This window comes from Leucobacter sp. NPDC058333 (genome assembly GCF_042726155.1).
GTDB lineage: Bacteria > Actinomycetota > Actinomycetes > Actinomycetales > Microbacteriaceae > Leucobacter.
The window spans coordinates 1,220,035-1,267,966 of sequence record NZ_JBHXHV010000001.1; the positions used below are offsets into that span (position 1 = coordinate 1,220,035).

The following is a 47,932-nucleotide window of genomic DNA, read 5'->3' on the forward strand; positions in this document are numbered from 1 at the left end:
CGTCGGGCTGCTGCCCGGCATGGATCTGGCGGGTCTCGAATCCCCAGGTGTTCTGGTCGGTCATGGTGGCTCCTCGGTTCGGTGGTCGCGGGTGTGGGTGCGTGTGATGCGGTGAGGTGCTTGCGGTGATGCTGAAGCGTGGTTCGAGCGTACGAGAGGTCACCCAGAGGGGCAATGGACCGGGACGCACGGCGTAACGTGCGGCGAGCGTGCCACCCCGCTGCGCCGAGCCCCTTCCAGCGCGCCGAGCCCCTTCCAGCGCGCCGAACCCCTTCTGAATGCGCGCTCAATCGAGAGGGGCTCGGCGAGCGGCAAGGGGGTCGACACGACCGCCGGAGCCAGGCGGCCGTGAAGTCACGCGATGAGCGCTGTGGGGCGACCACAGCTAGGCTCGGGATCAGAACTCAGTACACCGAACTCAGAGGGAGAAGCGCATGCAGCGACGCGTCGTGGTAACGGGAGCCAGTTCAGGAATCGGGGCCGCGACGGTGCGTCGCTTCGCCGAGCTCGGCTGGGACACCGTGGCGGTCGCGCGTCGCGAGGACCGCTTGCAGGCGCTCGCCGCCGAGACCGGGGCGCACCCCATCGTCTGCGACGTCACAGACGAGGCACAGGTCGAGCGACTCGCAACCGAGGTCGCCGCGACGGGCGGTGCAACCGCGCTCGTGAACAACGCGGGCGGGGCCCTGGGAACGGAATCGGTTGAGCGATCATCGAACGACGACTGGCGACGCATGTTTGAGGTCAACGTGATCGGGCTGCGCTCAGTCACAGCTGCACTGTTGCCCGTCTTGCGAGAGGGCGCCCGCGGTTCGGGGTGGGCTTCGATCCTGAATCTGACTTCGACCGCGGGCCTCGACGCCTACCCGGGTGGCGGCGGATACAACGCCGCGAAATACGCGGCGCACGCGGTTACCAACGTGCTGCGACTCGAACTCGCAGGCGAACCCATTCGCGTGATGGAGCTTGCACCCGGGCTCGTGCATACCGAGGAGTTCACTCTGAACCGGCTGCGTGGCGACGCCGCCGCCGCGGCGAAGCCGTACGCCGACGTGATCCCGCTGCAAGCCGAAGATGTCGCGCGCGTGCTCGTCGGGGCGTTCGAACAGCCGCCGCACGTGAACCAGGATCTCATCGTGCTGCGCCCCGTCGCACAGTCGAGCGTGTTTCACACCCACCGCGGCGAACTGACGCCGAAGGCAGAATGACGGGCGGGCCAGCTGTGGGTGCTGGGTCGGGCGCGGGAGGCAAGGTAGGTGGCGTTGCCCCTGACTGGGCAACCGCGCTCGCACCGATCGCGACGGAGCTCGCAAGTGTTGAGCGGTTCGTGGCCGAGGAACGAGCGACCGGAATAGAGGTGCTTCCCGCGCGGGATCGGGTACTCGCAGCCTTTGAGCGCCCGCTCGCCGACGTGCGCGTGCTGATCGTTGGGCAGGATCCCTACCCAACGCCTGGGCACCCGATCGGATTGTCGTTCGCGACCTCCGCCGACGTGCGCCCAATTCCCCGCAGCCTGCGCAACATCTACCGTGAACTGCACGACGATCTGGGCATCGCGCCCGCGCAACACGGGGACCTCACTGCCTGGGCGGATCGCGGCGTGCTGCTGCTGAACCGCGTGCTAACCGTGCGCGCGGGAGAGGCAGGCTCCCATCAGCGGAAGGGGTGGGAGGCGGTCACCGAACACGCGATCCACGTCCTTTCGGCGAGAGGAGGGCCGCTCGTCGCGATTCTGTGGGGTAAGCCGGCGCTTGCACTGGCGCCGCTACTCGGTGATGTGCCGCACATTGCGAGCGCGCACCCTTCGCCGCTTTCAGCCTCTCGCGGATTTTTCGGATCTCGCCCGTTCAGCCGAGCAAACGAGGCCCTCGCGGCGCAGGGAGCCGCCCCGATCGACTGGTCACTCCCGGCCCCAGAAACCCTCTTCTAACCGCCCGCCCCTGCCCGCCCACCCGGGGAAGACAGAGGGGGAGAGGATTGGTCAGCGGCTGGTCGGGTCTATGACCGCGATTGGCTCCGTGTGGTCCGCGAGCGGGTACGGTTGCCGACCGGCGCCGCGCACGAAGGCGAAGTAGCACGCGGTCAGCACGGCGACCCAGATGAGTCCGACCCAGAGCGCGGGGCGCGAGTCTGGCACGATGCCAACGAGTACGATGACGAACACGATAAACCCGACCGTGAGCCACGACGCGACCGGCCAGAGCGGAGCCGGGAACTCGCTCGGCAGCCGACGATCGCGCGCGATTTCGGCCTTCATGCGGATGTGCGCGATCAGAATCACGAGCCACACGAGTACGGTCGCGAACGTCGCGAGCGCGCCGAGCAAGAACAGCACCTGGTCCGGGTAGAGGAAGTTCAGCACCACACCGACGAGTAAACCGACCAGCATCGTGATGACCGTCATGATCGGCACGCCGTTGCGGGTCGTGCGCGTGAACGAGCGAGGCGCTTGGCCCTGCTCAGCGAGGCCGTGCAGCATCCGACCCGCGCCAAAGATGTCGGCGTTCATCGCCGAGAGCGCCGCCGTGACGAGAATGACGTTGAACGCGGCGGCGGCCGCTTGGAAGCCAACCGACTCGAAGATCGAGACGAACGGGCTCGTCTCGCCAGTGATGTCGACCCACGGCTGGATGCACATGATCACCCCGAGTGTGAGCACGTAGAAAAGCAGGATGCGAATCGGCACGGAGTTGATCGCCTTCGGTAGCACCTGCTTCGGATTCTGCGCCTCGCCAGCGGTCACGCCGATGATTTCGATGCCCCCGAACGCAAACATCACAATGGTGAATGACGCGATCAGGCCCCAAATGCCGTGCGGCATGAATCCGCCGTGGTCGACGAGGTTTTGCGGGCCCATCTGATCGTGACCAGCGATGTTGAAGCCGAACAGGATGATCGCGACGCCCGCGACGATCAACGCAATGATCGCGACGATCTTAATCAGGGCGAACCAGAATTCGAGCTCACCGAAGACCTTGACGCCGATGAGGTTGATCGCCGCAATGAAACAGACGACGGCGAGCACCCACACCCACTGCGACACGTCGGGGAACCAGAACCGCATGTAGACGCCGATCGCTGTCGCGTCGAACACCGCGACGAGAAACATCTCAAACGCGAAGGTCCAACCGACCAGAAATCCGGCGAACGGGTGGATGTAGCGCGACGCGTACTGACCGAAGGATCCGGAAACCGGGTGCCGCACCACCATCTCGCCGAGTGCGCGCATCACCATGAAAACGGCCGCGCCACCGATAATGTACGCGATGAGTACGGCGGGGCCGGCGGTCTGAATAGCGCCGGACGACCCCATGAAGAGGCCGGTGCCGATCGCCGATCCGAGTGCCATGAACCGAATATGCCGCGCAGTGAGTCCGCGGTGCAGGCCCGATTCGGGAGTCTCCTCGGCGGGTGCGGTGCCGGCGCGAGCGGTGTCGGCATCAGAAATGGGCATGGTTAATCCTTTCATCGTTGAACGGACGCGTGTGACGCGGGCGCCTGATAAGGGGCGCTGCTGGGAGCGAGTGACTGGCTAGCGGCTGAGCCGGGTGGCGAGGCCGGCGGCGGCCTCGAGTACGAGGAGCGCGGCGAGCCGCACGGTGCGCGCGTCGCCTGCGTCAGCGGTCGCATCGACCTCAGCGATGTCGATGCCGCGTACGCGTGGATCTGCCGCGAGTAGACGGGTAGCGCGCCGAAGCTCGTGCGCCTGCAGACCCCCTGGAATCGAGGCGGGGCAGCCTGGTGCGACCGAGCGGTCGCAGACGTCCACGTCGAGGTCGACGTGCACCGGCCCGCCACCTTCACCCGCGATGTCGAGCGCTTCGGCAACGACCTCGGTCATGGGCCGGTCGTGCAGCTCATCGCGGTGAATGATCGTAATGCCGAGATGCTTCGCCCGCTCCCGGTACGTGCGGGAGTTCGCGAAGTCGGCGATCCCGATCTGCACGATGCGTCGCGGATCCAGACCCGCCTCGACGAGGCGGCGCACGGGGGAGCCGTTGCTGCGCCCGTCGCGCAGGTCATGATGGGCGTCAAAGGTAATGAGACCTGCCTGGCTGAGCTGATCGCCGGCGACTCCCAGTGCTGCTGGCACGGTGAGCGCGTTGTCGCCGCCGAGCGCGACGACGAGCGCCGCACGCTTCGCGAGCTCGGCGATCCTGGTCGCGGCCGCCTGCTCTCCCGCCTCGGTGTCGGGATCAACGCAGTCGCCCGCGTCGACAATGCGCAGCGCCTCATCGAGCACGAGTTCGGACTCGGTACCGCGCTCTCCCGGGAGCCCGGGGGCGACGACGTGGCCGGAGTACCGTCGCAGCGCATCACGCACTGCGGCGGGCGTTTCATGCGCGTTCGAAGGTGACAGCGATGTCCGAGACGTGGGCACGCCAATCACTGCGAGGTCGAAGTCGCCCGTGCCCGCGGGCTCAGCCCAGCCGCCGGTGCGCGGCCATGATGGGTCGTGAGACAGGGTGGTGGCCATGGGCGACTCCTTCTACAGATTGGATGCGTGACAATCGTGCGGCGATCGCCGGTGACTCGCACCGTTGAAGCCGCTGTGCCCAGTGTGGCGGTTGGCGGCGCCCCTTCGCACTAGCGCGTCGCACCCTCGCGTCCGGGATTCCAGATGGCCCACATCGTCTGGAATCCCGGACAGTCGTGTTCCCGTTCCCCTGGTTCGCGTCGACCGCATACGGTGAGATCGTGACATGACTGCACACACTGCCGCTCCCGTCGCGATCGGCGACGCCCCGCTCACCATCGCCGATGTCGTTTCGGTCGCCCGCGCCGATGCGCGCATCGAGATTTCGGCTACCGCCCGCGAACGCGTCACCGCAAGCCGTAGCGTGATCGAGGCCCTGGCAAATGACACCCGCCCGCACTACGGCGTATCGACGGGTTTCGGCGCGCTCGCGAAGGTGCAAATTCCGGTCGAGAAGCGGCAGCAGCTGCAGCGCAGCCTGATCCGGTCTCACGCGGCGGGCACCGGTGCCGAGGTCGAACGCGAGGTGGTGCGCGCACTGATGCTGCTGCGCCTGAACACCCTGGCGAGCGGACGCACGGGCGTGCGCATCGAGGTGGTAGACACCTACGCCGCGATCTTGAACGCCGGCATCACTCCGGTCGTCCACGAGTATGGCTCGCTCGGCTGCTCGGGCGATCTCAGCCCGCTCGCACACTGCGCACTCACGCTGATGGGGGAGGGCGAGGTGCGCACCGCGGCCGATCCCGATGGGCGTCCCGTCGCCGCGGCTGAGGCGCTCGCCGCAGCGGGCATCGAACCGCTTGTGCTCGCTGAGAAGGAGGGTCTCGCCCTCATCAACGGCACCGATGGCATGCTCGGCATGCTCTGCCTCGCGCTCACGGACCTCGCCCATCTGCTGACGATCGCAGACATCGCGGCAGCGGCGTCGGTCGAGGGGCTCACCGGCACCGACGCGGTCTTCGCCGCAGATCTGCACGCGCTCCGGCCGCACCCGGGCCAGGCGAGCGCCGCGGCGAATATGGTGCGCGTGCTTGAGGGCTCGCACCTCGTGCAGCGCCCACGCGAGGGCGAATTCACCCGTGTGCAAGACGCCTACTCGCTGCGTTGCGCGCCGCAGGTGCACGGCGCAGCGCGCGACACCGCCGCGCACGCCGCGCGCGTTGCAGGCATCGAACTCGTCTCGGCGATCGACAATCCGGTCGTGCTTCCCGACGGCCGGGTCGAGTCGAACGGCAATTTCCATGGCGCCCCTGTGGCTTACGTGCTCGACTTCCTCGCGATCGCCGTGGCTGACGTCGCGAGCATTTCGGAGCGCCGCACGGATCGGTTCCTCGATGTCTCCCGCAACCACGGCCTGCCGCCGTTCCTCGCGGCCGACGCCGGGCTCGACTCCGGCCTGATGATCGCGCAGTACACCGCGGCCGGCATCGTCTCAGAGCTCAAGCGGCTCGCGGCTCCCGCATCCGTCGACTCGATCCCGTCATCGGCGATGCAGGAGGACCACGTTTCAATGGGTTGGGCCGCCGGCCGCAAGCTGCGCCGCTCGATCGATGGCCTCGCCCGCGTGCTCAGCATCGAGCTGCTCACGTCGACGCGTGCGCTCGACTTCCGGGCCGCAGACGGCCTGGGCGATCCGGCACCCGCGACCGCGGCGATCCACGCGCTCTTCCGCACCCGCATCCCGGCACCTGACACCGACACGTTCCTGTCGCCCACGATCACCGCCGCGCACGAGCTCGTGGCGAGTGGCGCGGTGCGTTCGGCCGTCGCGGGCGTGCTCGGCGCGCCGCTCGACTGAGCCTGGGCCTGGGCGAGGCGGATAGGCTGCGACGGTGAGCACTCCGAAGGTTCCAGCAGCAGACCAGACGCTGCGAATCTTGAGTCTGCTCGCTGGGTCGCGTGGGCCACTCGCGGCGAGCATGATCGCCAGTCAGCTCGAACTGCCGCGATCGACGGTGTACCACCTGCTCGACACGCTGCAGGAGCACGGTTTCGTCATGCACCTCCCCGAGGAGCGTCGATTCGGTCTCGGCATTGCGGCAGTCGAACTGAGTTCGGCGTACGCGCGACAAGAACCGCTCGCACGAATCGGGCGCCCGCTGCTCGCCGCGCTTGTAGACCGCGTGCGGCTGAGCGGGCACCTCGCGGTGCCGCACGGGCGCGATGTGCTCTACGTCGTTGAGGAGCGTGCGCACGGTTCGCCGACGCTGGTGACCGATGTTGACGTGCGACTTCCGATGCAGCTCACTGCGAGCGGGCGGGCCATTCTTGCGGCGCTTCCGAAGGCTCAGGTGCGCGCTCTATTTCCGGATCGGGAGGCGTTCGTGCACCGTCATGACGACCCCGATGGCATCGATCGCTACTCGCGGCTCCGCAGCGTGCTCGACGCGACGACCACCCGCGGCTACGCGCTCGAACAGGGCTCGGTGACCGCCGGTCTGTCCTCGATCGGCGTGCCCGTACTCGACCATCGAGGCTGGCCCGTGGCCGCGATCGCCGTGACCTATCCGGACGGCACGGTAGAGGCAGAGGTTGCCGCCGGGCTCGCTGCAGAGGTGCGGGCCGCGGCCGCCACACTCTCGTCTCGGATCCACGGCCGCGGCCTGGATCGCAGCAGTGGTCGAGGCGCCGGTCACAACGCCGGTCGCAGCATGGTGTAAACTTTGAGGCTGTACTTCGGCGAGGGGCCTACGAGCCCGTAATCGACGCGGGACGGACTGCCTCAGCGGGCCATCTTGCTGCGTGAATCACGCAAGTGCGAGACACCAATCCCGGCGGCAAGACCGCCCTCATTGGGCGAGAGCCCGCAAGGAGAAATTACTATGAGCGAGACCAGCCAGCTTGTCGGCCACGCACGCGAGAACTTCGGCAAGGGTGCGGCGCGCAAGCTCCGCGCTGCGGGCCAGACCCCGGCCGTCGTCTACGGTCACGGCACCGATCCGATCCACGTCGCGGTCGATACCCACCCCCTCAGCCTGATCATCCGCCAGGCGAACGCGCTCATCGAGCTCGACATTGCCGGCAAGAAGCAGCTCGTGCTCGTCAAGGACGTGCAGAAGGATCCGGTACGCCAGATCATCGAGCACATCGACCTCATCGTCATCAAGAAGGGCGAGACCGTCGAGGTTGAGGTGCGCGTGCACGTCACCGGCGAGTCGTTCTCCGGCACCAACGCACTGCAGGAGCTCAACACGCTGCACCTGAGCGCACCCGCTGCGTCGATCCCCGACAGCGTCGAGGTCAGCGTTGAGGGCCTCGAAGAGGGCGCACAGATCCTCGCGGGCGCTATCGAGCTGCCCAAGGGCGCAACCCTGCTCGGCGATCCCGAGCAGCTTGTTGTCAACATCGTCGTGCCCCGCGGCAACGCCGAAGAAGACGAGGCCGCTGCGGAAACCGCAGCCGAGTAACCTCCTTACGAACACGGGCCCGTCGGCTCGGCGATGCGTCGCCGGTCGACGGGCCGTTCGTCTCTCTGGGCGTCTGCAGTGATCACCGATGAGCTATCTGGGCGATGTCGGTGGCGACTGCGATGATGGGTGTGTGGGTCGAAAGGTCCGCGAAACGGCGAGTTCTGCGGGGAGCGCATGTTGTGGTGGAAGCGGAAGAAAGAGGAACCTGTGTCCGATGACACTTGGCTGATCGTCGGCCTGGGAAACCCGGGCGCGAAGTACGAGGCGACCCGGCACAACGTCGGTCAGATGGCGCTCGACCTGCTTGCCGAACGCGTCGGCGGCCGGTTCTCGGCGCACCGCACTGGCTCCCGAGTGGCCGAGGGGCGGGTGCGACCCGGCGGCCCGAAGCTGATTCTTGCGAAGTCGAACGGGTACATGAATACGTCAGGCGGCCCGACCTCTGCGCTCGCGAAGTACTTTTCGGTGCCAGCGGAGCGAGTTATCGCACTGCACGACGACCTCGACCTGCCGTTTGACACGGTCAAGCTGAAGCAGGGCGGTGGTCACGGTGGGCACAATGGCCTGCGCGACATCGCGAAGGCGCTCGATACCCCCGAGTTCTTCCGCGTGCGCATCGGCATCGGGCGACCACCCGGCCCGCAGGATCCGGCAGACTTCGTGCTGAAGCCGTTCGCGACCTCCGAGCGAAGCGCGCTTCCCGTGCTGCTCGAAGACGCGGCCGACGCAACCGAGTCGCTCGTCGACGAGGGGCTGCTCGCTGCGCAGCAGCGTTTCCACGGTCGGAGCGCCAAGTGACGCTGCGCGGGCTCGACCGGTTACTCGAGGCGTCGCCTTCGTTTGCGGCGGCGCTTGACGCTAACGAGCACGACGCAGAGTTCTCGGTCGCCGAGGGATTGCGCGCAGCCCTGATCGCGGGTTTGCTGCGTCGGCGTCGCGCTGCGAGTGATCGCGGCGCGCTGCTCGTGATCGCCGCGACGAGTCGCGAGGCTGACGCGATTCGCTCGGCGCTCGCGTCGCTCATTCCCGAGGCTGTCACTACCGAGTTTCCGGCTTGGGAGACGCTGCCTCACGAGCGGCTCAGCCCGAGCGCCGAGACCGTCGGCCGCCGTGCTGAGGCGCTGCGACTGTTGCGCGAATACGACGGAGAGTCCCCGCTCGTGATGGTGGCGTCGGTGCGTGCGGCGCTACAGCCGGTGTCGCCGCACGCCGCGTCGGCCGAACCCATTGTGCTCCGTGCGGGGCGCGACTCCGACGGCCTCGAACAGGTCGCGCGCGGTCTGGTCGAATACGCCTACACCCGCGTCGACATGGTGACTCGGCGCGGCGAATTCGCGGTGCGCGGCGGCATTCTCGATGTCTTCCCCCCGACCGCCGAACAGGCGGTGCGCGTCGACTTCTTCGGGGACGACGTCGACCAGATCAAGCGATTTGCGGTCTCCGATCAGCGCAGCGCGGGCGATCCGCTCGATGTCATTGAGCTGTGGCCTGCACGTGAACTATTGCTCACTGACGACGTGCGGCTGCGCGCCGCCGAGCTGCTGCCGCGGTTCCCAGCACTGAGCTCGCTGCTTGAGAAGATGAGCCAGGGCATTGCCGTCGAGGGGATGGAGAGCCTGCTGCCGCAGCTCGTACCCGGGCTCGCACCGCTCACCGCCCTGCTTCCCAAGGGTGGCGCCGTGCTCGTCGTGTCCCCGGAGCGCGTTGCCAGTCGGTCTGTCAGCCTCGCTGACACCAACCGGGAGTTTCTCGAGGCGGCGTGGCAGGCGGCGACGGCCGGGGCAGATGCGCCCGTTCCCGTCGAAGACAGCGGCATGCTCTCACTGCGCGAACTGCGATCGGCTTCCGCCGGGCGCCCGTGGTGGTCGGTGTCGAACTTCGTGCGCGATGACGAGACTCTTGATCCGGCGGTCGTTGCGGTGCACGGCGGGGTCTTCCCGAAACCCGCGCAGGCGGGTGACGCGACCGGTGCGGCAATCAGACTGATTGGCGAACGCCAGCGTGACGGCTGGCACGCCGTCGTCACTGCACAGGGTGCCGGGCTCGTCGAGCGCGCACGCGATCTGCTCGCCGAGGCGGGCGCGGCGGCGCGCATCGTCGACGAATTGCCCGAGGCGCTCGATGACGGCGTCGTGTACCTCGTCGCCGGCACGGCGTGGTCGGGGTTTGAGAGCGCCGAAGCGCGACTGTTGCTCGCCACGGAGGCGGAATTCTTTGGCCGCTCGGCAGGGTCGCAGAACGCGCCCGGCCAGAAGCTCGCGAAGCGACGCGGTAAGAATGTCGTCGACCCGCTCAAGCTCGTCGCGGGTGACTACGTCGTGCACGAGACGCACGGCATCGGGCAGTTCGTCGAGTTGACGCAGCGTATGGTGCCGACCGGTGTGGGGCGCGATGCGACGAAAGCGCTCCGCGAGTACCTCGTACTCGAATACTCGTCGACCAAGCGGGGCATGCCCCGCGACAAGCTCTACGTTCCCACGGACCAGCTCGATCAGCTGTCGCGCTACGTCGGCGGTGAAGCGCCCACGCTCTCCAAGATGGGTGGCAGCGATTGGGCCACCGCCAAGAAAAAGGCGCGCAAGGCCGTGCGCGACATCGCGGTCGAACTCGTGAAGCTCTACTCGGCTCGCGTCGCCTCGAAGGGGTTCGCGTTCTCGGGCGATACTCCCTGGCAGCACGAGCTCGAAGAGGCGTTCCCCTACGCCGAGACGCTCGACCAGCTCACGACCATCGACGAGGTCAAGCGCGACATGGAGCGGACCATCCCCATGGATCGCCTGATCGCTGGCGACGTCGGCTTCGGTAAGACCGAAGTGGCCGTGCGCGCGGCGTTCAAGGCGGTGCAAGACGGCAAGCAGGTTGCGATGCTCGTGCCGACGACGCTGCTGGTGAATCAGCACATCGAGACGTTCCAAGATCGATTCGCCGGTTTCCCGGTGCGATTGCGCCCTCTCAGCCGCTTCCAGTCCGAGAAAGAATCGAAAGACACCATTGAGGGGCTCGCGGCTGGCACCGTCGATGTGGTGATCGGCACGCACCGGCTGCTCGCCGACAGCGTGCACTACAAAGATCTGGGCCTCGTCATCATCGATGAGGAGCAGCGCTTCGGCGTCGAGCACAAGGACTCGCTGAAGAAACTGAAAACCAACGTCGACATCCTCGCGATGAGCGCGACCCCGATTCCTCGCACACTCGAGATGGCGGTCACTGGCATCCGTGAGATGTCAACGCTCGCGACGGCGCCGGAGGATCGCCACCCGATCCTCACCTTCGTCGGCCCCCGCAGCGACAAGCAGATTACCGCGGCCATTCGCCGTGAGCTGCTGCGCGAGGGGCAGGTGTTCTTCGTGCACAATCGGGTTCAGTCGATCTCCAGGATCGCGAACCAGATTGCCGAGCTCGTGCCGGAGGCGCGCGTTGCTGTTGCGCACGGCAAGCTCAGTGAGCACCAGCTCGAACAGGTCGTGCAAGATTTCTGGGAGCGCAAATACGACGTGCTCGTCTCGACGACGATCATCGAGACCGGGCTCGACATTGCGAACGCCAACACCATAATCATCGATTCCGCCGATAAATACGGGCTGAGTCAGTTGCATCAGCTGCGCGGCCGCGTGGGTCGCAGCCGCGAGCGGGCATACGCGTACTTCTTGTACGACCCTGACAAGCCGCTGACCGAGCACGCGCACGAGCGACTCGACACGCTCGCGACGAACAATGAACTCGGCTCGGGCATGCAGGTCGCGCTGAAAGACCTCGAGCTGCGCGGTGCGGGCAACCTGCTCGGCGGCGAGCAGTCCGGTCACATCGCTGGCGTTGGCTTCGACCTGTACCTCCGCATGATCGGTGAGGCCGTGAGCACGTTCAAGGGCGAAGAGGTCGCCGGTACGACCGAGCTCGTGCTCGAACTACCGGTTGATGCGCACATCCCCGAGGAGTATGTGGAAAGCGAGCGGTTGCGGCTCGAGGCGTACCAAAAGTTCTCTGCGGCTTCGCACCCTCAGGCTCCAGCCGAGCACGTATCGCTCGTACTCGACGAACTCACCGATCGCTACGGGGCGCCTCCCGCTGAGGTCGAACGACTGGCGGCGGTGTCGGCGCTGCGTCGCCGAGCGTCGCGGCTCGGACTCGCGAAGGTCGTTGCTGCCGGGCCGACGCTGAGAATCGAGCCGGTGCAACTGCCCGATTCGCGCCGCATGCGCATGAACAGGATGTACCCCGGGTCGCGCTATATCGAGGCTTCAGGAAGCGTGCAGATTCCGCTCCCGGGCGGCACCGCTTCTTCGCGCAGTCCGCTCGCCGGGGTCGGCCAGAAGCACGTGGGCGACGAGGGTGACATCGTCGCATGGACTGCTCGTGTACTCGCCACGCTGCTCGAAGACGACGCGTCGCCGCAGGCGTAGAGGCCGGCACCCGCCGCAGAAGTAACCGTTGAACACTGAAGGCCTCGAACCCGAGCGGGTGCGAGGCCTTCAGTCATTCGAACTGCGCGTTATTGGCGCAGTGAATAGTGAGTCAGAACTTAGCCGGCCGAGCAGACCTTGTTCATGTCGCTCACAGCGTCGGTCAGGTCGGTCTGGTTCGCCTGCATCTTGGTCTGCAGATCACTTGCCTGGGCCTGCAGCTCTTCGCTCTTCTTCTGCATCTCGGCAAGCTTCTCTTCGGCGCCGGGAGCGGTCGCATCGAAGTTCTGCATCTCCGAAATATCGGCGAAGGCCGAGAGATCGACGCTCGCGAGGGTGCTCTTCATATCGTCGAAGCTGGAGACGAGCTTGTCGTAAGGCTTCTTCACGTCTTCGTTGGTGATCTGATCCTGCGCCTTTGCAAGTGCCTTCGAAGCGGGATCGAGAGCGGCAGCGAAGTCGACGTCGTCGCCCTCCATGAGCTTCGAGTACGAGTCGGTGATCTCGCTCGTCGACTTCGTGATCTCGGTATCGGCCTTCTTCGCGATATCACAGGCTTCGGCAACGCTCTGTCCGCCCGAGCAGGCGGCGAGGCTCAGCGTCAGTGCAGCTGCACCCAGAACGCCTGCAAGCTTGAACAGCGACTTCTTATCGGTCATGCGATTATTCCCCTTAGTGTGTGGATGCCCCTACCGATTTTCCCCGGGGACGGCATTAGGTTATCAGGCAATATTCAGCTCGGGCGCGGGGGATAGGGTGGGTCGGTATGACGAACGACGCTGTGAGCGACCCCCGTCCGAATCCGTTCGATGCGCTTATGGAAACCATGCGCCGACTGGTGTCTCCCGGCGGATGCGCCTGGCACGAAGTGCAGACCCATGAATCGCTCACCCAGTTTCTCGTTGAGGAAACCTCGGAATTCATCGACGCGATCGAGCGTGAGCTGCCCGCTGACGAGGTGCAGTCTGAGCTGGGAGATGTGCTCTATCAGGTGCTGTTCCACGCGGCAATCGCAGAGCGGGATGGCGAGGGGTACGACTTCGACGGTGTCGCTGCCGCGTTGAACGACAAGCTCGTGCGCCGACACCCGCACGTGTTTGGTGATCGCGGATACATGACCGTTGACGAGCTCCACGCCGAATGGGAACGATTGAAAGAGGACGCGGCGGGGGAGGAACGCGGATCGCGCGGGCCACTCGAGGGAATCCCGTCGGGCATGCCGACGCTGGCCCGCGCGGCAAAGGTCGTCGAGCGACTCAAACGCGCAGGGCTGGTCGATCCGGGTGCGGGAGACGCCTCGCCAGAGGATCCGCTCGCCGCCGTCATCGGTCCGGACGAACAACGCCTCGCGGAGTTTGGCCTCGGCGACGCGATGCTCGCGATGATCATGCGGGCGAATCGGGCGGGTGTCGATCCGGATCGCGCGCTGCGCCTCGCGGTCGACCGCCTTGCGGCACGAGTGCTGCACGACTAGCGCGGACGGTTGGTCGACCGGTTGCCGGTCGGCCGAGCCCCTCCCAACCCGCCGAGCCCCTCGTTCCCCGCCGAGCCCCTCGCGATCCAACGCATTTCCGATAGGGACTCGGCGTAGGGGGAGGGGCTCGGCGCTCAGAACATCCCCGCGCGGCGCAACACCGGCGGTGGGCGTGGAAGAATGGGGGACCATGGCCAACACCGTGAATCCGCCGCGCGGCATGCGCGACTTTCTGCCCGCAGATAAGGCGCGCCGCGAGCACGCGCTCGGCATAATCAGGAGCGTCTACCGCGCCCACGGTTTCGACGAGATCGAGACGCCGGTCGTTGAGGACTACGCACGACTGCACGCCGGGCTCGGCGGCGACAACGAGAAGCTCAGCTTTTCGATCCTGAAGCGTGGGATCAAGCCTGAAGTTCTCGCTGCTGCCGCCGAGACCGGCGATGCCGAGCAGCTCGCTGACCTCGGGCTGCGGTTTGATCTCACGGTTCCGCTCACTCGCTTTTACGCTTCTCACCGTGCTGAGCTGCCGCCGGTGTTCCGTTCAATTCAGATCGCTCCCGTGTGGCGGGCAGAGCGTCCGCAGAAGGGCCGGTATCGCCAGTTCGTTCAAGCAGATATCGACATCATCGGCGAATCGGGACTGCTCGCTGAGATCGAGCTCATCACGGCTACCTCGCAGACGCTCGCGGCGCTCGGGCTGACCGGCTGCGTCATTCGGGTGAATGACCGGCGTATCTTGTTCGGCTTGCTCGAGCACTGCGGCTTCGCCGCTGAAACTCACGATCACGCGCTCATCATCATTGACAAGCTCGACAAGATTGGCGTCGCGGGCGTCACCGACGAACTGCGAGCCATCGACGAATTGGCCGCTGGACGCATGAGTGAGGTGCTCTCCGCGGTCGAGCCTGCCCTCGCCGGCGCGGCAAGCGCCGACACGGCAAATGCCGACACCGCAAGCGCCGACGCGGCAACCGCCGCAGATCGCATCCCCGGCATCGAACTCACGCGCGCCGCGATCGAGTCGGTGCTGCCCGAAGGCGCAGCTGAGGCGGGGGTTGCGAGCCTCGCCGAGCTCGGCGCGGCGCTCGCGGGGGGTCTGCCCGAGGGCGTCGCGGTGCGGTTTGATCCGACGCTTGTCCGCGGCATGGGCTACTACACGGGCACTATCTTCGAGGTTGCGCACCCGGGCTCCGGTAGCTCGGTCGGCGGCGGCGGGCGCTACGACGGCATGATCGGTCGGTTCCTTGGACAGGACGTGCCAGCGGTTGGATTCTCGATCGGTTTCGAGCGTGTGGTTGACCTCATCGAACTGCCAGAATCGACCGGCCCGCAGTCCGTCGCGCTCATCGCCGATGCCGATGCAGAGCTCGTCGATCTCTTGCAGCTCAAACGAGACCTGATCGCGCGCGGCCACCGTGTGCGACTCGAGAAGCGACAGAAAAACATGAAGGCACTGCTGGCGCGCATTGTCGCCGATGGATTCGCGAGCGTCGCAAACGTGCGCCCGGGAGTCTCTGACGTGGACGCGCTCGAGTTCAGGAACCTCGCCGAGTAACCCAGCCGTCAGGTGTAGAAGTTCTGTGCGCAAGCTGTGTCGTATTGACGGCGGACCCTCGCGGTGACACGCTTACCTGTGCGCCGTCTCGCTGGGCCGGCCTGACCCCGGGAGGTACCGCATGACCACACAGCTTTTTGTGAACATCGCAACCGACGATCTGGAGCGCTCGAAGGCGTTCTACACGGCACTCGGCTGCGAAATTAATCCGAACTTCTCAGACGATAACGCTGCCTGCGTGGTCTGGGACGAGACGATTTTCTTCATGGTGCTGACTCGGGAGTACTTCTCGACATTCACCGACAAGCAGATCGTCAACGCACACGAGTCGGCGCAGGTGTCACTCGCTTTCAGTCGCGAGTCGCGTGAGGCCGTCGACGAGATCCTGGCGAAGGGGCTCGCGGCCGGTGGCACCGAACCGAAGCCGGTTCAGGATCTCGGCTTCATGTACTCCCGCGATCTCGACGACCCCGATGGCAACTCACTCGGATTCCTGTACATGGATCCGGTAGCCGCCGAGCAGGGCCCAGACGCGTTCGAGCAGCCGGACTCCTAAGAGGCGATTGCCCTAGACTGGTGTGCGGCGGGAAATCCCCGCCGCACCCTTTGCTTCACCCGGCACCTGACCCTTTTCAAGGAGCGCATAGTGGCATTTATCGACGCAGTGATCGCCCGAGAGATTCTCGATTCGCGTGGCAACCCGACCGTTGAGGTCGAGGTCGGCTTGACCGACGATTCAGTGGGCCGCGCAGCGGTTCCCTCGGGAGCATCGACCGGAGCGTTCGAAGCGTACGAGCTTCGCGATGGCGAAGACCGCTACCTCGGCAAGGGTGTTACCCGCGCCGTTGACGCCGTGTTTGACGAGCTCGCACCGGCGATCGAGGGCTTCGCCGCCGACGATCAGCGCATCATCGATGAGACGCTGAAGGAGGTCGACGGTACCCCCAACAAGGAGCGCCTCGGCGCCAACGCCATTCTCGGTGTCAGCCTCGCAGTGGCGCACGCCGCCGCATCGGCGGCCGAGCTTCCGCTCTACCGCTACCTCGGCGGCCCGAACGCGAGCACGCTGCCCGTGCCGCTCATGAACATCATCAACGGTGGCGCCCACGCAGACACCGGCGTCGACATTCAGGAGTTCATGGCGGTGCCGCTCGGTGCCGAGACATTCTCTGAGGGGCTCCGCTGGGGCGTCGAGGTGTACCACGCGCTGAAGGCCATTCTCAAGGAGCAGGGTCTCGCAACGGCGCTCGGTGACGAGGGCGGCTTCGCTCCGGATCTGCCGCACAACTCTGCGGCACTCGATCTCATCGTCGAGGCAATCAAGCGCGCCGGCCTCGAGCCGGGCCGCGACGTCGCCGTAGCACTTGACGTCGCATCGACCGAGTTCTTCGAGAACGGCGTGTACACGTTCGAGGGTAAGCAGCGCACGGCAGCTGAAATGTCGGCGTACTACGCCGATCTGCTCGACCGCTACCCGCTCGTGTCGATCGAAGATCCTCTGGCAGAAGACGATTGGGACGGCTGGAAGCAGCTCACCGACGAAATCGGTGACCGCGTGCAGCTCGTCGGCGACGATCTGTTCGTGACTAACCCCGATCGTCTCGCCGATGGCATCGCGAAGGGCGCGGCTAACTCGCTGCTGGTCAAGGTGAACCAGATCGGCACCTTGACCGAGACACTCGACGCCGTGCAGCTCGCGCAGCGTTCGGGGTACACCGCGATTCTGTCGCACCGTTCAGGCGAGACCGAAGACGTCACGATTGCTGACCTCGCGGTTGCCACCGACTGCGGCCAGATCAAGACCGGTGCTCCGGCGCGCTCTGAGCGAGTAGCGAAGTACAACCAGCTGCTGCGCATCGAAGAAGAACTCGGCGGTGCTGCGAAGTACGCTGGCCGCGGAGCTTTCCCGCGTTTTACCGCCTAACTCGGCGATAGCACGGAGACGACGACACGGTGAAGCGCTGGATTGACGACGTTGGGACGTGGGCCTCAAGCCTGCGTTTTAGCGGCTTCACCGTGGTCGTCGTCCTGCTGGTGCTTGCCGGCGCCGTGATCGTGAGCCCCAGTCTGTCGACGTTTGTGCAGCAGCGGCGTGAGATCGCCGAGCTGCGCGAGAGCGTGCAGCAGCGCCAAGAGGCCGTAAATGAGATCGACGCCGAGCGGGCGAAGTGGAAAGATCCCGTGTATGTGCGCTCACAGGCGCGGGATCGCCTCTTCTACGTGATGCCAGGGGAGACCCAGCTCAACGTGATCGACGACGTCGTGCTGCCGCTCGAATCCGACGAGGAGCCCGACGCTGAGTTGTCGCGTATCCCCAGTAACTGGGCGCGTAACCTCTCGTCATCGTTTTTGAGCGCCGGCACAACCGACGCCCCACCCAAGGAGACCACGCAATGACCCGCCCGCCCTACACCGAACCGACCGCAGCAGACATCGCGGCGGTGACCGAGCAGCTCGGTCGCGAGGCCCGCGGCGTCGTCGGCATTGCGGCGCGTGCGTCTGACGGCAGCCCCGCGGTGGTCGCCACGGCTCCGAGGCTTCCGGACGGCTCGCCGTTCCCCACGTTCTACTACCTGTGCCACCCAGAAGCTGTGGCGGCAGCATCGCGTCTCGAAGCTGCTGGCGTGATGAACGAGTACAACGAGTTGCTCGCGGAAGACCCTGAGATTCGTGCGCAGTATCAGCGTGCCCACGAGCAGTTCATTGCCGACCGCGACAGCGTCGGCGAGGTGCCAGAGGTCGCGGGCGTGAGCTCGGGGGGCATGCCGACGCGCGTGAAGTGCCTGCACGCGTTGATGGGACACGCCCTCGCTGCGGGCCCCGGCGTAAACCCGATCGGTGACCTCGCGCTCGAGCGCAGCGGCTGGGCCGGCTGATCGGTTGCTGATCCTCCGCTGATTCTGCTCGAATCTCACCGGATCGAAGTGTTTCTGGCGTCATTTGATGCTGGGAAAAGGCGGTAAGCTGATGTAGCGGGCGTTTCGTCCGCTATTTTTTGCGCCCGCGATGCGGGCCCGGCCCTGATTGCTGCAAGGAGATCGCTTCGTGGCGAAGAAGATTCTGATCGTTGGTGGCGGCTACGCCGGCTTCTACACCGCATGGAAGCTCGAGAAGCTGCTTCGCGCTGGTGAGGCCGAAGTTACCATCGTTGATCCGCTGCCGTACATGGCGTACCTGCCGTTCCTTCCCGAGGTCGCTTCGGGATCGATTGAGCCCCGCCACGCGGTTGTTGCTCGTCGTCGGCATCTGAAGAGCACGGCGAACATCGCCGGCAAGGTCACCGGCATTTCACACGCCACCAAGACCGTGACGATCACCCCGAATGTGGGCGAGGCGTTCGACTTCGCATACGACCACATCGTCGTGACCACCGGTTCGGTGTCGCGCACATTCCCGATCGCCGGCATCGCCGACAACGCGATCGGCATGAAGACCATTGAAGAAGCCGTGGCCGTGCGTGACCGTATGGTGGGCAACTTCGAGCGCGCAGCGTCGCTCCCGAAGGGCTCGGCTGAGCGCGCACGCCTGCTCACGGTGACCGTCGTTGGTGGCGGCTTCGCCGGCATCGAGACGATTTCCGAGCTGCGCTCGTTCGCGACCGCACTGCTGCGTCGGTACCCGGAGATCACGTTCGACGAGACGATCTTCCACCTCGTCGAGGCGATGGGTCGCATCATGCCAGAGGTATCGCAGCAGACGGCTGACTGGGTTGTGAAGGATCAGACGCGCCGCGGCGTGCAGATCCACCTCGACACGCAGCTCTCGTCGGCGCTCGATGGCAAGATGGAGCTGTCGACCGGCGAGTCGTACGAGTCTGACCTGATCGTCTGGACCGCGGGCGTTATGCCCCGCCCGTTCCTGCGCGGCACCGACCTCCCGATCGGGCCTCGTGGCCACGTCATCGGTAGCCCGTCACTGCGCATCATGACCGAGGCGGGCGAGGCCCTCCAGGGTGCGTGGACCGCGGGCGACACCTCGCAGACCCCCGACATCTCGGCGACCCCTGGCCCCGGCGGCTTCTGCGTGCCGAACGCTCAGCACGCTGTGCGCCAGGGCAAGCTGCTCGCGAAGAACATCGTTGCCGAACTGCGCAACGAGGGAATCGCGGAGTACAACCACAAGAACGCCGGAGCCGTCGCTGGTCTCGGTGTGAACACGGGCGTCTTCCAGTCGGGCAACTTCGCGCTCAAGGGCTACTTCGCGTGGCTCGCGCACCGCTTCTACCACGGCCTCGCGATCCCCTCGTGGGAGCGCAAGTGGCGCGTGTTCGGCGGATGGGTCGGCCACTTCTTCTTGGGCCGCGACATCGTCAACATCGAGGCTGTGCAGCAGCCCCGCGAAATCTTCGAAGAGTTCGCTTCACGCCCGAAGGCGTAAGCGCCCCCTGACAAGTAAGAACCCCCGTAGCCCAGGCTGTGGGGGTTCTTTCATGCCCGCGCAAGCTCCTTCCCTCTCCACCCTCCCCGCCACCCCCGTGGGTGAGCAATTTTTGACAGGATTTCGGGCTGAAGTGACGAAAATTGCTCACCCGCGAGGGGCGGGGGTGGGGGTGGGGCAGGGGTAGAGGCTGAGGTACTTGGGCTTGAGGGCCGGGAGGGCGCACGTAGTATTGGGCGGGGGATAGATGGTGGTCGCGACGACCGGGGGTCACATGATCGACGAACAATCTGCGTGGAAGCGGTTCTGGAATCGCGGCGGGTGGTGGCGAGCATTGTTACTCACAGCCACGTACTGGGGCGTCTACGAGCTCATCGGGCTCGGCACGAGCACAGTGTTTGCCGAGTTCATTGATGCTGGCGATCCTTTAGGTACGCCGCAGAGCATTTTCTGTGCGGTCGCGCTGCCGATCATGATCGCCTCGCTACTCCTGGTCGCGCTTGCGTGGTCGCTCGGTTGGCTTCGAGAGCTTTTTACCCGACAGCCGGTCAGCGGTCGGCCGTGGATGTGGTTGGCTGTCGTCCTCGTGATTGCGCCCGTCGTGATTCGACTGTTCGCGACCGGTTGGTCGGCCTGGACGGTGTCGAGCGTGCTGGTACTTCTCTTCGCCGGACTCTGTATCGGATTTGCCGAGGAGCTGCTCACTCGAGGTTTCCTCGTGACCCTCCTCCGGAAGGGTGGATCGGGGGAGCGAACGGTGTTTCTTCTTTCGTCCGCACTGTTCGCGAGCTTGCACGCCGGAAACGCGGTTACCGGGCAGCCCCTCGCAACAGTGGCTGCCACGGTTGCGTACGCGTTCGGATTCGGCGCAATGATGTATCTCGCGCTCCGTGTCACCGGCCGACTCGCCTGGGTGATTCTGCTTCACGCAGCAACCGATCCGACTACGATCCTTGCGACGGGCGGTATCGATGGCGTCGGTGCCGCTGCGGGGTCAGATCACTTGAACCAGCTAGCAGGGCTGTTCAGCCTCGTGTACGTGCTGTTCGCGATCGTCGCGGTGTTTTTGGTGAAGCGGTCGGAGCGGTGGTCTCCGGATGGACTGAATGCGATCGAGCGCACGGCCTGAGCCTCCGGGCCCTGTAGGGCCCGCGCCGGAAAAGTCAGAAGCGGCGCTTCTGCCCTAATTTTCCGGCGCATGCTTCGCTAGGAACTGGTACATTTCAGTGTCGTCGACGCCCGGGAAGGTGCCGGTCGGGAGGGGTGAGAGCACGTGTGCGTGCATGCGCGCACTCGGCCACGCCTTGCCAGCCCAACGGGTCAGCAGCTCCGGGCGCGGCGTGCGGCAGCACGCCGGATCCGGACACGTCGAGACCTGACGCTCGGTCGTATCGCGGCCGCGAAACCACTTTGCGTCGTCGAACGCGACCCCACAGGCAATAGCGAACGGGCCGAGTTCGGCGTCGCCGCTCTGCACGCTCGACCAGAAGGTGCCAGCCGGGGTGTCGGTGTACTGGTAGAACTCACTCGTGCGGTTGGTGCGACTGAACGCGGTGCGCCCGCCCCACTTGTGGCAGAGCACCTCGCCCTCGATCGAGCCTGAATCGTCGGCGGGATAGGGAAGGCCGTCGTTCTGGTACCCGCGCACGATCGCCCCGGCGCCATCGGCCCGGTAGTGGTGTGCGCGCAGGCCGAGATGCTGGGTTGCGAGGTTCGTGAAGCGGTGCGAGGCAGCCTCGTGCGTGACCCCGAACGCGTCTCTGAAGTCTTCAATCGCGAGATTTCGGTTCCGCTTTGCCTGCTGCAGAAAATCAACGGCGCCGGCCTCGGGGATGAGGCACGCGGCGGCAAAATAATTAATCTGGAGCCGCTGCTGGAGAAATTCGGCATAACTTGCTGGCTCGGAGTGACCGAGCACTCGGTGTGCCATTGCCTGCAGCGCGAGCGAACGCAGGCCGTGCCCGCCGGGGATCGACGCGGGCGGCAAATAGATGCGGCCATTTTCGAGATCGGTGATGCTTCGCGTGTTCGAGGGCAGGTCGTCGACGAAGATGAGGTCGAATCCGAGCATTTCGGCGAGCATCGCAACTTGGCGGTGCGTTACGGCACCCGTTGAGTGGCCGATGCGTCGCATGAGGTCGGAGGCCACGAGCTCGATGTCGTGGATGTAATTGTCGCGCTCCTGCATCTGCAGGCGGATCGCCGTGTTCGCGCGCCTCGCCTCTTCCGAGGTCGTCGCCGCAGCGCGGGATCGCCGGGCCAGTTCCCGATGCAGGCCAACGAGCGCCTCAAGCGTGTCGTCGGGAAGCGTGCGCGGAGTGCGCACGTAGGGGAGCCCGAGACGCGAGTAGGTGGGCGACGACTGTGCGCGTTCGAGTTCGACCTCCCACGTGCTGCGGCGATCCGGCGCCTCGCGTTTGAGCAGCTCCGCGACTTCGATGCCGAGCTCCCGGGAGATGTTCTGGAGCAGCCCGAGCCGCGGCTCGCGGCGTCCATTCTCTACGAGCGACAGCTGACTCGCGACGACGCCGACGCGCTCTCCGAGCGTCTCGAGAGTCAGCCCCGCCCGCGTTCTGAAGTGACGCAGCCTCTTACCGAGAATCAGGCGATCAAGTTCTGCCTCGTCGAATCCGGCGGTTGTGGGAAGCGGTTCAGAGCTCATCTCTTGACTATATGTCAAAAAGGGCGGAATTTTCTTCCCGAAATGGTGAATGGGAGGTGAATGGGGCTCTCAGAATGGAGATGTAGCCGGATTTCGCGCCGGCAGCGTCACATCCGAGGAGAACGTCATGGGCCTGAGCCAGACCATCGAGACCGAGATCACCATCGCCGACATCGTGCGCGCCGATGCGACCACGACCAACGAAGAAGTGCTGCAGTGGGTGACAGAAGTCGCCGAGCTGACGCAGCCGAACGAGGTGGTGTGGTGCGACGGCTCGCAAGACGAGTGGAACCGCATCACCTCCGAGATGGTGGAGGCGGGCTCGCTGATCCCGCTCAACAAGAATCTGCGGCCAGGTAGCTTCCTCGCTCGTTCGAATCCCGACGATGTTGCGCGCGTCGAGGATCGCACGTTCATCTGCTCGGTAGACGAGTCTGACGCCGGCCCGACGAACAACTGGGTCGCGCCCGACGCGATGAAGGCGGAACTGAACCCCTACTTCTCGGGCTCGATGCGCGGTCGCACGATGTACGTCGTGCCGTTCTCGATGGGCCCGGTCGGCGGTGCCATCACGCAGCTCGGGATCGAAATCACCGATTCGCCGTACGCTGTGCTCAACATGCGCATCATGACCCGCATGGGCCAGACCGCGCTCGACGGCATTCTGCCCGGCGGCGAGTGGGTGCGCACCGTGCACTCGATCGGCGCGCCGCTCGAGCCCGGCCAGGAGGACGTCGCCTGGCCCTGCAACGAGACGAAGTACATCACGCACTTCCCCGAGACGCTCGAGGTGTGGTCGTACGGTTCGGGTTACGGTGGAAACGCGCTGCTCTCAAAGAAGTGCTTCGCGCTGCGCATCGCAAGCGTCATGGGCCGCAACGAGGGATGGCTCGCCGAGCACATGCTGCTGCTCAAGCTGACGAACACCGAACTCGGCAAGTCGTACCACCTGTCGGCGGCGTTCCCGTCAGCCTGCGGCAAGACGAACCTCGCGATGCTCCAGCCCACGATCCCCGGCTGGAAGGTCGAGACGATCGGCGACGATATCGCGTGGCTGCGCCCCGGAACCGATGGCCGCCTCTACGCGATCAACCCCGAGGCCGGTTTCTTCGGCGTGGCTCCCGGCACCGGCGAGTCGACCAACCCCGTCGCTGTCGAGACGCTCTGGGGCAACACGATCTTCACGAACGTCGCACTCACCGACGATGGCGACGTGTGGTGGGAGGGCAAGACCGATTCGGTGCCCGCTCACCTCATCGACTGGGAGGGCAACGACTGGACCCCCGACAGCGATCGCGTCGCGGCACACCCGAACTCGCGCTTCACGGTGCCGATTCAGCAGACTCCTACTCTTGCGCAGGAGTGGTACGAGCAGAACGGCGTGCCGCTCGACGCGATCCTCTTCGGCGGCCGCCGCGCCACGAACGTGCCGCTCGTAGCGAAGTCGCTCTCGTGGGAGCACGGCGTCTTCGTGGGCGCGACTATCTCGTCTGAGAAGACCGCTGCCCAGGAGGGCACCGTCGGCGAGCTGCGCCGCGATCCCTTCGCGATGCTGCCGTTCTGCGGGTACAACATGGCCGACTACTGGGGCCACTGGCTCGAGATGGGCGAGGAACTCGGCGAGAACGCTCCCGAGATCTTCCAGGTCAACTGGTTCCGCAAGGGTGCCGATGGCCGCTTCCTGTGGCCCGGATTCGGCGAGAACTCGCGCGTGATCGACTGGATCATCCGCAGTGTCGAGGGCTCCGTGCAGGGTCGCGAGACCGCGGTCGGCACGATCCCCGCGGCCGGCGAGCTCAACCTCGATGGCATCAACGTGCCCGATGCTGACCTCGAAGAGCTGTTCTCGATCGATCCGTCGTCGTGGCTCGCCGAGGCCGATCTGACCGAGGAGTTCTTCGCCCAGTTCGGCGATCGCCTCCCGGCAGCGCTCTCCGCGCAGCTCGAGGGTCTGCGCGCGCGCCTCGGCGCCGCGTAACTCGCCAGCACTCGGCGCCGGTGACTTCGGCGCCCCCTAGACCGTAGGCCCCGCCGTTCTGCCCAATGGCGGGGCTTACTCTTTCTATGCTCACTCCGACGCCGGGCGTGAGTTCCGCACAATACCCCGCTCGCAATCTGCGAGAATCGAAGACAGACCCCCCATAGCCCAACTGGCAGAGGCAGCCGACTTAAAATCAGTACAGTCAGGGTTCGAATCCCTGTGGGGGGACAAGAAATACCAGTTCAGACGTATTCTACGTACCTGGCGGTAGCGTCCCAATTCGCCCAAGTCACCGGTTACTCGGCGCTATTCTTCGCAACGCACGACCCCGCCAACAGTCGGTACCGGAGTGCCTCCAATATAGGACCCGAGGATGATGTGATCAGGTGTGGGCTCCCGGAGGATGACGTCATGCTCACAGCTACGCACAGTCGCCCCATACTCCCGCTCTTGGCTGCGTTTCTCATTGCTCTCGTGACGGTCCTGCTTCCGGGGATCAACGGAAGTGTGAGTGTCGCGGTGACGCGAATGATGGGAGCCGCTGGATTTGAGATTCCTGGCGCCCGCTACCTTTCAGACGCTGCGCTCGTGCTGCTCGCAGTCGGTGTCGCAGTAGCGATGATGTGGTCCTGGCGGGCGCGTCCTCATGCCCGCGCCGTTGTCGCCGCGACCGCGATCGGAGTGGTGCTCGCGTACGGAATGAGTGAGCTGGCCAAGCTGGTTTTTCAGCAGGCTCGTCCGTGCACTGTGTGGCCCGGCGTCGGTGAGTGCGATGCATCCGACTATTCGTTTCCCTCGAATCACGCGACGCTCGCCTTCGGCGCCGTCTGCGTCATCGCCTTCGCCGGAGCAAGGTTATGGACGACCCTCGCTGCGATTGTCGTTGCCGTGTTCGTTGCAGCCGGGAGGCTCCTCGAAGGCGCCCACTACCTCCACGACGTTGCTGCGGCGGCGCTACTCGGCATCTTCATGCCGGTTCTGCTCGGCGTGGCGAAGCGGGCCTGGCACCGAAAACGCCACCACCACCCTACAAATTGAACCGCTTCGCGAGTTCGTGGCGGATTTCGCTTCCTCGGGCGAGCTGCAGCACGCTCAGTGCGACGGCGCTCAGCACGATGCAGATCCAGGACGCCCACGGGTTGGTGACCCAGTCGAAGACGAGGAAGACGATGGGGGAGAGGCCGAGCACGACGGTCAGCCCGCTGTAGACGATGTGCTCGCCAACCTCGACGCGCATCACCTGCACTGAGATGAGCAGCGCGATGATCGCTGACGCGCAGACGAGGGGCACGGCGTAGGTGAGCGACCAGTCGTGCCAGCCGCTGAGGTAGTCCCAGTAGACGCACACGAGGCTGATGAGCGTGACGAGGTAGACGGTGCCTTTCGCGACGTTTCGGCGCTTGCGCACGGCCATGAGCACGACGAGCCACATCGCCGTGACGCCGAGCCACACCGAGCGCCACACTCCGATGCCGCTGACATCGCGCGTGAAAAAGAGCTGGATGAGAAACGATGCCACGATCACCGCGACTGACACGAGAAAGAGGGTCTTCAGTACGCGTCGTCGTGAGAATGTGAGCGGGACTGCCGGGATCGGGCTCGGCGTTGCGTCACCAGTGACGCCCTCTCCACAAAGGGGGCACGCAGCCCACCGGCCCTCGATGTCGGCCGCGCAGGCGGTACACCGGCTCACTAGTCGACCTCCGCAAGTTCTGCCTCGGTCGCTCTGGCCGCGGCCACCGAGACGTCGACGCCGCTGTCGGTGAGCTGCCGCACGAAGTCTCTGACATGATCCGTCTCAATGAACGGCGAGGTGAAACTCACGGTCAACAGCCCGTCGTGGGAGATCGCGCAAAACTGCGGGCGCACCGCCGACACGTGAAACAGCATTCGCCCCACCCGCGACTCGGCGGGCTCTGGCAGCACGACGCGACCGAGGTTCGAGACCGCGACACTCAACCCCCGGTTGTTACCGCGGTTAATCGCGCGCAGCACCACGTCTTTCAGCACGCGGGGGAAGATACGCAGCATCGGGCTCTGCTCGAACCGGATGAACCGTCGCAGCTTCTGGTCAAGCGCCTGCGGTGTCGCCCTCGGGCGAAACTGGGCTTCGAGGCTGCGGCACAGGTCACCGAGCTCGTCGGCACCCTCGCCGAAAGTGTGCTCCACGCGCACTGTCGCGAAAAAATTGCGCGCCGAAGTCGACGGGAAGAACTGCCTGAGATTGATGGGTACCGATGCTGAGAGAGTTCGGGATCGGCCGAGCGTCCCCGCCGACGTGCGCACGGCCAGGAAGAACAGCGCCGTCAGGTACATCGTGATTGACACGTGTTCGGCTCGCGCACGGGCGAGCACCTGGTCAGCCGGCATTGTCAGTTCGACGAGTCGCGGCCGGTTATCGGGGGTGCGAGTGCCGCGCACGCGATACACCCGCTTCGGCCGCGCCCGAACCCAACGCGTGACGGTCGAAACTGTGCGGGTGGCCACGTCGGTCGCCGCCGTCGCGGCGGTTGCGAGTGCCCCGCGCGCGACCGCCGCTTGCGCAACCGTCGCGTCTTCGGCGCCGGCGTTGAAGGAAGCGAGGGGCTCGCTGCCGCGATGAAAATAGTGAACGAAGCTGTCGGTCGTGAGCTGGTGCGTGTCGGGCCGCTCAGCGCCAACAGCGTGCGGATCCAGGTTGTCGGCGGACGTGCTCGCAAAGTCGTCGGCAGCAGCGCAGCGATCCGCGCCGAGATACGCCTGAACCAGGTCCGTGAGAAACCACAGCGCGCCGGTGCCGTCTGACAAAGCGTGGAAAATCTCGAGACTGATGCGTCGACGGTGATAAATCACCCGGAAGAGCAGATTGCGCCGATCGGCCTTGTACAGCGGAGCGCACGTGTGCAATTGCTCACGCGTCACAGTCGGGCGAAGCGTGCTCTCTTGCAGGTAGTACCAGAACACCCCGCCGCGCAGCACCGAATGGTAGAGCTTGTAGCGGTCGAACGTGCGGTCGAGCGCCGCCTGCAACAGCTCAGCATCGACATCGGCGTCCATGTCGGCACTGATTCGAAACACCTTGGGATCCGCGTCGCTGCGCGCCGCGAGGAAGATGTTCGAAGCGTTGTCGAGTCGTGCCCACGATGCCTGCGTCATGTTGCGTCCTCAGCGTCCTTTCCTGGCACGCGCTCGTCGAGAAATTCGTTGATGACGTCGTACGCCTCACGCAGCGACCGCGAGAACCTCGGCAGTGTGATGAATCCGTGCAGTGCACCGTTCACGCGATGAACGCGCACGCGATTGCCCGCGCGTTCAAGCGCGGCCCCGTACGCCTCACCCTCGTCACAGAGCAGATCCAGCTCAGCTGTAATCAGGAGAGTGTCTGGCTGATGCGTGAGGTCTGTCGCCATGAGCGGCGCGACCGTGGGGAGCTTGCGCTGAGCGGCGTCTGGAACGTACAGGTCGAAATAATCCTGCACCTCGGTATTGGTGAGTCGGTAGTCATCGCCGTGGTTGCGCACTGATGCAAACTCTGAGGTCGCAGGATCGTGGTCCCAGTGGGTCACGGGATAGAGCAGGATCTGACGCTTCGCGCCCGCGACGCCCTCGTCGCGCAGCTGCTGCGATACGACCGCGGCGAGGTTACCACCCGCGGAGTCGCCGACCAGCACGATCTCGCCGGTCGCCTCGATACCGGCGCGCGTCGGGTCGGCCAGCAGCAGTCGCGCAACTCGCAGACAGTCTTCGAGGCCGGCGGGGTATGGATGCTCGGGAGCGAGCCGGTAGTCGACTGACGCGACCACGCACCCGGTGAGGTCGGCCATCGTGGCGCACGCCGGGGTGTAGCTCTCGATGTCGCCGGTGACCCAGCCGCCGCCGTGATAGAACAGCAGCACCTCATCGCGACGCTGTTCACGCGGGTGAAATACGCGAACCGGGATCGGATGGTCGCCGTCTGCGGAGATGATTTCGACGTCGAGAGCGTGAAAGCGCGGCCCCGGGAGCACGGCCAGCTGGCGCTGCACCCGACGCACTTTTTCGTAGTCCTCGCGCATATTCAGGCGCGGGGCGGCGAAATAGCGCATGACTCTCCGCAACAGCCAGTTGACCCGCGAGGGAGGCCGATCCGACCGTTCGATTTCCATGGAACCAGCGTATCGGGCGGTCACCGCTAGGGTGATCCCGTGCTCTTCGCGAAGTTCGTACTGGTCGTCACGATCCTCGTCGTCATTGTGCTCGCGATCCTGATGCGGATTCGCGCCGCGAAACTACGCCGTCAGCGCGCTCGCGACGAGCGCCGGGCAGCGGCGAGACGAGCCGCCAGGTCGGCGCCGCAGAATCCTCGCGATCCCAGCTGATTCGGCGCCACCGACGCTAGGATGCAGAGCATGTCTGGTGGATTGATTGCCACGCTTGTCGTGGTCGGCGTTCTCGTCCTGTTGATCGGTTACGTGTGGGTCACGTACAACTCGTTGGTGACCCTTCGCGTGCGCGTCGACGAGGCGTGGAGTGACATCACTGTGCAGCTCAAGCGTCGCGCAGACCTCATTCCGGCGATCGTTGAGACGGTCAAGGGCTATGCGGCCCATGAGCAGGGCGTCTTTGAAGCGGTTACAAAGGCCCGCGCCGAGACGATTTCGGCGCAGGGTCCGGCCGAAGCGTCCACCGCCGAGAACCACATGCAGCAGGCCTTGAAGAGCATCTTCGCGGTTGCTGAGGCGTACCCGCAGTTGCAGGCGAGCCAGAACTTCCTCCAGCTGCAGAGCGAACTCGTCGACACCGAGAACAAGATCCAGGCCTCACGCCGGTTCTACAACGGCGGAGTGCGCGAGTACAACACGAAGATCCAGGTGTTCCCGAACACGCTGTTCGCCCGCGGCATGGGCTTCACGGAGCGCGTCTTTTTCGAGGTCGAGGACATTGCCTCGATCTCGGAGCCGCCGCGCATTCAGTTCTAGCCGGGGCGGGCCGTGTACCGGGCAATCCGCCGCAACAAGGTCAACAGCTTCCTCATCATTTTGCTCTTCTTGGGCATTGTTGGGGGACTCGGATACCTCGCGGCGTATATCTATCGCTCGCCCGGCATCGTCATTGCCGTGGTGGTCGTTTCGGCGATCTACGCCCTGATTCAGTACTTCATGGCGGGTCGCCAGGCGATCTCGATGAGTGGCGCCCAGCGCGTCACGCAGGCCGAGAACCCGCGGCTCTATCGCATCGTTGAGAATCTCTCGATCACGACGGGTACTCCGATGCCAGAGGTTTACGTCATCAACGATCCGGCACCAAACGCGTTCGCAACCGGGCGCGATCCGCAGCACGCGATGGTGGCGGCGACGACTGGCCTGCTTGATCTGATGACCGATCCCGAACTTGAGGGCGTGATGGCCCACGAACTCGGGCACGTGCGCAACTACGACATTCGCGTGTCAATGATCGTGTACGGCCTCGTCGTCGCGGTCGGCATGATCGCCGACGTGCTCGTGCGCATGGCATTCTTTGGGCGGAACAACAGTAATGGCAACCCGGTGGTGCTCATTTTCGGGCTCGTCGCGATGTTGATCGCCCCGCTCGTCGCGACGGTGGTACAGCTCGCGGTGTCGCGGCAACGCGAGTACCTCGCGGACGCTACCGGCGCCATGACCACCCGTCACCCAGAGGCGCTCGCAAGCGCGCTGCACAAGCTGTCGACGTACGGCCAGCCGCTGCAGCGTCAGCAGACGAGCATGGCTCACCTCTGGATCGCGGATCCGCTGAAGCCGGGCATGGTGCAGCGCCTGTTCGCGACGCACCCGCCGATTCCGGAGCGCATCCGTCGCCTGCTTGACATGGGCGGCAAGTTCTAGCGGGAACGCAGCTTCGCCCGGGCAGGCGTACTGTAGGAGGGTAGCCGAGGAGGTCGCCCACACCGTGTCCAACATGTTCCGCTCGCTCTCCGTACGTGATTACCGCATTTGGTTCTTCGGAGCGCTGGTGTCGAACATCGGCGCGTGGATGCAGGCGACAACGCAGAGCTGGGTCGTGCTCACCGAGCTCACGGATACCAACGCGGCCGCCGTTGGCACGACGATGGCGCTGCAGTTTGGCCCGCAATTGCTGCTCGTGCCGTTTAGCGGCGCCGTAGCCGATCGCTTCGACCGTCGTCGCGTACTGATGGTCACGCAGTCCCTGCTCATGCTGCTGGCCGCGGGACTCGGGCTGCTCTTGATTACGGGGCAGGCCGAGCTGTGGCACCTGTATGGGTTCGCGCTGGCGCTTGGCATCGTGAACGCGTTCGACACCACGTCACGGCAAGCCTTCGTATCGGATCTCGTCGGGCACAGTCAAACCTCGAACGCGGTCGCGCTCAACTCGGCCTCGTTCAACTCCGCGCGGCTCGTCGGCCCTGCGGTTGCCGGAGTGCTGATCGCCGTGATCGGCTCGGGCTGGGTCTTCATGATCAACGCGGTGTCGTTCCTCGCGGTACTCGGAGCGCTCGCCATGATTCGCACGCGCAGGATCACCCCGCCGTCGTCCCAGCGTGAGTCACAGTGGCGGCAGCTCTCGGCGGGGTTCAGATACGTGCGCGGCCGACACGATCTGCTCGTGATTTTCTCGATGGTGTTTCTCGTCGGAGCGTTCAGCATGAACTTTCCGGTGATCTCGTCGACGATGTCGCTGGAGTTCGGCCGCGGCGCGAGCGACTACGGTTTGCTCTCCTCGGTGCTCGCGATCGGGTCGCTAGCAGGCGCGCTGCTTGCCGCGCGGCGGCCCTCGGCGCGGATGCGCGTCGTGATCCTCGCCGTGGGCGGCATCGGCATCATGAGTCTGATCGCCGCGCTGATGCCCTCGTTCTGGAGCTTCGCGGTAACGCTCGTGTTCTTCGGCTTCGCCATCTCGACGATGCTGACCACCGCGAACGGATTCGTGCAGACGACCGCGGAGCCCGCTGTCAGGGGCCGAGTGCTCGCGCTCTACATGGCCATCCTGATGGGCGGCACCCCGATCGGCGCGCCCCTCGTTGGCGCTGCGGCCGACGTGCTCGGCCCGCGATCAACGCTCGTCATTAGCGCGATCGCCGGCCTGATTGCGTTTGGCATCGGTCTCACGTGGCTGTTCTCGGAGCGACGGCTGCGCTTCCATCGTGACGGCACGCACGTCCGCGTCACGCACGCGGGCCGGCCGGGGCTCGACGATGACCCTGGCGCGCAGCTTGAGACGCTCACAGCGCCGATCTCGGTGCTGCGGCGCGGCCCTGCGCCGATCATTGGGGCGGGGGAGTCGGTACCGCAGGAGGGTTCGACCGAAGCGATCTCCATTGACGGACTGATCGACGTAGCTGGCAAGTCATCGCGAGCACCAGACGAGGGTGACCACGACGGTGACGCCGACGGTGACATCGACGGTGACATCGACGGTGACATCGACGAGCCCGGAAAACGACGCGGGGCGCCTTAGGGCCGGCGTGACGCACTGCTCACTACGACCGCGACTCAGATCGTGTCGGTCAGCGACCGCGCGATGTCCGCGCCGATCTCGGTGAGGTACGTGCGAGTGTCGCGGATGCTCGTCGCGCGATCGGGCGCTCGGTCGAGCACGGCGTAGCAATCGCTGAAGCCCGCGGCCCGCCACTCAGCTTCGCTGAGCGTGACGCGCCCGCACACCGCCACCACCGGGATATCGAGCGTCGCGGCGGCCTGTTGTACACCGACGGGTGTCTTACCGCCGAGACTCTGGGTGTCGAACGATCCCTCGCCGGTGATCACGAGATCTGCGCCAGCGAGGTGCGCGCGCAGACGGGTGAACTCGCAGACCACGTCGACTCCCGGGCGTTGCACGGCGTCGAGTACCGCCAGTGCCGCGAAGCCCACGCCGCCGGCAGCACCTGCCCCCGGCGCATCGATGAAGTCGGCGCCGGTGCGTTCGGCCGCGAGCATGCGCGCGAAGCGGGTCAGGCCGAGTTCGAGCTGAGCGACCTCGGTAATAGTCGCGCCCTTCTGCGGCGCGAACACACTCGCCGCGCCCTGCGGGCCGAGCAACCCATTGTCGACGTCGGTTGCGAGTACGAAACGTGTGCGCGCGATGCGGCGGTCGAGCCGCGTGAGATCTATGCTGGCAAGGTTTCGGAGGCTGCCGCCGCCGTCGGGGAGCTCCTGACCTGCCGCGTCGAGCAGACGCGCGCCGAGTGCCGAGATGAGGCCGGCACCGCCGTCGGTGGAGGCACTGCCCCCAACCGCCAGGATGATTGAGGTGACGCCACGATCCAGCGCCTGCGCAATCAGCTCTCCCGTGCCCCGCGACGTCGCGGCGAGTGCGTTGCGCTGTCGGGCGGGCACCAGCGAGAGCCCCGAAGCGGCAGCCAGTTCAATGATCGCGGTCGTCCCCTGCAGTGCGAAAGCCGCGTCCACGGGGTCGCCGAGCGGCCCGGTCACCGATGCGCTGACGGCCGTGAAGCCGGCATGGATCGCGGGACCGAGCGTGCCTTCGCCACCGTCAGCCATCGGCACCACGCTGATATCGGCCTCAGCGTCAACCGATCGGACACCCGCGGCAATGGCGTCGCCGACGCTCTGAGCATCGAGAGCGTCCTTGAACTTGTCGGGAGCGACAACGATTCGCATGCCCTCACGCTACCGCGTCCGCCGAAACTTCGGCGGTTATGCGATCCGCCGCCACGGCGCACGTTTGAGCGGTAGGCTGAGACAGTCCTGGCGGCAGGTCCGCCTTTTTACGAGTATGGAGCCATGATTCCCGGTGAGCGACTTCTTGTCAGCACAGACACGCACTGAAACGGACTCTCTCGGCAGTGTCGAGATTCCCGCTTCCGCATACTGGGGGGTGCATACGGCTCGCGCGCACGAGAACTTTCCCATCGCGCGGCGCCCAATTTCTGTCTACCCCGACTTCATTCGCGCGTTCGCGTGCGTGAAGCAGGCGGCGGCGCGTGCCAACCTCGAAATCGGCGCGCTTGACGAGCAGCGTGCCACGCTGATCGATCGCGCGTGCGAAGAGATCAAGACCGGCATGCTGCACGACCAGTTCGTGGTCGGCGTCATTCAGGGTGGCGCTGGCACCTCGACGAACATGAACGCGAACGAGGTCATCACGAACCGCGCGCTCGAGCTCGCGGGTCACGCCAAGGGCGACTACTCGTTCATTAACCCGAACGACCACACGAACCACAGCCAGTCGACGAACGATACGTATCCGACCGCGATCAAGATCGCGCTCGCATTCTCGCTCGACAACCTGCTCGACGAACTCGGCCTGCTGGCGGAGTCGTTCGCGGCAAAGGGCCGCGAGTTCTCGCACATCATCAAGGTCGGCCGCACGCAGATGCAAGACGCCGTGCCGATGACGCTCGGCCAGGAGTTCAACGCATTTGCCGTGACCCTGCGCGAAGACATTGAACGACTGCGCGACGCGGTGACGCTGCTGCGCGAGGTCAACATGGGCGCAACCGCTATCGGCACCGGCATCAACGCGCCGAAGGGCTACAAAGAAGCGGTCATCAAGCACCTCCGCGAGATCACCGAGCTTGAGCTCGTGACGGCGGGCGACCTTGTCGAGTCAACCAGCGACACCGGTGTTTTCGTGACGTTCTCCGGTGCACTGAAGCGCAGCGCGCTGAAGCTCTCGAAGATCTCGAACGACCTTCGCCTGCTCTCCTCCGGCCCGCAGGCCGGGTTTGGTGAGATCAACCTGCCGGCTCGCCAGGCCGGCTCGTCGATCATGCCTGGCAAGGTCAACCCGGTGATCCCCGAGGCAGTCACGCAGGTCGCGTACTCGGTCGCTGGCGCCGACGTCACCGTGTCGATGGCGGTCGAGGCGGGTCAGTTGCAGCTGAACGCCTTTGAGCCCGTCATTGCGCACTCGCTGTTCCAGTCGATCACCTGGCTCGCTCGGGCCTGCCAGACGCTGCGGGTCAACTGCGTCGACGGCATCACCGCGAACGAGGCTCGCCTCGAAGACATGGTCTCGCGCTCGGTGACCGTCATCACCGCACTCGCACCGGTCATCGGCTACGCCGAGGCCGCGAAGCTCGCCAAGGAGGCACTCGCGACGAACGCGAAGGTCTCTGAGCTCGTGACCTCGCGCGGTCTGCTCGATCAGGCGCAGCTCGACGACATCTTGCAGCCGTCGAAGCTCGCGGGCCTCGCGCCCGAGACCGACGTCATCGACGTCATCAAGGACGCGGCCGTCGCCGCTCCCGAAAAGGTCGAAGACGGTAAGGGTCCGCAGGTCACCAAGAAGCCCGCGAAGTAGGCTGACGCACGCGAAGGGCCGGTGGGAAGAGAACTTCCCACCGGCCCTTTCTCGTACGCGGGGCGCGTTGCGCGGTGAACGCCGCGCGTCTGGCTTACGCCTCGACGCAGTGCGAGGTGAGCGCGCCGATGCCCTCGATCGTGATGGTGACCTCGGTGCCGGGGCGGAGGTAGAGCGGCGGCTTGCGCGAGCGGCCAGCGCCGCCGGGGGAGCCCGTCGAGATGACGGTGCCGGGCAGCAGCGTGGATTCCTGCGAAATCGAAGAGATGAGCTGAGCGACCGTGCGAATCATGAACCCGGTCGTCGAATCTTGCACGCGCAGGCCGTCGACATCGGTGGTCAGGTGCAGCGCCTGCGGGTCGGGAATCTGATCTGCGGTGACGACGACCGGCCCGATGGGGGTGAAACCGTCGAACGACTTGCAGCGCGACCACTGCGGCTCCTGGAACTGAATGTCACGAGCGGTCACGTCGTTGATCGCGGTGTAGCCGAAGACGTAGTCGAGCGCCTCCTCAGGCGTGACATTTTTCGCTGCCTTGCCGATGATCACACCGAGTTCGCCCTCGTAGTCGACCTCTTCGCTGACGTCGCTCGAGAGCGGCACCTCGCCGCCGTGGGCGCCGAGCGAGTTGGGGAAGAGCGAGAAGAGCACGGGGCCCGAATCGTTGTCGAGGCTGAGCTCGCTGGCGTGCTCGTCGTAGTTCAGGCCGACCGCCAGCACGATGGGCGCGCCGATTGCTGCCGGAGCGTACGTCGCATCAGCGATCGGGCTCCACGCCTCTGGGCTGGCAGCGGCTACCGCGTCGCGAACGGTCGCGAGTGCGTCGTCGCCCGCCTCGATCAGCTGCTGCAGCGTTTCGAACGGCTGCTCGAGTGCGCGCAGCGCAAGATAGCGGGCGTCGTCGTCAACAACAACGAGCTCCGGAATGGACGTCGGCGCAAGGATCAAGTGTGCGAATCTCACATTGACAGGGTATCGGAACCCGTGACCCCTTGCGCGCTTCGAGCATTCCGTGGAATATTCGGGCGGTTTCCCTCTGGGCGAACTCGGAGGCGGATTGGCTGTGACATCAGCGAGAATAAAGTCATGAGTGAAACCCCGAAGACGAAGCCTGAGATCGAGTTCCCTGAGGGACCGGCCCCCACCGAACTGCAGATCGTTGACGTCGTAGAGGGCTCCGGCGACGAAGCGCTCGCAAGCTCCACGGTCGACGTGCACTACCTCGGCGTCGAGTACGACACCGGAGAAGAGTTCGATTCGTCGTGGGGTCGCGGCGAATCCATCAACTTCCCGCTGCGCGCGCTCATTCAGGGCTGGCAGGTGGGCATCCCGGGCATGAAGGTCGGCGGCCGCCGCAAGCTCATCGTTCCCGCGGCTCAGGCTTACGGCACGTCGGGTGGGCACCCGCTTTCGGGCAAGACACTGATCTTCGTGATCGATCTGCTCGGCGTTAGCTGATCCGCGTCTTTCTCTGTGCCTGAGGGCCGTTCGCACCCGCGAGCGGCCCTCAGTTGTTTCCGCCGTGAAATCTGAGTGACCCCGTGCGGTGGTACCGTTTCTGTGTTCAGGGAACACTCAGCAAGACGGAGAGGAGCTGCCCGTGTCAGAGGCGCAGCAGGTGACGAGCGAGCAGAAGCCCACGGGAACGTGGGGAGGGGTCGACCGCTACTTCAAGATCAGCGAGCGCGGCTCGTCCTTCGGCACCGAGATTCGCGGCGGGCTCGTCACGTTCGTCACGATGGCGTACATCGTGATCTTGAACCCGATCATTCTGACGAGCGGCGCCGACGTTGCTGGCAACACGCTCTCGTTCCCCGCCGTCAGTGCGGTCACTGCGCTCACTGCCGGCGTGATGACGATTCTGTTCGGACTCGTCTCACGCATGCCGTTCGGCTTCGCGGCCGGTCTCGGTATTAACGCCTTCCTCGCCTTCTCCGTGGTTGGTCAGGTGACCTGGCCAGAGGCCATGGCGCTGGTCGTGATCAACGGTGTGCTCATCGTGCTGCTCGCCGCGACCGGGCTACGCCGCATGATCTTCGACGCGGTTCCCGTGGAGCTGAAGCTCGCCATCACCGTCGGCATCGGACTCTTCATCGCCTTCATCGGGTTCGTGAACTCCGGGTTTGTCACGGCCACGGGCAGCGCTTCACCCCCGGTTGGCCTCGGCATCGGCGGCTCGGTCGTCACCGTGCCGACGCTGATCTTCGTGCTCACTCTCATCATCACCGGTGTGCTCGTCGCGGCCAAGGTCAAGGGCGGCCTGCTCATCGGCCTCGTCGCGGGCACCGTCGTGTCGGTGATCGTCGAGGCTATCTGGCATCTCGGCGCGAGCGTCGACAAGCCGGGCGGCTGGGGGCTTACGGTACCCGCGCTCGATGGTGCGCCGTTCGGTGTTCCCGATCTGAGCCTGGTCGGCGCAGTCAGCTTCGATCTCAGCCGCGTCGGCATCGTGACGATCGTCATGCTCGTGTTCACCCTGCTCTTCACAAACTTCTTCGACGCAATGGGCACCATGACGGGGCTCTCGCGCGAGGCAGGGCTGGCCGATGAGAAGGGCAACTTCCCGCGTTTGAAGTCGGCGCTCGTCGTCGAGGGCGTCGGCGCGATCGCCGGTGGCCTCACCTCGTCATCGTCGAACACGGTGTTCATCGAGTCGGGTGCCGGCATCGGCGAGGGTGCGCGCACCGGGTTTGCGAACATCGTCACCGGGCTCATGTTTCTGCTCGCGATGTTCTTCACGCCGCTGACGCAAATCGTGCCGACCGAGGTCGCCGCCGCTGCGCTCGTGATCGTGGGTGCGCTCATGATGGCGCAGATCAAGCACATCGACCTGACTGACTTCCGTGTGCTGCTGCCCGTCTTCCTCACCGTCGCAGTCATGCCGATGACGTACTCAATCGCGAACGGCATTGGCGCCGGATTCGTCGCCTGGGTGCTCGTGCACGCCTTCTCGGGCCGCGCGAAGCAGATTCACTGGCTGCTCTGGATCGTCGCGGCCGGCTTCGTGCTGTTCTTCGCGCGCGGACCCATCGAGGTGGCACTCGGCGCCTAGCGGCGCGGCTCGTGCCCGTCGTGCGCGCGCGGTGTACCCGCTCGCTGGCCCAGGAGGTGCTCGAGCACCGGGTCGAGCACGGCGAGGCCGTCGCGCACGCCGCCGGTCGAACCCGGCAGCGTGATGACGAACGTCGCACCCGCGAAGCCCGCGACGCCGCGCGTGAGCACCGCTGCGGGCTGCTGCGCCACGCCGCGTGCGCGCAGCGCCTCGATGAGCCCGGGAACGGCGATGTCGAGCAGGGGCTCGACGGCCTCGGGCGTGCGGTCGGTGGGGGAGACGCCGGTGCCCCCGGTCGTGATGATCACCGCGGGCGAGGCCTCCAGCGCGCCGCGCACGGCACGTGCGACATCGGCGCCATCCGCCACGATCGCGGGGCCGATGACGGCGAATCCGCGGTCGACGAGCCATGCGGCAATGACGGGACCGGTCGTATCGGTCGCGGTGCCCGCCGCTGCGCTCGTCGACGCGACAACAACGTGCGCGATGCGGGCGCCGTCACTCATCAGCTGCGCGGCCTGGTCGTTCGGCCTATCCGCGTCGCCGTTCGACCGGCTCCCGTGGCTCATGGCGCGGTCCAATCCCCGCTCTTGCCGCCCGATTTGGCGAGCACGCGCGTGCCCGTGATGACCGCGTGGTGGTCGACCGCCTTGATCATGTCGTAGAGCGTGAGTGCGGCAACGCTGACCGCTGTCAGCGCCTCCATCTCGACGCCAGTGACCCCCCGCGTGGTGACCGTCGCGACGATGCGCACGCGCTCCGCCTCAGTCTCAAAGTCGATCGCTACCTTCGAGAGTGGCAACGGGTGGCAGAGCGGAATCAGGTCGGGGGTGCGCTTTGCTCCCATGATGCCCGCGATGCGCGCGGTGCCGAGCGCCTCGCCCTTCGGAAGCTCGCCCGTGACGAGTCGGTCGATAACGTCTGCGCGCGTCTCGAGGTACGCCTCCGCGCTCGCCGTGCGCTTGGTCACGGCCTTGTCGGTCACGTCGACCATGTGCGCGCTGCCGTCGGCGCGCAGGTGCGTGAGCCCAGCTTGATTCGCAGACTCAATGGACTCGGTGGGAAGCGCATTCTCAGACATCGAACCTCTGAATCTCGATCGGGGAGCCGGTGGGCAAGTGCGCGACTCCAACAGGGATATGAGCGAGCAGCTCGGCCGCCGCAAGGTCGGCGAGCAGGTGTGAACTCGGCGGCGTCAGTTCGACCGTGCCGTCAGCTGTGAAGCGGCCGCGGCGAACCTGATGCTTGTGCTCGGGTGAGTTGACAGCGTGCGCGAGACGCGCCGTCGACCGCTCGCCGTGCTCGGGCAGACCGGCGAAGGCACGCAGCAGGGGAAGTAAAAAGAGCTCGGCCGACAGCGCGGAGCTCACGGGGTTGCCCGGAAAACAGAGCGTCGCCAGGTCGCGTCCGCCGACCGTCACAGTGCCTGCTCCCTGCGGTCCGCCCGGCTGCAGCGCGATTCCTGTGAAGGTGATGCTGGGTGCAGTTGCATCGCGTTCCAGTGCGTCACGCACGACCTCAAACGCGCCCGCGCTGATGCCACCGGAGGTGACGAGCACGTCGTGTTCTGGCCCGAGCTCAGCGATCAGCGCACGCAGTTCGTCTGCGTGGTCGACGACCCGTCGCGGGGTCACTTCGGCGCCAGCCTCGCGCAGCGCTGCGGCGAGAAGCGGCGCATTTGCATCGTAAATGCGCCCGGGGGCGAGTGGCTCGCCCGGTTCGGTCACCTCGTCGCCGGTCGATACGAGCAGCACCCGTGGCCGCCGCCGCACCGGCACCTCAACGACGCCCGCGCTCGCCAGCAGCCCGACCGTCGTGGGGCGCAGCCGGGTGCCCGCGGTCACGAGCGGAGCCCCCGCGGCGTGGTCAGAGCCGCGGCCGCGCACGTACGCGCCCGCCTGCGGAGCTTCCGTGAAGCTCACGCTCGGCGCTGGGCCATCGGGATTCGGGTCCCCAGATCGGCGCAGCCCGCTGAACACCGGGGGATCCGCTGCCTCGATCGGGATCACGGAGTCAGCGCCGTGCGGAATGGGTGCCCCGGTCATCACGGGCGACACGCTGCCCGGCTCGAGATCTACCGGTGCGTCGCCCGCTGCCGCGGTGACACCCACGCGAAACGAGAACGGCCCGGGTCCCGCGAAGTCGGCGGCGCGCACGGCGTAGCCGTCCATTTGCGAATTATCGAACGGGGGGAGTGCGATCGCGGCGGCGACGTCGCGCGCGACGATGCGCCCACTGAGCGCCGCTGACCCGATCGGCAGCGTCTCGGGCGCTGCCGAACGCACCTCGTCGAGCGCCCGCGAGATGAGCGCCGCGACCACCTCGGCGTGCTCGGTGTGTGAGCGCACGCTCAGCCTCCCGCGAAGGCGGGCAGCACGTCAATCGTGGTACCGGTCACGGCACCATCGTCGCAGCGAACGGTGCCATCCACCAGAAACGATCCCGATCGCAGCACGCGCCGCATCGGGTCGCCATAGCGCGCGCTCAGATCGTCGCGCAGAGCGGAGAGCGTGGCGTCGCCAGGCGCCTCCCAGAGTTCTTCCTCGCGTCCGGCAGCATCTGCCGCCGCTGCGAAGTATCTGACGATGATCCCTGACATACCGCCATGCTAGCGAACCCCCATCAGAAGCGGCGCTCGTAGAATGGGTGACATGTCTGAGTCAGGCGCTGCCCGCCCGAACCGCGCGGAATCGGGGCCCGCCCGGCCCGCTCCGCTCGTCGAACCGCTCGCTGCGTTGCGACCCGAGGCGGCCATCCGAGCGCAGCGTCAAATCACGCTGCCCGGCTTCGGTGAAGAAGCCCAGCGCCGCCTCGCGAACGCGAGCGTGCTCGTGATTGGGGCTGGCGGGCTCGGGTGCGCAAGCGTGCCGTACCTCGCTGGCGCCGGCGTGGGCCGCATCGGCGTACTCGACGATGACCTCGTGGAAACCTCGAATCTTCACCGGCAGGTCACACATCGCGCAGGCGATGTCGGCCGCGCAAAGGTCGATGCGCTCGCGGAGATGGTCGGCAGGCTTGATCCGAGCATCACCGTCGATCGACACCGGTTGCGCCTGACCTCGGATAATGCGCTCGAGTTGTTTGCGCAGTACGACCTGGTGCTCGACGGGAGCGACAATTTTCCGACGCGCTACCTGGCGAACGATGCAGCAGAGCTTGCCGGGCGACCGCTCGTCTGGGGCGCGATCCTGCAGTATTCAGGCCAGGTAGGGGTGGCGTGGCACGCCCACGGCGCAGGCTACCGCGACATTTTTCCGGCCCCGCCGCCCGCCGACAGCGTGCTGAGCTGCGCCGAGGGCGGAGTGCTCCCGGGGCTCTGCGGTACGGTCGGTTCGCTGATGGCCACTGAGGCGCTGAAGCTTATTGCCGGCATCGGTGACCCCCTGATCGGTCGCGTGCTGGTCTATGACGCGCTCGCCGCGCGCACCCGCGAACTGCGGGTGAACCGCAACCCGCAGGCCGCGCCGGTCAACGCGCTCGTGGATTATGAGCTGTTCTGCGGCGACGCGGCCGCGCCGCACGCCGCGACAGGCGACGCGACGCGAGGCGACATCACTGCGCACGACGACACACCCGATATCGCCGCGGTCATCACCGCCGTCAGTGCCGAGGACTTCGCGAGCTCGCTGCGTGCCGACCCGCAGCTGCGCGTCATCGACGTGCGTTCGGCCCCCGAGCACAGCGAGCGTCGCGTGCGTGCCTCTCAGCACACGCCCGTTGAACACATCGAGGCTGATGGTCTGCCCCGGGCGTCCAATGACGACACGCTCTGGCTCTACTGCGAACGCGACCCGCGCTCGCGCCGCGCCGCCGAAGCGCTCGCGGCCTGTGGGGCAACTGACGTGCGATACCTGCAGGGCGGCATTTCGCAGCTCGCGCGCGTGGCTCCCGAGTTGATCGAGCGGGGTGCTGTTGCGCACTCCGCACATGACGATTCAGGCACATACAGTCACACGGCCGAACCGAGGGAGCACGCATGACGGAGGTATTCGCCCGCATCACGGCGGAGGAGATCGACGAGGTCGCCGTGCGAACGGCGGTAGATGCCCCCGAGTGCGGGGCGCTCGTGATGTTTCACGGCATCGTGCGCGATCACGATGGTGGCCGCGGCGTCGCCGCCCTCGATTACCGCTCACACCCCGAGGCCGAGCGGTTCATCGCCGAGTGCGTCGCTTCTGAACAAGCGCGCACCGGCCTGCGGCTCGCCGCCGTGCACCGCGTCGGAGAGCTCCGCATCGGCGACGCGGCGCTGGTCGCGGCGGCGTCAGCGGCGCACCGCGGTGAGGCGTTCGAGGCGATTGAGCGGCTCGTCGAGCGCATTAAACACGAGGTGCCGATCTGGAAGCGGCAGCACTTCGCAGACGGCGTCAGCGAGTGGGTGGGGCTCTGACGCGGTCAGCCTCCGATGTACGACATCTCGATCCGTTCGCGATCCGGCGTCGCTTCCCCGATACGCGCCCGCAACTCCGAGTAACGATCGTCACGGCCGCCCCAGACGCCAGCGAGTTCGCTGCGTAGCTCGGTATCACTCGCCCCTGAGCGCAGCAGCGCGCGCAGATCAAAGCCAGTCGAGGCAAACAGGCACGTGAACAACTTGCCGTCGGCAGACACGCGCGCCCGCGTGCATGTGCCGCAGAATGCGCCCGTGACACTCGAGATCACGCCGATCTCGCCTGATCCGTCGAGATAGCGCCAGCGCTTTGCGGTTTCGCCCGGGCGCGATTCGGCGACGGGCGCGAGCGGGTGCACGGCGCTGATGCGCGCAACAATCTCTGCGGACGGCACGACATCGGCGAGGGCCCAGCCGTTGCTCGCTCCCACATCCATGTACTCGATAAACCGCAGGATCTGGCCGTTTTCGCGAAAGTGCTGGGCGAGCGGCACAATCTCGTCGTCGTTGACGCCGCGCTTGATCACCGCGTTCACTTTGACCGGGCCGAGGCCAGCGGCCGTTGCGGCGGCGATGCCGTCAAAGACGCGCGCGAGGGGAAAGCGTACGTCGTTGATTGCTTGAAAACGTGTCTCGTCAAGTGAGTCCACCGACACGGTGACCCGGTCGAGCCCCGCTTCACGCAGTGCTGCAGCCTTCACCCGCAGCGCAGAGCCGTTGGTCGTGAGCGCCAGATCCGGTTTCCGGCCGTCGGGGGTGCGCAACTCGGCGAGACGTGAGATGAGTTCTTCGATGCCGCGACGCAGCAGGGGCTCGCCGCCTGTGAGTCGGAGCTTGTCGACGCCGAGTGCGACGGCTGCGCTGGCCAATCGCACAATCTCGTCGAAGCTCAGCAGTTCGTCGCGGTCCATGAACTGATAATCGCTGCCGAAGAGCTCCTTCGGCATGCAGTAAACGCAGCGGAAATTGCAGCGATCGGTGACCGAAATACGCAGATCGCGCAGAGCGCGGCCGCGGGCATCACGCAGCCCGGCCGAGGGGAGTTGGTGCGCCCGCCCGGAGCGCCCTATTGCGGGCTTGACCTCCACCATTGCGACACCTCCTGCGCTGCCACACTAGCAGCCGCGTTCGGACCGCGACTCGGTTACAGAGTTCTGCTGGCTGCGCGCCCCTGCACCACGGCGAGCGCGGCAATGGCGATGGCAATGAGGATCAGCGACAGCGTCAACGCGGTGTCCTGTGTGACGCCGGCTCCGTTGAACGCCGTATAGATCGCGAGCGGCACTGTGCGCGTCGTGCCCGCCGCGTTGCCGGCGAAGAGTGCGGTCGCACCGAACTCGCCGAGCGCGCGCGTAAAGCAGAGCATGGTCCCCGCAATGAGGCTCGGTCGAATGAGGGGCAGTGTGACTCGGAACAGCACGGTCTGCCGTGACGCCCCGAGCGTAGCGGCGGCATCGCCGTAGGCCGGGGTCAGCCCGCGAAGTGATGCCTCGACCGCGATCACGAGGAACGGGAGCGCAACGAACGTCTGTGCGATCACCACCGCCAGTGTGGTGAACGGGATGCGAATCCCCGCGTCGGCGAGGGCATTGCCGAACACGCCGCCCCGACCCAGCAGCGACAGCAGTGCGAGACCGCCCACGAGTGGCGGGAGCACGAGCGGCAGTGTGACTCCGGCCCGCAGCAGCACGGACACCCATCCGGTCGTTCGCGAGAGCACGACGGCGAGCGGCACCCCGAGCAAAAGGCAGCAGAGCGTTGCTGCCGTTGCGGTGACGAGAGAGAGGGCGAGCGCGCTACCGGTCTCTGGCGCGGCGAGCGTGGCTGGCAGCGCAGCCCAGTTCATTCGGCCAATCAGCGCGATGAGCGGCAACAGGAGCAGCCCGCCGCCGATCAGTGCGGGCGCGATTACGATGCCAGGGATGCCGCGATTCGCACTCACCCGACGGTCACCGGTCCGAATCCGAGTTCCGCCAAGTGAGCCTGTGCCGCATCGCTGAGCAGATACTCGGCGAACGCCTGCGCGGTGGGTTCACTTCCAGACCCCTCGATGGGTGCGATCAAATAGGTTCCAGCCGCATCGATCGCGTTCGGAATTTCGATCCCCACCACCGCGCCGTCAGATCTGAGCACGTCCGAGCGATACACCAGACCGGCGTCGGCCTCACCCGATGCGACCTTCGTGAGCACGGCGGTGACGCTTTGTTCCTCGCTCGCCGCGTGTAGCTCGACGCCGTCGCGGTCGAGCAGCTTGCGCGAGGCGCTGCCGCACGGCACCTCGGCGGCGCAGACCACCACTGTGGGAAATTTCCCGGTCGATCCGGCTCGCGCGAGGTCGGCGAGCGTTTTGATACCGAGAGAATTCCCCGGCGCGACCGCGATCTCCAGGCTGCTTGTGGCGAACGGTACGGCCGGTGATGCGAGCATGTGGGCGTCGCTGACGAGCGACATGTTGCGTTCGTCAGCTGAGGCAAACACGTCAACCGGGGCGCCGCCGATGATCTGGGTGGCGAGCACCGCCGAGCCGTCGAAGGTCAGGTTGTCGAAGGTGACGTCTGGGTGCGCTTTCGTGAAGTCGGCAGTGAGGTCTTCGAATGCCGGTTGCAACGATGCCGCGGCCGCAACGGAGAGGCGGCCAGAGACCCGAGTGTCGTCAGACGTTGACGACGCGGCGGAACCCCCATCATTGGGCGTCGCCGAGGCGCAGCCCGTGAGCGTGACGAGTGTCAGGGCGAGAGTGGCGACGGTGAGGCGTCGCGCAGACGCGAACTTCATTGAGCTCCCTCAGATCCGCAAACGCCTAGCGGCGCTCGGCCTCGATGATGACGGTTGTCGCCTTCACGATGCCGGTTGCGCGCGATCCAACCTCGATGGCGAGGTCGTCGAGCGCCTCGGCTGTCATCAGCGACACGACGCGATTCGGGCCGCACTGCAGCTCGACCTGCGCGACGAGGCCCTCGCGTTGCACAGCGGTCACGATGCCAGTGAAGCGGTTCCGTGCGCTGCGCCTGACCGGATCGGTGGCGTCTGGGGCTGGTGCGAGTTCGAGCGCGCGTCGGGCGAGGGACGCCCCCGTTACGGTTTGCCGCCCGGCGTCATCGGCGCCTGCGTCAAGCGCGCCATCGCTCACCCAGCGCCGCACCGTGTCATCGCTGACCCCGATAAGCGCGGCCGCCTCGCTGATCCTGAAATGCGTCATACGCAGCAGCATAGTTCCGAATCTGCGTGGAAATAACTTCCGTTCGTCCGGATATGCGGTTTGTAGCAACTTGAACCCAGATATTTGGACTGGGGCCACTGTTGACTTGCCATCGAACTCCAACTAGCTTCGGGAACAGAGCGGCTTGCTTCGATGACGAACTGCCGCAGAGCCTGGTCGGGGTGCGTTCCCGGCCGCTCTTCACGCAGTGCAGCGAGGGGAGATCGGAATGAGCAGTGTCGGATTGCTCTACGTCGGGGCCGTGTTGTTCATTAACGGGTTGATGCTGTTAGACATTGTTCCGGCGAAGGCCGCGGCGGCGATGAACCTCTTCGTGGGCGGCATGCAGGTGCTCTTTCCCACGCTGATCATCGCGCAGTCGAACGGCGATCCGGCGGTGATCCTTGGTGCGTCCGGGCTGTATCTCTTCGGCTTTACCTACCTGTACGTAGCTTGGAACACCCTCACCGGGGCAACCGGGGAGGGACTTGGGTGGTTCTCGATCTTCGTTGCCGCCTGCGCCGTCGTCTACGGCATTCTGCAGTTCACCCACTCGAATGACCCGGTCTTCGGTGTCATCTGGTGGTCGTGGGCGGTGCTGTGGTTCCTGTTTTTTCTCGTGCTCGCCCGCGGCAACGACGGTCTCGGCCGCGTTACCGGGTGGTTCGCGCTGCTGCTCGGCATCACCACGGGCGCGATTCCCGCGTTCCTGCTGCTCACTGGCACCTACGTGACGGGTGCTGTTCCCGCGATCATCGCGGCGGTCGTTTACGTTGCGTGCTTCGTCGTGGCCTGGGTGCTCGGGCGGAGTCATCGCGCCGCGCCGGATCGTGTGCCCGCGGCGGTCGCATCCGCGACCGCGACCCTATGAACGGATCTTCGCCCGCACATCGACTCGCAACCACACGATTCACCGAGAGGAACCGACACTGATGCCCAGCTACAGCTTCCGTTGCACCGAGGGGTGCGAGTTCGATGCGATGTACGCAATGAGTGAAGTGCCTCGAAAGACGCACTGTCGGCGGTGCAACGCGACGGCGATCCGCCTGGTCACGGCCCCGCATCTGTCAGCGGCGGGTGGGAGCGCATATCAGCTCCTCGAACACACGTCGCGCAGCGCGCACGAACCGCACACCGTCGACCGACTCCCCGCGCGCGGCTCGGCCGCCCGCCAGCCGGTGAGCAGCAATCCGCTGCACGCAAAGCTCCCCAGGCCGTAGTGGGTGTCGCGGTCGCGTTTGCGCCCGCGATCACGCCTGGGAACCACGTCGGCTGCCGGCCGATACAACACCCCGCAATTGAACGCACGAGGAAGCTGAGGACGAGCAGATGCCCGAACACGTATTCCAATTGGATTCAAACAAAAAGTTCACCGAGCAAGAGAAAGTCGGCCATAACCGATGGCACCCCGAGATTCCGCCCGTTGCAACGGTCAAACCGGGTGACGCCTTCCGCGTCGATTGCCGTGAGTGGTTCGACGGCGCGATCGTCAATGACGACTCCGCGCAAGACATTCTCGATGCGCCGCTGCTCACCGTGCACACCCTGAGCGGCCCGTTTCGCGTCGAGGGCGCGCAGCCGGGTGATCTGCTCATCGTCGACATTCTCGACGTCGGGCCCATTCCACAGGAGGATTCGGGGCCGCTCGCCGGCCAGGGCTGGGGCTACACCGGCATCTTTGCGAAGCGCAACGGCGGCAGCTTCCTGACCGACCAGTTTCCCGACGCATACAAGGCGATCTGGGACTTTTCGGGTCAGACGGCGACCTCTCGCCACATCCCGGGTGTCTCGTTCACCGGCATCATTCACCCGGGCCTCATGGGCACGGCACCGTCAGCGGGACTGCTGGCGAAGTGGAATGCGCGCGAGGCGGCGCTGATTGCGACGGATCCGGATCGCGTGCCGCCGCTCGCCCTCCCGCCAGAGGCAGAGCACGCCGTGCTCGGCAGCCTCGACCGGGGCGAGTGGGCGCGCGTCGGTTCCGAGGCTGCCCGCACTGCACCGCCGCGCGAGAACGGCGGCAACCAGGACATCAAGAACTTCACGAAGGGTTCTCGGGTCTTCTACCCCGTGTTCGTAGACGGTGCGAACCTGTCGGTCGGTGACCTCCACTTCTCGCAGGGCGACGGTGAGATCACGTTCTGCGGGGCGATTGAGATGGGCGGCTTCATCGACCTCCGCGTCGACCTCATCAAGGGCGGCATGGAGACCTACGGCGTGCACGAGAACGCCATCTTCATGCCGGGCAACGTGGAGCCGAACTACAGCCACTGGCTCGCGTTCTCGGGCACCTCGGTGACCCTCGACGGCGAGCAGCGATACCTCGACTCGCACCTGTCGTACCAGCGGGCGTGCCTGCACGCGATCGACTATCTGACGAAGTTCGGGTACAGCCCGGAGCAGGCGTATCTGCTGCTCGGAGCCGCACCGATCGAGGGCCGACTGTCTGGCGTCGTCGACATTCCGAACTCGTGTTCCACCGTGTATCTGCCGACTGAGATCTTCGATTTCGACCCGCGGCCGTCGTCGGCGGGTCCGACGCAGATCGATCCGGGAATGGGAGCACCTCGAGCAGCCGCGTAGGGGGGAGCGGCGGGCGGCCGGCCGGCTTGCGCAATCAAGCTGGCGGGCCGTCGAAGGGGAGTGGCGGGGGGGGGGGGGGGGGGGCCCCCCCCCACCCCCAGACCAAAACAAAAAAAAAACCCACCCACAAACCACCCCGGGGTA

Annotated in this window: 47 protein-coding genes and 1 tRNA gene (1 of these 48 cut by a window edge); 30 read left to right on the top strand and 18 right to left on the bottom strand. The window is 65.8% G+C overall.

The window, feature by feature from the left end; all coding sequences use genetic code 11:
* Positions 1-64, bottom strand: partial view of a bifunctional o-acetylhomoserine/o-acetylserine sulfhydrylase gene (locus ACFWHR_RS05730; protein ID WP_382447303.1) — the 5' portion only. The gene continues 1,262 nt to the left of window position 1, outside the view; the window shows 64 of its 1,326 coding nt (coding positions 1-64); the start codon lies at positions 62-64; the stop codon falls past the left edge of the window.
* 370 nt (positions 65-434) lie between these two features.
* Here ACFWHR_RS05730 and ACFWHR_RS05735 point away from each other — a divergent pair, with 370 nt between their 5' ends.
* Together ACFWHR_RS05735 and ACFWHR_RS05740 are read left to right on the top strand one after the other, a co-directional pair.
* A complete protein-coding gene (locus ACFWHR_RS05735) occupies positions 435-1,208 on the top strand; it encodes an SDR family oxidoreductase (protein ID WP_382447304.1) in 774 nt (257 codons plus the stop codon).
* On the top strand, positions 1,205-1,930 hold the full coding sequence (locus ACFWHR_RS05740) for a uracil-DNA glycosylase (protein WP_382447305.1): 726 nt from the start codon (positions 1,205-1,207) through the stop codon (positions 1,928-1,930). The genes ACFWHR_RS05735 and ACFWHR_RS05740 overlap by 4 nt, the downstream gene beginning before the upstream one ends.
* Before the next feature lie 51 nt (positions 1,931-1,981).
* Here ACFWHR_RS05740 and ACFWHR_RS05745 read toward each other — a convergent pair whose 3' ends face one another.
* Positions 1,982-3,454, bottom strand: a complete 1,473-nt coding sequence (locus ACFWHR_RS05745) for an amino acid permease (RefSeq protein ID WP_382447306.1) — start codon at positions 3,452-3,454, stop codon at positions 1,982-1,984.
* Between the two features lie 78 nt (positions 3,455-3,532).
* Positions 3,533-4,477 (bottom strand): agmatinase family protein, encoded by a 945-nt coding sequence (locus ACFWHR_RS05750; RefSeq protein WP_382447307.1) that lies wholly within the window; start codon positions 4,475-4,477, stop codon positions 3,533-3,535.
* Between the two features lie 226 nt (positions 4,478-4,703).
* Between ACFWHR_RS05750 and hutH the strand changes: the two genes are divergently transcribed.
* The 5 genes from hutH (at position 4,704) to mfd (ending at position 12,290) form a co-directional block, all read left to right on the top strand.
* Positions 4,704-6,278 carry a histidine ammonia-lyase gene (hutH, locus tag ACFWHR_RS05755; protein WP_382447308.1) on the top strand — a complete coding sequence of 525 codons (1,575 nt, stop codon included), beginning with the start codon at positions 4,704-4,706 and terminating at the stop codon, positions 6,276-6,278.
* A 34-nt stretch (positions 6,279-6,312) separates the two neighbouring features.
* Positions 6,313-7,140, top strand: coding sequence for an IclR family transcriptional regulator (locus tag ACFWHR_RS05760; protein ID WP_382447309.1), 828 nt, complete (start codon positions 6,313-6,315; stop codon positions 7,138-7,140).
* A 162-nt stretch (positions 7,141-7,302) separates the two neighbouring features.
* Complete coding sequence (locus ACFWHR_RS05765; RefSeq protein WP_382447310.1) at positions 7,303-7,887, top strand: 50S ribosomal protein L25/general stress protein Ctc; 585 nt, start codon at positions 7,303-7,305, stop codon at positions 7,885-7,887.
* Between the two features lie 177 nt (positions 7,888-8,064).
* Positions 8,065-8,688 (top strand): aminoacyl-tRNA hydrolase, encoded by a 624-nt coding sequence (gene pth / locus ACFWHR_RS05770; protein ID WP_382447311.1) that lies wholly within the window; start codon positions 8,065-8,067, stop codon positions 8,686-8,688.
* Complete coding sequence (gene mfd / locus ACFWHR_RS05775; protein ID WP_382447312.1) at positions 8,685-12,290, top strand: transcription-repair coupling factor; 3,606 nt, start codon at positions 8,685-8,687, stop codon at positions 12,288-12,290. The genes pth and mfd overlap by 4 nt, the downstream gene beginning before the upstream one ends.
* A 119-nt stretch (positions 12,291-12,409) precedes the next feature.
* Here mfd and ACFWHR_RS05780 read toward each other — a convergent pair whose 3' ends face one another.
* Positions 12,410-12,949, bottom strand: a complete 540-nt coding sequence (locus ACFWHR_RS05780; RefSeq protein WP_382447313.1) for a hypothetical protein — start codon at positions 12,947-12,949, stop codon at positions 12,410-12,412.
* A 107-nt stretch (positions 12,950-13,056) separates the two neighbouring features.
* Here ACFWHR_RS05780 and ACFWHR_RS05785 point away from each other — a divergent pair, with 107 nt between their 5' ends.
* From ACFWHR_RS05785 to ACFWHR_RS05820, 8 genes are all read left to right on the top strand, one after another.
* On the top strand, positions 13,057-13,764 hold the full coding sequence (locus tag ACFWHR_RS05785) for a MazG nucleotide pyrophosphohydrolase domain-containing protein (protein WP_382447314.1): 708 nt from the start codon (positions 13,057-13,059) through the stop codon (positions 13,762-13,764).
* A 190-nt stretch (positions 13,765-13,954) separates the two neighbouring features.
* Positions 13,955-15,322 carry a histidine--tRNA ligase gene (hisS, locus tag ACFWHR_RS05790; RefSeq protein WP_382447315.1) on the top strand — a complete coding sequence of 456 codons (1,368 nt, stop codon included), beginning with the start codon at positions 13,955-13,957 and terminating at the stop codon, positions 15,320-15,322.
* 121 nt (positions 15,323-15,443) lie between these two features.
* Positions 15,444-15,878 (top strand): VOC family protein, encoded by a 435-nt coding sequence (locus ACFWHR_RS05795; RefSeq protein WP_382447316.1) that lies wholly within the window; start codon positions 15,444-15,446, stop codon positions 15,876-15,878.
* Positions 15,879-15,968: 90 nt separating this feature from the next.
* Complete coding sequence (eno, locus tag ACFWHR_RS05800) at positions 15,969-17,246, top strand: phosphopyruvate hydratase (protein WP_382447317.1); 1,278 nt, start codon at positions 15,969-15,971, stop codon at positions 17,244-17,246.
* A gap of 29 nt (positions 17,247-17,275) precedes the next feature.
* A complete protein-coding gene (locus tag ACFWHR_RS05805; protein ID WP_382447318.1) occupies positions 17,276-17,719 on the top strand; it encodes a septum formation initiator family protein in 444 nt (147 codons plus the stop codon).
* A complete protein-coding gene (locus ACFWHR_RS05810) occupies positions 17,716-18,198 on the top strand; it encodes a DUF501 domain-containing protein (protein ID WP_382447319.1) in 483 nt (160 codons plus the stop codon). Before ACFWHR_RS05805 ends, ACFWHR_RS05810 begins: the two co-directional genes overlap by 4 nt.
* A gap of 169 nt (positions 18,199-18,367) precedes the next feature.
* Positions 18,368-19,699, top strand: coding sequence for an NAD(P)/FAD-dependent oxidoreductase (locus ACFWHR_RS05815; protein ID WP_382447320.1), 1,332 nt, complete (start codon positions 18,368-18,370; stop codon positions 19,697-19,699).
* A gap of 274 nt (positions 19,700-19,973) precedes the next feature.
* Positions 19,974-20,828, top strand: coding sequence for a CPBP family intramembrane glutamic endopeptidase (locus ACFWHR_RS05820; protein ID WP_382447321.1), 855 nt, complete (start codon positions 19,974-19,976; stop codon positions 20,826-20,828).
* 54 nt (positions 20,829-20,882) lie between these two features.
* On the opposite strand, the gene ACFWHR_RS05825 is transcribed toward ACFWHR_RS05820, so the two are convergent.
* Positions 20,883-22,361, bottom strand: a complete 1,479-nt coding sequence (locus ACFWHR_RS05825) for a helix-turn-helix domain-containing protein (protein ID WP_382447322.1) — start codon at positions 22,359-22,361, stop codon at positions 20,883-20,885.
* 127 nt (positions 22,362-22,488) lie between these two features.
* Here ACFWHR_RS05825 and ACFWHR_RS05830 point away from each other — a divergent pair, with 127 nt between their 5' ends.
* The 3 genes from ACFWHR_RS05830 to ACFWHR_RS05840 all read left to right on the top strand — a co-directional run bounded on the left by ACFWHR_RS05830 (position 22,489) and on the right by ACFWHR_RS05840 (position 25,380).
* Positions 22,489-24,339, top strand: coding sequence for a phosphoenolpyruvate carboxykinase (GTP) (locus tag ACFWHR_RS05830; protein ID WP_382447323.1), 1,851 nt, complete (start codon positions 22,489-22,491; stop codon positions 24,337-24,339).
* Between the two features lie 157 nt (positions 24,340-24,496).
* Positions 24,497-24,570: transfer RNA gene (locus ACFWHR_RS05835), tRNA-Leu, on the top strand.
* A 222-nt stretch (positions 24,571-24,792) separates the two neighbouring features.
* Positions 24,793-25,380, top strand: coding sequence for a phosphatase PAP2 family protein (locus ACFWHR_RS05840; RefSeq protein WP_382447324.1), 588 nt, complete (start codon positions 24,793-24,795; stop codon positions 25,378-25,380).
* Here the strand turns inward: ACFWHR_RS05840 and ACFWHR_RS05845 are convergent.
* From ACFWHR_RS05845 to ACFWHR_RS05855, 3 genes are all read right to left on the bottom strand, one after another.
* Positions 25,370-25,879 (bottom strand): DUF6320 domain-containing protein, encoded by a 510-nt coding sequence (locus tag ACFWHR_RS05845; RefSeq protein ID WP_382447325.1) that lies wholly within the window; start codon positions 25,877-25,879, stop codon positions 25,370-25,372. The genes ACFWHR_RS05840 and ACFWHR_RS05845 overlap by 11 nt on opposite strands.
* A gap of 155 nt (positions 25,880-26,034) precedes the next feature.
* A complete protein-coding gene (locus ACFWHR_RS05850) occupies positions 26,035-27,477 on the bottom strand; it encodes an alcohol acetyltransferase (RefSeq protein ID WP_382447326.1) in 1,443 nt (480 codons plus the stop codon).
* Positions 27,474-28,466 carry an alpha/beta hydrolase gene (locus ACFWHR_RS05855; protein ID WP_382447327.1) on the bottom strand — a complete coding sequence of 331 codons (993 nt, stop codon included), beginning with the start codon at positions 28,464-28,466 and terminating at the stop codon, positions 27,474-27,476. The genes ACFWHR_RS05850 and ACFWHR_RS05855 overlap by 4 nt, the downstream gene beginning before the upstream one ends.
* A 39-nt stretch (positions 28,467-28,505) precedes the next feature.
* Between ACFWHR_RS05855 and ACFWHR_RS05860 the strand changes: the two genes are divergently transcribed.
* The 4 genes from ACFWHR_RS05860 to ACFWHR_RS05875 all read left to right on the top strand — a co-directional run bounded on the left by ACFWHR_RS05860 (position 28,506) and on the right by ACFWHR_RS05875 (position 31,755).
* Complete coding sequence (locus tag ACFWHR_RS05860) at positions 28,506-28,679, top strand: hypothetical protein (protein WP_382447328.1); 174 nt, start codon at positions 28,506-28,508, stop codon at positions 28,677-28,679.
* A 30-nt stretch (positions 28,680-28,709) separates the two neighbouring features.
* Positions 28,710-29,279 (top strand): LemA family protein, encoded by a 570-nt coding sequence (locus ACFWHR_RS05865; protein ID WP_382447329.1) that lies wholly within the window; start codon positions 28,710-28,712, stop codon positions 29,277-29,279.
* A 12-nt stretch (positions 29,280-29,291) separates the two neighbouring features.
* Positions 29,292-30,164 carry a M48 family metallopeptidase gene (locus ACFWHR_RS05870; protein WP_382447330.1) on the top strand — a complete coding sequence of 291 codons (873 nt, stop codon included), beginning with the start codon at positions 29,292-29,294 and terminating at the stop codon, positions 30,162-30,164.
* Positions 30,165-30,237: 73 nt separating this feature from the next.
* Positions 30,238-31,755 (top strand): MFS transporter, encoded by a 1,518-nt coding sequence (locus tag ACFWHR_RS05875; protein WP_382447757.1) that lies wholly within the window; start codon positions 30,238-30,240, stop codon positions 31,753-31,755.
* Between the two features lie 35 nt (positions 31,756-31,790).
* On the opposite strand, the gene ACFWHR_RS05880 is transcribed toward ACFWHR_RS05875, so the two are convergent.
* The gene (locus ACFWHR_RS05880) at positions 31,791-32,918 is read right to left on the bottom strand and encodes a glycerate kinase (protein WP_382447331.1); all 1,128 of its coding nucleotides are present in this window, start codon (positions 32,916-32,918) and stop codon (positions 31,791-31,793) included.
* Between the two features lie 133 nt (positions 32,919-33,051).
* Here ACFWHR_RS05880 and ACFWHR_RS05885 point away from each other — a divergent pair, with 133 nt between their 5' ends.
* On the top strand, positions 33,052-34,563 hold the full coding sequence (locus ACFWHR_RS05885; protein ID WP_382447332.1) for an aspartate ammonia-lyase: 1,512 nt from the start codon (positions 33,052-33,054) through the stop codon (positions 34,561-34,563).
* 94 nt (positions 34,564-34,657) lie between these two features.
* Here the strand turns inward: ACFWHR_RS05885 and ACFWHR_RS05890 are convergent, their stop codons facing one another.
* Positions 34,658-35,527 (bottom strand): fumarylacetoacetate hydrolase family protein, encoded by an 870-nt coding sequence (locus tag ACFWHR_RS05890; RefSeq protein WP_382447333.1) that lies wholly within the window; start codon positions 35,525-35,527, stop codon positions 34,658-34,660.
* A gap of 123 nt (positions 35,528-35,650) precedes the next feature.
* Between ACFWHR_RS05890 and ACFWHR_RS05895 the strand changes: the two genes are divergently transcribed.
* Positions 35,651-36,022, top strand: coding sequence for an FKBP-type peptidyl-prolyl cis-trans isomerase (locus ACFWHR_RS05895; protein ID WP_382447334.1), 372 nt, complete (start codon positions 35,651-35,653; stop codon positions 36,020-36,022).
* A 142-nt stretch (positions 36,023-36,164) separates the two neighbouring features.
* Positions 36,165-37,616 (top strand): NCS2 family permease, encoded by a 1,452-nt coding sequence (locus ACFWHR_RS05900; protein ID WP_382447335.1) that lies wholly within the window; start codon positions 36,165-36,167, stop codon positions 37,614-37,616.
* Here ACFWHR_RS05900 and ACFWHR_RS05905 read toward each other — a convergent pair.
* The 4 genes from ACFWHR_RS05905 to ACFWHR_RS05920 are packed head-to-tail and all read right to left on the bottom strand — an operon-like array spanning position 37,613 to position 40,215.
* Complete coding sequence (locus ACFWHR_RS05905) at positions 37,613-38,185, bottom strand: MogA/MoaB family molybdenum cofactor biosynthesis protein (RefSeq protein ID WP_382447336.1); 573 nt, start codon at positions 38,183-38,185, stop codon at positions 37,613-37,615. The two genes, ACFWHR_RS05900 and ACFWHR_RS05905, sit on opposite strands and share 4 nt — an antisense overlap.
* The gene (moaC, locus tag ACFWHR_RS05910; RefSeq protein WP_382447337.1) at positions 38,182-38,697 is read right to left on the bottom strand and encodes a cyclic pyranopterin monophosphate synthase MoaC; all 516 of its coding nucleotides are present in this window, start codon (positions 38,695-38,697) and stop codon (positions 38,182-38,184) included. The genes ACFWHR_RS05905 and moaC overlap by 4 nt, the downstream gene beginning before the upstream one ends.
* Positions 38,690-39,964 carry a gephyrin-like molybdotransferase Glp gene (gene glp / locus ACFWHR_RS05915; RefSeq protein WP_382447338.1) on the bottom strand — a complete coding sequence of 425 codons (1,275 nt, stop codon included), beginning with the start codon at positions 39,962-39,964 and terminating at the stop codon, positions 38,690-38,692. The genes moaC and glp overlap by 8 nt, the downstream gene beginning before the upstream one ends.
* 2 nt (positions 39,965-39,966) lie before the next feature.
* Positions 39,967-40,215 (bottom strand): MoaD/ThiS family protein, encoded by a 249-nt coding sequence (locus tag ACFWHR_RS05920; RefSeq protein ID WP_382447339.1) that lies wholly within the window; start codon positions 40,213-40,215, stop codon positions 39,967-39,969.
* A 52-nt stretch (positions 40,216-40,267) separates the two neighbouring features.
* Here ACFWHR_RS05920 and ACFWHR_RS05925 point away from each other — a divergent pair, with 52 nt between their 5' ends.
* Complete coding sequence (locus tag ACFWHR_RS05925; RefSeq protein ID WP_382447340.1) at positions 40,268-41,596, top strand: ThiF family adenylyltransferase; 1,329 nt, start codon at positions 40,268-40,270, stop codon at positions 41,594-41,596.
* The gene (locus tag ACFWHR_RS05930; RefSeq protein WP_382447341.1) at positions 41,593-42,006 is read left to right on the top strand and encodes a molybdenum cofactor biosynthesis protein MoaE; all 414 of its coding nucleotides are present in this window, start codon (positions 41,593-41,595) and stop codon (positions 42,004-42,006) included. The genes ACFWHR_RS05925 and ACFWHR_RS05930 overlap by 4 nt, the downstream gene beginning before the upstream one ends.
* A 5-nt stretch (positions 42,007-42,011) precedes the next feature.
* On the opposite strand, the gene moaA is transcribed toward ACFWHR_RS05930, so the two are convergent.
* The 4 genes from moaA to ACFWHR_RS05950 are packed head-to-tail and all read right to left on the bottom strand — an operon-like array spanning position 42,012 to position 45,205.
* Positions 42,012-43,097 carry a GTP 3',8-cyclase MoaA gene (moaA, locus tag ACFWHR_RS05935; protein WP_382447342.1) on the bottom strand — a complete coding sequence of 362 codons (1,086 nt, stop codon included), beginning with the start codon at positions 43,095-43,097 and terminating at the stop codon, positions 42,012-42,014.
* Between the two features lie 53 nt (positions 43,098-43,150).
* Positions 43,151-43,948 carry an ABC transporter permease gene (locus ACFWHR_RS05940; protein ID WP_382447343.1) on the bottom strand — a complete coding sequence of 266 codons (798 nt, stop codon included), beginning with the start codon at positions 43,946-43,948 and terminating at the stop codon, positions 43,151-43,153.
* A complete protein-coding gene (gene modA / locus ACFWHR_RS05945; protein WP_382447344.1) occupies positions 43,945-44,781 on the bottom strand; it encodes a molybdate ABC transporter substrate-binding protein in 837 nt (278 codons plus the stop codon). The genes ACFWHR_RS05940 and modA overlap by 4 nt, the downstream gene beginning before the upstream one ends.
* Before the next feature lie 25 nt (positions 44,782-44,806).
* Positions 44,807-45,205, bottom strand: coding sequence for a molybdopterin-binding protein (locus ACFWHR_RS05950; RefSeq protein WP_382447345.1), 399 nt, complete (start codon positions 45,203-45,205; stop codon positions 44,807-44,809).
* Between the two features lie 229 nt (positions 45,206-45,434).
* Between ACFWHR_RS05950 and ACFWHR_RS05955 the strand changes: the two genes are divergently transcribed.
* From ACFWHR_RS05955 to fmdA, 3 genes are all read left to right on the top strand, one after another.
* Positions 45,435-46,076 (top strand): AmiS/UreI family transporter, encoded by a 642-nt coding sequence (locus ACFWHR_RS05955; RefSeq protein WP_382447346.1) that lies wholly within the window; start codon positions 45,435-45,437, stop codon positions 46,074-46,076.
* Between the two features lie 61 nt (positions 46,077-46,137).
* Entirely contained in the window at positions 46,138-46,425 is a 288-nt protein-coding gene (locus ACFWHR_RS05960) for an FmdB family zinc ribbon protein (RefSeq protein WP_382447347.1), read from the top strand.
* A gap of 109 nt (positions 46,426-46,534) precedes the next feature.
* Positions 46,535-47,788 carry a formamidase gene (gene fmdA / locus ACFWHR_RS05965; protein WP_382447348.1) on the top strand — a complete coding sequence of 418 codons (1,254 nt, stop codon included), beginning with the start codon at positions 46,535-46,537 and terminating at the stop codon, positions 47,786-47,788.
* The last annotated feature ends 144 nt before the right edge of the window (positions 47,789-47,932 follow it).

Bases quoted from the DNA above. Each gene is read 5' to 3' on its own strand.
- ACFWHR_RS05735 (WP_382447304.1), top strand. From the start codon at position 435: ATGCAGCGACGCGTCGTGGTAACGGGAGCCAGTTCAGGAATCGGGGCC.
- ACFWHR_RS05740 (WP_382447305.1), top strand. From the start codon at position 1,205: ATGACGGGCGGGCCAGCTGTGGGTGCTGGGTCGGGCGCGGGAGGCAAG.
- ACFWHR_RS05745 (WP_382447306.1), bottom strand. From the start codon at position 3,454: ATGCCCATTTCTGATGCCGACACCGCTCGCGCCGGCACCGCACCCGCC.
- ACFWHR_RS05750 (WP_382447307.1), bottom strand. From the start codon at position 4,477: ATGGCCACCACCCTGTCTCACGACCCATCATGGCCGCGCACCGGCGGC.
- hutH (WP_382447308.1), top strand. From the start codon at position 4,704: ATGACTGCACACACTGCCGCTCCCGTCGCGATCGGCGACGCCCCGCTC.
- ACFWHR_RS05765 (WP_382447310.1), top strand. From the start codon at position 7,303: ATGAGCGAGACCAGCCAGCTTGTCGGCCACGCACGCGAGAACTTCGGC.
- pth (WP_382447311.1), top strand. From the start codon at position 8,065: ATGTTGTGGTGGAAGCGGAAGAAAGAGGAACCTGTGTCCGATGACACT.
- ACFWHR_RS05780 (WP_382447313.1), bottom strand. From the start codon at position 12,949: ATGACCGATAAGAAGTCGCTGTTCAAGCTTGCAGGCGTTCTGGGTGCA.
- ACFWHR_RS05785 (WP_382447314.1), top strand. From the start codon at position 13,057: ATGACGAACGACGCTGTGAGCGACCCCCGTCCGAATCCGTTCGATGCG.
- hisS (WP_382447315.1), top strand. From the start codon at position 13,955: ATGGCCAACACCGTGAATCCGCCGCGCGGCATGCGCGACTTTCTGCCC.
- ACFWHR_RS05795 (WP_382447316.1), top strand. From the start codon at position 15,444: ATGACCACACAGCTTTTTGTGAACATCGCAACCGACGATCTGGAGCGC.
- ACFWHR_RS05810 (WP_382447319.1), top strand. From the start codon at position 17,716: ATGACCCGCCCGCCCTACACCGAACCGACCGCAGCAGACATCGCGGCG.
- ACFWHR_RS05820 (WP_382447321.1), top strand. From the start codon at position 19,974: ATGATCGACGAACAATCTGCGTGGAAGCGGTTCTGGAATCGCGGCGGG.
- ACFWHR_RS05825 (WP_382447322.1), bottom strand. From the start codon at position 22,361: ATGAGCTCTGAACCGCTTCCCACAACCGCCGGATTCGACGAGGCAGAA.
- ACFWHR_RS05830 (WP_382447323.1), top strand. From the start codon at position 22,489: ATGGGCCTGAGCCAGACCATCGAGACCGAGATCACCATCGCCGACATC.
- ACFWHR_RS05850 (WP_382447326.1), bottom strand. From the start codon at position 27,477: ATGACGCAGGCATCGTGGGCACGACTCGACAACGCTTCGAACATCTTC.
- ACFWHR_RS05855 (WP_382447327.1), bottom strand. From the start codon at position 28,466: ATGGAAATCGAACGGTCGGATCGGCCTCCCTCGCGGGTCAACTGGCTG.
- ACFWHR_RS05865 (WP_382447329.1), top strand. From the start codon at position 28,710: ATGTCTGGTGGATTGATTGCCACGCTTGTCGTGGTCGGCGTTCTCGTC.
- ACFWHR_RS05875 (WP_382447757.1), top strand. From the start codon at position 30,238: ATGTTCCGCTCGCTCTCCGTACGTGATTACCGCATTTGGTTCTTCGGA.
- ACFWHR_RS05880 (WP_382447331.1), bottom strand. From the start codon at position 32,918: ATGCGAATCGTTGTCGCTCCCGACAAGTTCAAGGACGCTCTCGATGCT.
- ACFWHR_RS05895 (WP_382447334.1), top strand. From the start codon at position 35,651: ATGAGTGAAACCCCGAAGACGAAGCCTGAGATCGAGTTCCCTGAGGGA.
- ACFWHR_RS05905 (WP_382447336.1), bottom strand. From the start codon at position 38,185: ATGAGCCACGGGAGCCGGTCGAACGGCGACGCGGATAGGCCGAACGAC.
- moaC (WP_382447337.1), bottom strand. From the start codon at position 38,697: ATGTCTGAGAATGCGCTTCCCACCGAGTCCATTGAGTCTGCGAATCAA.
- ACFWHR_RS05920 (WP_382447339.1), bottom strand. From the start codon at position 40,215: ATGTCAGGGATCATCGTCAGATACTTCGCAGCGGCGGCAGATGCTGCC.
- ACFWHR_RS05925 (WP_382447340.1), top strand. From the start codon at position 40,268: ATGTCTGAGTCAGGCGCTGCCCGCCCGAACCGCGCGGAATCGGGGCCC.
- ACFWHR_RS05930 (WP_382447341.1), top strand. From the start codon at position 41,593: ATGACGGAGGTATTCGCCCGCATCACGGCGGAGGAGATCGACGAGGTC.
- moaA (WP_382447342.1), bottom strand. From the start codon at position 43,097: ATGGTGGAGGTCAAGCCCGCAATAGGGCGCTCCGGGCGGGCGCACCAA.
- modA (WP_382447344.1), bottom strand. From the start codon at position 44,781: ATGAAGTTCGCGTCTGCGCGACGCCTCACCGTCGCCACTCTCGCCCTG.
- ACFWHR_RS05950 (WP_382447345.1), bottom strand. From the start codon at position 45,205: ATGACGCATTTCAGGATCAGCGAGGCGGCCGCGCTTATCGGGGTCAGC.
- ACFWHR_RS05955 (WP_382447346.1), top strand. From the start codon at position 45,435: ATGAGCAGTGTCGGATTGCTCTACGTCGGGGCCGTGTTGTTCATTAAC.
- ACFWHR_RS05960 (WP_382447347.1), top strand. From the start codon at position 46,138: ATGCCCAGCTACAGCTTCCGTTGCACCGAGGGGTGCGAGTTCGATGCG.
- fmdA (WP_382447348.1), top strand. From the start codon at position 46,535: ATGCCCGAACACGTATTCCAATTGGATTCAAACAAAAAGTTCACCGAG.